Source organism: Paenibacillus chungangensis, from assembly GCF_042675905.1.
Lineage (GTDB): Bacteria > Bacillota > Bacilli > Paenibacillales > Paenibacillaceae > Pristimantibacillus > Pristimantibacillus chungangensis.
Window position 1 is genome coordinate 115343 of record NZ_JBHTJZ010000012.1, and the last position, 57671, is coordinate 173013.

41 protein-coding genes, 1 tRNA gene and 2 CRISPR repeat arrays (2 of these 44 running past the window's edge) are annotated in these 57671 nt (G+C 51.4%); of the genes, 29 read left to right on the forward strand and 13 right to left on the reverse strand.

Features of this window, described 5'->3' with window-relative positions; translation table 11 throughout:
* The 9 genes from ACFQ2I_RS11630 to ACFQ2I_RS11670 all read left to right on the forward strand — a co-directional run.
* Positions 1-1453, forward strand: partial view of an ABC transporter substrate-binding protein gene (locus ACFQ2I_RS11630; RefSeq protein WP_377564369.1) — the 3' portion only. The gene continues 68 nt to the left of window position 1, outside the view; only the last 1453 of its 1521 coding nucleotides appear in the window; the start codon falls outside the window, past its left edge; its stop codon occupies positions 1451-1453.
* 43 nt (positions 1454-1496) lie between these two features.
* Positions 1497-2438 carry an ABC transporter permease gene (locus ACFQ2I_RS11635; RefSeq protein ID WP_449290078.1) on the forward strand — a complete coding sequence of 314 codons (942 nt, stop codon included), beginning with the start codon at positions 1497-1499 and terminating at the stop codon, positions 2436-2438.
* Between the two features lie 18 nt (positions 2439-2456).
* Complete coding sequence (locus ACFQ2I_RS11640) at positions 2457-3344, forward strand: carbohydrate ABC transporter permease (protein WP_377564372.1); 888 nt, start codon at positions 2457-2459, stop codon at positions 3342-3344.
* 211 nt (positions 3345-3555) lie between these two features.
* The gene (locus ACFQ2I_RS11645; protein ID WP_377564375.1) at positions 3556-5223 is read left to right on the forward strand and encodes a sensor histidine kinase; all 1668 of its coding nucleotides are present in this window, start codon (positions 3556-3558) and stop codon (positions 5221-5223) included.
* Entirely contained in the window at positions 5220-6776 is a 1557-nt protein-coding gene (locus ACFQ2I_RS11650) for a helix-turn-helix domain-containing protein (RefSeq protein ID WP_377564377.1), read from the forward strand. The genes ACFQ2I_RS11645 and ACFQ2I_RS11650 overlap by 4 nt, the downstream gene beginning before the upstream one ends.
* A 381-nt stretch (positions 6777-7157) precedes the next feature.
* Positions 7158-7724, forward strand: a complete 567-nt coding sequence (cysC, locus tag ACFQ2I_RS11655; protein WP_377564378.1) for an adenylyl-sulfate kinase — start codon at positions 7158-7160, stop codon at positions 7722-7724.
* A 4-nt stretch (positions 7725-7728) separates the two neighbouring features.
* On the forward strand, positions 7729-9984 hold the full coding sequence (locus ACFQ2I_RS11660) for a preprotein translocase subunit SecA (RefSeq protein WP_377564381.1): 2256 nt from the start codon (positions 7729-7731) through the stop codon (positions 9982-9984).
* Positions 9941-10855 carry a hypothetical protein gene (locus ACFQ2I_RS11665; RefSeq protein WP_377564383.1) on the forward strand — a complete coding sequence of 305 codons (915 nt, stop codon included), beginning with the start codon at positions 9941-9943 and terminating at the stop codon, positions 10853-10855. Before ACFQ2I_RS11660 ends, ACFQ2I_RS11665 begins: the two co-directional genes overlap by 44 nt.
* A 31-nt stretch (positions 10856-10886) precedes the next feature.
* Positions 10887-13694, forward strand: coding sequence for an S-layer homology domain-containing protein (locus ACFQ2I_RS11670; RefSeq protein WP_377564384.1), 2808 nt, complete (start codon positions 10887-10889; stop codon positions 13692-13694).
* Positions 13695-13766: 72 nt separating this feature from the next.
* Here the strand turns inward: ACFQ2I_RS11670 and ACFQ2I_RS11675 are convergent, their stop codons facing one another.
* Complete coding sequence (locus tag ACFQ2I_RS11675) at positions 13767-15284, reverse strand: GGDEF domain-containing protein (protein ID WP_377564385.1); 1518 nt, start codon at positions 15282-15284, stop codon at positions 13767-13769.
* A gap of 150 nt (positions 15285-15434) precedes the next feature.
* Here ACFQ2I_RS11675 and ACFQ2I_RS11680 point away from each other — a divergent pair, with 150 nt between their 5' ends.
* Both ACFQ2I_RS11680 and ACFQ2I_RS11685 read left to right on the forward strand, forming a co-directional pair.
* Positions 15435-20501, forward strand: a complete 5067-nt coding sequence (locus ACFQ2I_RS11680; RefSeq protein WP_377564492.1) for an AAA family ATPase — start codon at positions 15435-15437, stop codon at positions 20499-20501.
* A 19-nt stretch (positions 20502-20520) separates the two neighbouring features.
* Positions 20521-21168, forward strand: a complete 648-nt coding sequence (locus tag ACFQ2I_RS11685; protein ID WP_377564386.1) for a response regulator — start codon at positions 20521-20523, stop codon at positions 21166-21168.
* A gap of 268 nt (positions 21169-21436) precedes the next feature.
* Here ACFQ2I_RS11685 and ACFQ2I_RS11690 read toward each other — a convergent pair whose 3' ends face one another.
* On the reverse strand, positions 21437-21751 hold the full coding sequence (locus tag ACFQ2I_RS11690; protein WP_377564387.1) for a hypothetical protein: 315 nt from the start codon (positions 21749-21751) through the stop codon (positions 21437-21439).
* A gap of 918 nt (positions 21752-22669) precedes the next feature.
* Positions 22670-27427: direct repeats of the CRISPR family, unit length 32 nt; unit sequence GTCGCTCCCTACGCGGGAGCGTGGATTGAAAC.
* A gap of 311 nt (positions 27428-27738) precedes the next feature.
* Between ACFQ2I_RS11690 and cas3 the strand changes: the two genes are divergently transcribed.
* The 8 genes from cas3 (at position 27739) to ACFQ2I_RS11730 (ending at position 37603) form a co-directional block, all read left to right on the forward strand.
* Positions 27739-30021, forward strand: coding sequence for a CRISPR-associated helicase Cas3' (gene cas3 / locus ACFQ2I_RS11695; protein WP_377564388.1), 2283 nt, complete (start codon positions 27739-27741; stop codon positions 30019-30021).
* Positions 30022-30040: 19 nt separating this feature from the next.
* A complete protein-coding gene (cas5c, locus tag ACFQ2I_RS11700; protein WP_377564389.1) occupies positions 30041-30688 on the forward strand; it encodes a type I-C CRISPR-associated protein Cas5c in 648 nt (215 codons plus the stop codon).
* The gene (gene cas8c, locus ACFQ2I_RS11705; protein ID WP_377564390.1) at positions 30685-32487 is read left to right on the forward strand and encodes a type I-C CRISPR-associated protein Cas8c/Csd1; all 1803 of its coding nucleotides are present in this window, start codon (positions 30685-30687) and stop codon (positions 32485-32487) included. The genes cas5c and cas8c overlap by 4 nt, the downstream gene beginning before the upstream one ends.
* A gap of 23 nt (positions 32488-32510) precedes the next feature.
* Positions 32511-33389, forward strand: coding sequence for a type I-C CRISPR-associated protein Cas7/Csd2 (cas7c, locus tag ACFQ2I_RS11710; RefSeq protein ID WP_377564391.1), 879 nt, complete (start codon positions 32511-32513; stop codon positions 33387-33389).
* A 20-nt stretch (positions 33390-33409) separates the two neighbouring features.
* Positions 33410-34105 (forward strand): CRISPR-associated protein Cas4, encoded by a 696-nt coding sequence (gene cas4 / locus ACFQ2I_RS11715; RefSeq protein WP_377564394.1) that lies wholly within the window; start codon positions 33410-33412, stop codon positions 34103-34105.
* On the forward strand, positions 34102-35133 hold the full coding sequence (gene cas1c / locus ACFQ2I_RS11720; RefSeq protein WP_377564395.1) for a type I-C CRISPR-associated endonuclease Cas1c: 1032 nt from the start codon (positions 34102-34104) through the stop codon (positions 35131-35133). The genes cas4 and cas1c overlap by 4 nt, the downstream gene beginning before the upstream one ends.
* 12 nt (positions 35134-35145) lie before the next feature.
* Positions 35146-35436: a CRISPR-associated endonuclease Cas2 gene (cas2, locus tag ACFQ2I_RS11725; protein ID WP_377564396.1), complete on the forward strand. Its 291-nt coding sequence runs from the start codon at positions 35146-35148 to the stop codon at positions 35434-35436.
* Between the two features lie 173 nt (positions 35437-35609).
* Positions 35610-36494: a CRISPR direct-repeat array (repeat unit 32 nt; unit sequence GTCGCTCCCCGTGCGGGAGCGTGGATTGAAAC).
* Between the two features lie 476 nt (positions 36495-36970).
* Positions 36971-37603 carry a hypothetical protein gene (locus ACFQ2I_RS11730; protein WP_377564397.1) on the forward strand — a complete coding sequence of 211 codons (633 nt, stop codon included), beginning with the start codon at positions 36971-36973 and terminating at the stop codon, positions 37601-37603.
* A gap of 123 nt (positions 37604-37726) precedes the next feature.
* On the opposite strand, the gene ACFQ2I_RS11735 is transcribed toward ACFQ2I_RS11730, so the two are convergent.
* Together ACFQ2I_RS11735 and csaA are read right to left on the reverse strand one after the other, a co-directional pair.
* Positions 37727-38527, reverse strand: a complete 801-nt coding sequence (locus ACFQ2I_RS11735; protein ID WP_377564398.1) for a M55 family metallopeptidase — start codon at positions 38525-38527, stop codon at positions 37727-37729.
* 557 nt (positions 38528-39084) lie between these two features.
* The gene (gene csaA / locus ACFQ2I_RS11740; RefSeq protein WP_377564400.1) at positions 39085-39414 is read right to left on the reverse strand and encodes a chaperone CsaA; all 330 of its coding nucleotides are present in this window, start codon (positions 39412-39414) and stop codon (positions 39085-39087) included.
* Between the two features lie 100 nt (positions 39415-39514).
* Between csaA and ACFQ2I_RS11745 the strand changes: the two genes are divergently transcribed.
* The 4 genes from ACFQ2I_RS11745 to ACFQ2I_RS11760 all read left to right on the forward strand — a co-directional run bounded on the left by ACFQ2I_RS11745 (position 39515) and on the right by ACFQ2I_RS11760 (position 45520).
* Positions 39515-39994 (forward strand): DinB family protein, encoded by a 480-nt coding sequence (locus ACFQ2I_RS11745; protein WP_377564401.1) that lies wholly within the window; start codon positions 39515-39517, stop codon positions 39992-39994.
* Positions 39995-40158: 164 nt separating this feature from the next.
* A complete protein-coding gene (locus ACFQ2I_RS11750; protein WP_377564402.1) occupies positions 40159-41310 on the forward strand; it encodes a glucose 1-dehydrogenase in 1152 nt (383 codons plus the stop codon).
* Positions 41311-41634: 324 nt separating this feature from the next.
* On the forward strand, positions 41635-43383 hold the full coding sequence (locus ACFQ2I_RS11755; protein ID WP_377564403.1) for an ABC transporter ATP-binding protein: 1749 nt from the start codon (positions 41635-41637) through the stop codon (positions 43381-43383).
* Between the two features lies 1 nt (position 43384).
* Positions 43385-45520, forward strand: a complete 2136-nt coding sequence (locus ACFQ2I_RS11760; RefSeq protein ID WP_377564405.1) for an ABC transporter ATP-binding protein — start codon at positions 43385-43387, stop codon at positions 45518-45520.
* 59 nt (positions 45521-45579) lie between these two features.
* Here ACFQ2I_RS11760 and ACFQ2I_RS11765 read toward each other — a convergent pair whose 3' ends face one another.
* Positions 45580-46500 carry a helix-turn-helix domain-containing protein gene (locus ACFQ2I_RS11765; RefSeq protein ID WP_377564406.1) on the reverse strand — a complete coding sequence of 307 codons (921 nt, stop codon included), beginning with the start codon at positions 46498-46500 and terminating at the stop codon, positions 45580-45582.
* 135 nt (positions 46501-46635) lie between these two features.
* On the opposite strand from ACFQ2I_RS11765, the gene ACFQ2I_RS11770 reads away from it, so the two are divergent.
* Both ACFQ2I_RS11770 and ACFQ2I_RS11775 read left to right on the forward strand, forming a co-directional pair.
* Positions 46636-46812, forward strand: a complete 177-nt coding sequence (locus ACFQ2I_RS11770) for a hypothetical protein (RefSeq protein WP_377564407.1) — start codon at positions 46636-46638, stop codon at positions 46810-46812.
* Positions 46749-47297: a peroxiredoxin gene (locus ACFQ2I_RS11775; protein ID WP_377564494.1), complete on the forward strand. Its 549-nt coding sequence runs from the start codon at positions 46749-46751 to the stop codon at positions 47295-47297. The genes ACFQ2I_RS11770 and ACFQ2I_RS11775 overlap by 64 nt, the downstream gene beginning before the upstream one ends.
* Before the next feature lie 74 nt (positions 47298-47371).
* On the opposite strand, the gene ACFQ2I_RS11780 is transcribed toward ACFQ2I_RS11775, so the two are convergent.
* Positions 47372-48232 (reverse strand): phytanoyl-CoA dioxygenase family protein, encoded by an 861-nt coding sequence (locus ACFQ2I_RS11780; RefSeq protein WP_377564408.1) that lies wholly within the window; start codon positions 48230-48232, stop codon positions 47372-47374.
* 178 nt (positions 48233-48410) lie between these two features.
* Here ACFQ2I_RS11780 and ACFQ2I_RS11785 point away from each other — a divergent pair, with 178 nt between their 5' ends.
* Entirely contained in the window at positions 48411-49295 is an 885-nt protein-coding gene (locus tag ACFQ2I_RS11785) for a helix-turn-helix domain-containing protein (RefSeq protein WP_377564409.1), read from the forward strand.
* Between the two features lie 38 nt (positions 49296-49333).
* On the opposite strand, the gene ACFQ2I_RS11790 is transcribed toward ACFQ2I_RS11785, so the two are convergent.
* A complete protein-coding gene (locus tag ACFQ2I_RS11790) occupies positions 49334-50203 on the reverse strand; it encodes a helix-turn-helix transcriptional regulator (protein WP_377564410.1) in 870 nt (289 codons plus the stop codon).
* A gap of 102 nt (positions 50204-50305) precedes the next feature.
* Here ACFQ2I_RS11790 and ACFQ2I_RS11795 point away from each other — a divergent pair, with 102 nt between their 5' ends.
* The gene (locus tag ACFQ2I_RS11795; protein WP_377564411.1) at positions 50306-51841 is read left to right on the forward strand and encodes a sulfatase family protein; all 1536 of its coding nucleotides are present in this window, start codon (positions 50306-50308) and stop codon (positions 51839-51841) included.
* 197 nt (positions 51842-52038) lie between these two features.
* Here the strand turns inward: ACFQ2I_RS11795 and ACFQ2I_RS11800 are convergent, their stop codons facing one another.
* Genes ACFQ2I_RS11800 through ACFQ2I_RS11815 form a run of 4 tightly spaced genes read right to left on the reverse strand, consistent with a single transcriptional unit; the run spans position 52039 to position 54951 of the window.
* Complete coding sequence (locus ACFQ2I_RS11800) at positions 52039-52764, reverse strand: hypothetical protein (RefSeq protein ID WP_377564413.1); 726 nt, start codon at positions 52762-52764, stop codon at positions 52039-52041.
* Positions 52761-53471, reverse strand: coding sequence for a fluoroquinolone export ABC transporter permease subunit (locus ACFQ2I_RS11805; protein ID WP_377564414.1), 711 nt, complete (start codon positions 53469-53471; stop codon positions 52761-52763). The genes ACFQ2I_RS11800 and ACFQ2I_RS11805 overlap by 4 nt, the downstream gene beginning before the upstream one ends.
* Complete coding sequence (locus tag ACFQ2I_RS11810; RefSeq protein WP_377564415.1) at positions 53468-54325, reverse strand: ABC transporter ATP-binding protein; 858 nt, start codon at positions 54323-54325, stop codon at positions 53468-53470. Before ACFQ2I_RS11810 ends, ACFQ2I_RS11805 begins: the two co-directional genes overlap by 4 nt.
* A 5-nt stretch (positions 54326-54330) precedes the next feature.
* Positions 54331-54951: a TetR/AcrR family transcriptional regulator gene (locus ACFQ2I_RS11815; protein ID WP_377564416.1), complete on the reverse strand. Its 621-nt coding sequence runs from the start codon at positions 54949-54951 to the stop codon at positions 54331-54333.
* Positions 54952-55247: 296 nt separating this feature from the next.
* Between ACFQ2I_RS11815 and ACFQ2I_RS11820 the strand changes: the two genes are divergently transcribed.
* Positions 55248-55652: a secondary thiamine-phosphate synthase enzyme YjbQ gene (locus ACFQ2I_RS11820; protein WP_377564417.1), complete on the forward strand. Its 405-nt coding sequence runs from the start codon at positions 55248-55250 to the stop codon at positions 55650-55652.
* Positions 55653-56018: 366 nt separating this feature from the next.
* On the opposite strand, the gene gluQRS is transcribed toward ACFQ2I_RS11820, so the two are convergent.
* Positions 56019-56993: a tRNA glutamyl-Q(34) synthetase GluQRS gene (gluQRS, locus tag ACFQ2I_RS11825; RefSeq protein WP_377564418.1), complete on the reverse strand. Its 975-nt coding sequence runs from the start codon at positions 56991-56993 to the stop codon at positions 56019-56021.
* Positions 56994-57085: 92 nt separating this feature from the next.
* Positions 57086-57162 (reverse strand) — tRNA-Asp (locus tag ACFQ2I_RS11830).
* Between the two features lie 211 nt (positions 57163-57373).
* Here ACFQ2I_RS11830 and ACFQ2I_RS11835 point away from each other — a divergent pair.
* Positions 57374-57671, forward strand: partial view of a response regulator transcription factor gene (locus ACFQ2I_RS11835; protein ID WP_377564420.1) — the 5' portion only. Its footprint extends 1343 nt past the window's final position; 298 of the gene's 1641 nt are visible here — the first part of the coding sequence; the start codon lies at positions 57374-57376; the stop codon falls past the right edge of the window.

Here is a 57671-nt window from a genome sequence, read left to right on the forward strand (position 1 = left end):
CTCGAATAACAATGCCGGGAATGGTGAAGGCGCTGCCACCGGCGATACGAAGGAGAACAAGCTCGTCAAGCTCAACGTCGTCATGATGAGCACGAACAAGGACGATAAGGATGAGGTAGTGAAAGCAGTTAACGAGATTACAAGAGAGAAATTGAACATCGAGATGGATGTGACGTTCATCTCTTACGGCAACTACGTGCAGCAGACAACGATGATGCTGTCCTCCGGCAAAGGTGTAGACCTTCTGCCGATCTATATGACACCGCTTGCGACGGCTGCTAACAACGGCCAGATCATTCCGCTGACGAAGCTGCTGGACCAATACGGTCAAGGTCTAGTGGAAGCGATCGGCGCCGAATATATCGAGAGCGGCCGCGTAGGCAACGACATCTACGGCATCACGACTGGTCGGGATCTGGCGAAGGCATATGGCTTCGAGATGAGGAAGGATCTGGCGGACAAGTACAACATCGATTACGAAAACATTACAACATTGGATCAGTTGGAAGAAGCGCTGATGACGATCCGCGAGAATGAACCGAACATTATTCCAGTTGTGCCTCCCAACGGCGAATTGGTGCGGAACTGGGGCTGGGACCCGCTGGGCGACGATATGACGAATCTGGGCGTGCTGATGGATTTCGGCAAGGAGCTGAAGGTAGTCAATTTGTATGAGACGGATTTCTACAAGGACTTCGTTACGCGCATGAACAGATGGTACAAGAACGGTCTCATTATGCAGGACGCGATTAACAACACGGAGAATACCGGCACGCTTATGAAGGCCGGAAGCGCGTTCGGCGGCTTCGCCAACCTGAAGCCGGGCTTCGATGTGCAGGAGACTAGAAACTACGGAACGGAAATTGTCGTATCGGAGATCGTACCGGCTTACTCCACGACGACTGACGTACAGATGGCGACTTGGGCGATCAGCAGCGGCTCCAAGAATCCGGAAGCGGCGATGAAGCTGCTTAACCTGATGTATACCGATCCCGATGTGATGAACCTTCTCATCTACGGCATGGAAGACAAGCATTACATTAAAGTGGGCGACGCGGCGAACGGACAATCCATCATTGATTATCCAGAAGGCATGGACGGCTCCAACAGCGGCTATAGACCAAGCGGCGGCTGGATGTGGCCGAATCAGACGATCGGTCATGTATGGAACGGCAATCCGGCTGACTACTGGGAAGTGCAGACGGAGTTCAACAACACTGCGATTCGCTCGGAAGCTTACGGCTTTACGTACGACTCCAGCAAAGTGCGCAATCAGGTAACGGCAACCTCCAACGTCGTGGCCAAGTATCATCATGCGCTGATGACGGGCATGCTTGATCCGGAGGAGACACTGCCGGTCTTCCAGAAGGAGCTGAAGGCTGCCGGCATCGACGACATCATTAAAGAGAAGCAAGCGCAGCTGAACAAGTGGGCGGCGGAGCAAAAGAAGTAATGACCTTGTGTCGCAACTGCAATAGCGGGAAAGGAGAATGACCATGATGGCATCGCTTAAGGCGAAGAGAGCTGGACGTAAACACAACTATAGACGGTTCATTCCTATGTACATCATGATGCTTCCAGGTCTAATATACCTGCTGATCAACAATTACGTGCCCATGGCAGGCATTATCATCGCCTTTAAGCATGTGAACTGGAACATGGGCATTCTGGGCAGTCCGTTCGCGGGGCTGAGCAATTTCGAATATTTGTTCAAGACGAAGGAAGCCTGGATTATTACGCGCAATACGCTCGGCTACAATCTGGTCTTCATTATACTGGGCACGGTGCTGGCGATTGCCATTGCGATTATTCTGAACGAGATTCGATCGAAATTCTGGAAGAAGAGCTATCAAACGATCATTCTTCTTCCTTACCTCATCTCGATGGTCGTCGTCAGCTACCTCGTCTTCGCCATGTTCAGTGCAGAGTCCGGCTTCGTCAACCATAGCATTCTCACGGCGCTTGGCCTTGAGAAAGTGTCTTGGTATACGGAGCCCAAGTACTGGCCTTACATTCTGACCATCGTGCACTTGTGGAAGACGGTCGGCTACAGCTGCATCATCTACTACGCGACAGTGGTCGGCATTGATCGAGGCTACTACGAAGCTGCTGTCATCGACGGCGCGAACCGCTGGCAGCAGATGGTCCATATTACATTGCCGGCGCTCAAGCCGACGATGATTACACTTGTGCTCCTGCAGATCGGCACGATCTTCTATTCTGACTTCGGCTTATTCTATCAGGTGCCGATGGATTCCGGTCCGCTATACGATGTGACCAATACGATAGATACGTATGTATACCGCGGTCTGATCAAGCTGAACGACCTTGGCATGTCCTCGGCGGCAGGCGTATACCAGTCGCTGGTCGGCTTCACGCTTGTCTACATCGCGAACCGGCTAGTTACCCGATATAGCAAAGAGAATGCTCTATTCTAATGGAAAGGAGAATCGACCATGGTTGAGAATGGTAGAACATTTCAAATATTCGCTAATGCCATCATGTTTCTGCTGACGATATTTTGCCTGTTCCCGTTTGTCCTGCTCGTCGTATCCTCCTTTACCGATGAGGGTACGCTCATTCGCAACGGGTACTCGCTCTTCCCGGAGAAGTTCAGCCTGGAGAGCTATTCGTATATGTTCCAAAGGTTGGACACCATTGTTCGGGCGTACTCTATCACCGTTTTCGTGACGGTATTCGGTACAGTAAGCAGCTTGCTGTTAACGGTGCTGCTCTCGTATCCGCTGTCCAGAAGTGATCTGCCGCATCGCGGAAAGTTCGCATTCTTCGTCTTCTTCACGATGCTGTTCAATGGCGGTCTGGTTCCCACCTATATTATGTATACGCGTTACTTCAATCTCGACAACACGATCTGGTCGCTCATCATACCGGCCTTGCTCGTGAACGCCTTCTATGTCATTATGATGCGGACGTACTTCAGTACCAACATCCCGGATGAAGTGATCGAGGCTGGCAGAATGGACGGCGCTGGCGAATTCCGCATCTTGTTCCAGGTCGTGCTTCCGATGTCGCTGCCGATGGTGGCTACGCTATCGCTGCTGATCGGCTTGAACTACTGGAACGACTGGCGTAACGGCCTGTATTATTTGACGGACCCGAACTTGTTCAGCATACAGAATATGCTGAACACGATGCTTCAGGATGTACAATTCTTGGCCAGCGGCGGGGCGGGCAGCAATGCAAGCGAGATCGCGGCCCAGATGCCGAGCGTCGGCATCAAGATGGCGATCGCCGTCGTCGGCGCTTTACCGATCATGATCGTTTACCCGTTTTTCCAGAAGTACTTTGTCAAAGGCATTACAGTCGGCGCGGTTAAGGGGTAACAGCTTTTTCAGCGCTTATGATTACAACTCCCATATTGCCAACACGGATAAGTCTTCTCGCCTTCTCCGTGTTGGCCTTTTGTCTATAGTAGTCTGGTATATATTTCCATACCTTCATGACGCCTTCTGACAGTTATTCACACACTGCTGCTGAAGCTGCATGCTATAATATTTTTACCACTTCAACTTAATGGGGCTAAGGTGATCGAACATGCTTAGAACGTACAGCGCTTCATTCAAGATGAACGTAATCCGCGCGTTGCTGCTGATTACGCTGCCGTTAATCGGCTTGCTGCTTGCTTTCAATATATACTCCTACAATGCGTTCAACAATAAATTCGTAGAATCCAACCAGCAATCGTTGTCGCTCTATGCGCAGAACATGCAGACGGACCTGGAGACGTTGGACGCCTTTCTTACCCATGTCACGGTTAACGATTACAACTTCCGCCTATTGAGTAGTCCTGCTACCGCTCTGCAATCCCATGTGGCGTCACATGAGATTATGACCCAGCTGAAGGCGGCGCTCAATTCTTACGATATCGCCGACGCATTCTTCATCTATAGCTCAGTCAACAACATCTACCGCGATATATTCGCCAATAGCTACAGCTACGAGCTGAAGGAAGCGATCCGTACGCAGATGCGGCACTTGACGTATACGAAAGCCAATTATTATCACCAAGGCTGGATCAGCTTGGAGGTGCAGGGGAGCTACTATCTCTTCCGGCTGTTGGGCAAGGACGGCACATATGCGGCGGTCATGGTGGACTTCGAACATATTCCGGCCATGCATCTCATTCAGGAAGATACAGAGGTTATCTATGCGACGAATGAATATGCGCCTCTGACGAACGCTGCATTTGTAACAGAGCAGAATCTATGGAGTAATGATGATTACACTGTCGTTGGGGAGCCCATCGGCGGAACTGATATTCAGTTAATCTTCGCCGTACCGAAGCCGGGGGTGTTCCGTGGAGAATTTGCCATCTTGTTCTCGCTGTCACTGTTAACGGTATTGCTGGTCATCACTCGACTGTTCTACTTGAACCGCTCCATCCTATCACCTTGGCAGCGCCTGGTGACGCGTATCGGCAAGGGCTCTGATTCGGAGCAGCAGGAAGAATACCGGATGGAGGAATTCCAGCGGGTCGATGCCGCCTTCACACAGATGAGCAGCGAGATTAGTCAGTTGAAAATCGTCGCCTACGAGCACGAGATCGAACGGCAGAAGGCGGAGCTGCAGCATCTGCAATTACAGATTAAGCCGCACTTCTTCCTCAACTGCCTGAAGAGTCTATACGGCATGGCCCAGCAGCGGAGCTATGAACGCATGCAGAACATGATACTGGCCATCTCCAGCCATCTGCGCTATAACTTCAGGGACAACCTGCAGCTCGTCTCGCTTCACCAAGAGGTGGAGCATGTTCAGAACTATATCCGCATTCAGCATATAGCCCATCATATTCCTCCCTTGTGTGAATGGAGCATCGATAGCGAGCTGAATGAGTTCGTCATACCGCCATTGTCGATTCAGGCGTTCGTCGAGAACTGCGTGAAGTATGCGACCAAGCCGGGCGTGCAACTGTATATTCGTGTAAAGGCTGTGCTGCTGCAGAGCGAAGAAGGCGATTACGTTGACATTACAATCCAGGACAACGGCGACGGATTCCAGCCGTCGATATTGGAGGAGCTTAACTGCGGTGACAGCTCCTTCTACACCGACATTCACGTCGGGGTCAGCAATGTGCGGCATCGCATATCCATGCTGTACGGCGACAGGGCGACGCTCGCCTTCTTCAATACGGAAGAAGGGGCCGCCGCCGAGATGATATTGCCGATTAATTCTAGAATGAGCCAGCAGGAGGAAGCATCATGAATGTGGTAGTCATTGACGATCAGTATGATGTCGTGCAAGGCGTCATTGCCGGCGTGGACTGGCATTCGCTCCATGTTGCGCAGGTCTATCCCGCATATAGCGCGGATGAAGCGAGAGCGCTGCTCGCAGAGCATGACATTCACATCATGCTCTGCGACATCGAGATGCCGCTGGAGAGCGGGCTGGAGCTGTTCAAGTGGGTGAAGGCGCATTATCCCGCCTTGCAGTGCATCTTCCTGTCCTCGCATTCCGAGTTCGAGTATGCGCAGGAGGCGATTCAACTGGGATGCTTCGACTATATTCTCCAGCCTGCCCGATATGAGGATATCCAGGCGTCAATTGAACGGGCTATTCACAAGATTCATGCGACAGCTCATATGCAGCAGGTCTATGAATATGGCGCGTATTGGCGGGAGAATGAGGAGTTCCTGCTGGAGAACTGCATTCGCAGCTTCTTACTGGATTCCGGGAAGCAGCCCGGACAGCTGCTGCGAGACCTGAGCAATCTGGACATCCCGATCGGCCCCTCCACGTTATTCTGTTCCGTGCTGATTCAGCTGTTGAAGCCGGGCGGCACATCGATGAAGACCGACCTGAAGGAGCTGCTTGCCAATCTTGCAGGAACAGTGCAGGGCAGCTTCCTGTTCGTGCAACTGGATCGCGCCAATTGCCTGGCTCTATTCTACGGCGCTCAGGCATCTGTTCCGGCTATCGAGAGCAAGATGAAGGCATTCGTAGCCGCCGCCGAGCGCGAGCTGCATTGTCCCGTGTCCTGCTACGTCTCGGATATGGGGCCAGCCGACAAGCTGAAGCAGCATTACAAGGCGCTCTGTCATATGCGTCAGCATAATGTGGCGTTGTACAGCAAGGTGTTCACCATGCACCATCTGACGCATGTGAAGGATAGCTCTTACTCCTTCCCTGACATGGAGAATTGGGCGATGCTCATCTCTCATGGAAGCGGGAAGACGGTGCGCGACGAGATACACGGCTACTTGCTGCAGCAGAAGCAGCTTGGCATTATTTCCGCTGAATTCCTGGCGCGGTTCCATCAGGACTTCATTCAAGTCTTCCTGACTGCTGCGAAGCATATGAAGCTGGACCCTAGCGACATCTTCTTCGAGCGCTATTCCTATACCGATTACATCGGGGCTTATACGTCTCTGGACAAGATGCTGGAGCTGGTGGACTTCGTGCTGGAATACGTGCAGGAGCATACGAAGGGAGAGCTTCATGTCCAGTCTCCCGTAGAGCGTGCCATTGCTTATATTAATCAGCATATTGAGAAGAATTGCAGCCGGGCGGAGATTGCGGAAGCGATCTTCATTAATCCGGAATACCTGTCGCGCTTGTTCAAGAAGGCGATGGGCATCTCACTGAACGACTTTATCGCGACGCAGAAGATGGAGATTGCGAAGTCTCTCCTGACCAATACGAAGATTCCCGTCCATCTGATTGCTTCCAAGGTTGGCTATTCCAACTTCTCATACTTCTCCCAAGTGTTCAAAAAGCATTGCGGCCTCACTCCATTGGAATACCGTCAACAGGGGTGAGCGGATGGAGTGGTGCGAAGAAGGGCGCGCTAAAGTGGCCGAGTGGCGAGCTGCAAGCGATGTGATATCGGTTGGAAGCAGGAAAGTGGGGACGGTGATAGCCGTTCACGCTTTGAATGGATAATGTAATGAAGCTGGAGAGGTCAAAATCCAGCTAAGCAGTCTCTAACTCCGTACGAGAGTTGGAGGCTTTTTTTATTCGGCGTAGCCACCCGTTCGGGAATGTCTAATCCATTATTATACAATTTGTCACATGACAAAATTCATGACACCGGACACTAGGCACTCGGACGCATTTGCCCTAAAATTCGAGACAATAGAACTAATTATTCAGCAAAAAATTCAATTATTCGATGTAATCCGCGCTAATGGCATAATTCCTTGACCTTGCCACTTAAACGGAAAGCAGAAAGAGGAATATCGATGGGGCAAATGATATGGCTAACCGGGTTGTCCGGTTCAGGAAAGTCTACGCTAGCAGAGGCGCTCAAACTGCTTCTTAAAAATGCTTATATTCTGGACGGAGATATGCTGAGGAGAGGAATAAATCAGGATCTGGGATTCGGTGAATCGGATCGGCTGGAAGTCGGCAGAAGAATTGGCGAGATCGGCAAGATTCTGCTGGATGCCAACCTGAATGTGATCGTTGCTTCCATCTCCCCTTATCGCGCCACGCGTCATAAGGTTCGTTCTCTCATTGGAGACAGCTATATAGAGGTATATGTGAAATGCCCGTTGGAAGTATGCGAGAAGAGAGATCCGAAAGGTCTGTATAAGCAAGCCAGGGCGGGAATGATCCAGCAGTTTACAGGTATCGATTCACCCTACGAAGAGCCTGACTGTCCGGAAGTGGTGGTAGAGACAGATAAGCTCTCCATAGTGGAAAGCTTGTCGGAGATCATACAATACCATGCGTACTTACAGTTAAAGCAGAAATTCGGGGGATAAGCACATGGGACTGCTGCCCGCTAGTTTGGCAAGACGGCTCTGGAACCGAAGCCACTCGAACGGTCATCTGAATTTGATCAGGCAGTACGGCGATTCGCTAAAGCATGTCCGGGATGAGGAGCTTGGCCGGTTCGTTAGACAATTGGGGGCGAACGCCGCTCCGGCATTAAATGACGAAGATCGGATGTGCCGATTGTTCGCGGCCGTGACGGAAGCGGTTAATCGGGTACATGGCTTTGAGCTGCACGATGCGCAGCTCATCGGAGGGCTCCGCATGGCGCAGGGGCATATGGTAGAGATGGCGACAGGAGAAGGCAAGACCGTGACGGTTGCGTTGTCGGCGAGTTGGTATGCGTTGCAGGACAGAGGCGTGCATGTGATGACCACCAACGCTTATCTGGCAGAGCGCGATTACGAGCACATGAAGGCGATTTACGAGATGCTGGGTTTCAGCGCGGGGCTGAACGAAAGCGGTAGTGACACGGAATCTAAAAAGTATGCTTATCGGCAAGCCATAACCTACGGTGTGTTCAATGAATTCGGGTTCGACTATTTAAGAGATCATCTTGTATACGAGAGCGGGAAGAGAGTGCAGAGAGCCCTAGCCTACGCCATCGTGGACGAAGCGGATAGTATTATGATTGATGAAGGAAAGACCCCGCTTATTATCGCCGATCGGGACAAGATACCCTCTGAATGGTATGGCATTTGCGCCGAACTGATTAGGGGTTTTGTGATCAACGACGACTATGACGCGGATTTCCGGACGAAGCAGGCAAGCTTGACCGATTCAGGCATCGAACGTGCGGAGCGAGCGCTCGGCGTCGGTTCCTTATATGATCTGGCGAATGCGCAGGTTTTGCACATTTTGGACCAGAGTCTGCATGCCCATGTCATGATGGAACGCGATAGAGATTACATCATAGATGATCAACAGATGAAGATTATCGATTCCTTTACCGGAAGAGTGCTGGAAGGGAGATTGTTCAACGAAGGGCTGCATCAAGCGATTGAAGCGAAGGAGAGGCTCCCGTTGTCCCTGGAGAATAACGTGCTTGGGGAAATCTCGGTTCAACAGTACTTGTCGTTATACGAACGTCTCACGGGGATGACGGGTACGATCAAGACGGATGAAGAAGAAATTGAACGCCGCTTCGGATTATCGGTCTCCGTCATTCCGACGGCCAGGCCGGTTCGAAGGCTGGATGAGCGCGATTACTTCTGCCGAACGAAGGAGGAGAAGGTGGAAGTTATCCTCCGGGAAGTGAAGGCCTGTCATCAGGTCGGTCAGCCCGTCTTGATCGGCACGACGACCATTGCGCAATCGGAGGAGTTGGCTCGTAATCTGCGGCAAGCACATATTCCATTCCGTCTGCTCAATGCGAAGAATGAACGGGAGGAAGCTGGAATTATTGCAGAAGCCGGACAGTATGGAGCAGTGACGATCGCCACCAATATGGCCGGCAGAGGGACGGATATTCGACTTGGTCCCGGGGTTGATGAATTGGGCGGGCTGTATGTGATCGGTACCGAGCGTCATGAGAGCAGACGGATCGATAATCAGCTGCGCGGAAGAGCAGGGCGGCAGGGGGATCCCGGAAGGTCGAAGTTCATTGTATCTCTGGAGGATGAATTGATCGTCCGCTATGGGGAGCAAGACGGCATACATCGCAAGCGTCCAGAACATCTATTCAAGCATGCGCAGAAGTGTGCGGAGAGCAGCGGGCAAGAACTTCGTAGCTATCTCGCGGGCATGGACGCGGTCACGGGCGAGCAGCGTCGATCCTTCTATGCCCATCGGAACGAGCTGTGGCAGAGGGGTTCGCTAAGGACTGTGCTGAATCGGCACGTGGAAGCTTATATCCAGTCCGGCCGGCAGCTGTCTGTTCATTCAGAAGCCATTGATCCGGAACGATGGCCCTTCTATTGGCAGCAAGTGCTCCAATCGCCAAGACTTAGAGGATTCATACGGGTGTGGCACAAGCGGTACTTGAAGATGCTGGATCGCTACTGGATCAGTCATATGGAGTGCTTGAGAGAGCTGATGTGGAGCGTTCATTATCAATCGTATGCGCAAGAAGATCCGATTCGCGTGTTCCGTCAAGCCGCCTATGATCAATTCGCGGAGATGCAGCGGCATCTGACAGATGAAGTCGCGGAATGGATGCTTGGACAAGCAGTGCCGAGATTGCTGAAGGGGAAAGGAGGACGCGCCGATGGTGCATGCACAGCGGCTGGAAGTAAGTGCTCGCACGGTTAATATACAGTTTCCCGGCAGGCACACGGTTTATTCGGAAGTAGACGTGAGCGGAACGTATTTGATCGCCGCCAACAGGGGACTTTTTTTGATTCGATGCGGCGAGCTCACTTTATTGCTCAGAGGGAACTTCTACGGTATTACGCGCGACGAACGTTCTTGGTATATCTATGAGTCAGTGGGAAAGGTCGGCAGAATCTTGAAGCTGGATGAAGGCTTCGAACGGGAGATGGAGGTGAAAGCGGAAGTTGCATTCGCGGACCTGCCGGGGTGGATCCATCAAATCGACATGATCGACGGCAGTTTAGTCATGACGGATACGCCGAATAACCGGATTATTAAATGGGATTTCGATGCGGAGCGCTGGGCGGAATTCTATCCTCTTGGCAAGCTTGACCATAAGGAGCAATCAGCCAATTATGGACACATCAATTCCATCTATAAGCATGAAGGAAGCATCTACCTGGTCTGCCATAATCAAACGGTCAAGACGGGAAGGCAGAGTGAAATCCTGAAAGTGGACTCCAGCTTCAGAGTAACAGAGCGAATCGTTACGGATTCTTCTTGCGCCCATAATCTAATCATTCATCGAGGAATCAGGTACCATTGCGATTCGACTCATCAGACGTTGAAGGCAGGCGGGAAGGCTGTGTTCGAGTCCCAGCATTTCACAAGGGGCTTATCCATCTCGGACAATCAGATTGTCATCGGCGGATCCGTGTTCATGAGAAGGGAGGAGAGGCATAACGGCAACGGTCATTTGTACGTGCTTCATCCGGACTACTCAATCCGCACTTCATTTCTAATTCCGGGGATGGTGCAAGAGGTGCGAAGAATGGATCAGAGAGACTATTCTTTTTCTGAATGTGTGTAGACAATAACGAAGAAGTAAAGGAGACAATGAAATGATCAGATTCATGAGCTCTGAAGAGGTAAACAAGACGGGACAGCGATGGAAGAAAGGGGTGATCAGCACCCTGTCGGCGGCATTGGTCGTCAGCCCGATGGTTGCGATGGTTCCGGCTGCCGTACAGGCAGCGCCTATAACAGGAGCTGTTCCAGCTGTAGGAGACGGGACTTCCGTCGATCCCTATATCGTGACAACACCTGAAGAACTATATTATATGAATACTGCAAGGGGCTCGCATTTTAAGCTGGGCGCCAATATCGATCTTGGTGAATACGAGTGGAGCCCGATCGTGGGTTTTGCGGGAACGTTGGACGGAGACGGCCATTATATTAACAATTTGAAGATTACGCAATATCACGACGACATTGGTTTGTTCGGAACTATTGCCTCTGGTGGAAGCGTTAAAAATATAGGCATACTAAATGCGGACATCGTTATTTCGTCTGGCGGGTTTCAACTCAATGGCAGAGCTGGAATCATTGCGGGATCGAATAACGGAATGATCGAAAACGGTCATGTGTCCGGGCAGATTAAGGTGATGGATGTCAATATTAATTATATTAGTGCTTTTAGTAGAATTGACGGTGGACTGGTCGGTAGTAACGGATCGTTGGCGACAATTAGAAATTCTCTAGCTCAAGTGGACGTTAAGCAAGAAGGTTACGCTTATTATGATAACGGTAAGATCGGGGGGCTTGCAGGAGAGAATTGGGGCAATATTTCCAATAGCTATTTTGTGGGAATCGTAAAAGATGAAGTCGAAGGTCACCCTGCTTATACGTATGATTTTTCTAACCCAGGCGGCAGCGTCGGGAATGCGATATTAGGCAGCAGTGTTACTGGGACCTATTGGGATTCCACGGTTGGCGGCTCGATCGATAACGGAAGGGGGGGCATTCCCAAGAGTACGGAGGAAATGATGAGCCAGCAGACTTATGCCAGTGGGGACCCTGGTACGGATTGGGACTTTGATGATGTATGGGCGATCCAAGAGGGCGTCACGTATCCCTTCCTGCGCCACTACCAGCCTCAGGTCGTTCAAGAGGTAGTGGATACGACGATTAATGTGGCGGATGGATCTTACAGCATCGACCTTGCTTCCTCGTTCGCGGACCCAGCGGGTGATGCGTTGACGATTACGGCCGTATCCAGCGATCCTGCGATATTGACGGTTCAAGTGAACGGGAATCAGCTGATGCTGACACCGATTGCGTCGGGGACGGCAACCGTGACCGCAACGGCTCTCAACCCGCAAGGTGCTGTCGTCACAGACTCCTTCATCGTCACGGTAGCGCCGGCAGGCACGGTAACGGGGGCGGTGTATGGACCGGGCAACAGCCCGATTAGCGGAGCCAGCGTATCAATCGGTGAGATCAGCGTCGTCACGGATGCGGAGGGACAATTCACGCTGACGGATATCGCGCCGGGAAGTCACACAGTGACTGTCAGCAGCGCGGGTTATCATAACGGAACGGCGACAGTGACGGTCACGGCGGGGCAAAGTGTCAGCACGGGCAACATCGTGCTCGCCCAGGTTCACACGACAGGCACGGTAACGGGGGCGGTGTATGGACCGGACAACAGCCCGATTAACGGAGCCAGCGTATCAATCGGTGAGATCAGCGTCGTCACGGATGCGGAGGGACAATTCACGCTGACGGATATCGCGCCGGGAAGTCACACAGTGACTGTCAGCAGCGCGGGTTATCATAACGGAACGGCGACAGTGACGGTCACGGCGGGGCAAAGTGTCAGCACGGGCAACATCGTGCTGGCCCAGGTTCACACGACAGGCACGGTAACGGGGGCGGTGTATGGACCGGGCAACAGCCCGATTAACGGAGCCAGCGTATCAATCGGTGAGATCAGCGTCGTCACGGATGCGGAGGGACAATTCACGCTGACGGATATCGCACCTGGTAATCAGACGATTAACGTAAGCAGATCAGGCTATTACAGCAGATCAGCGACGGTGACTGTAAGTGCGGGAGAGAGTGTAAGCGCGGGCATTATCTCACTAACGCTTGTGAGCCATCCGCCAACGATTCCACCTATACCGCCAACAACACCGGAGCCTACTGATCCGGAGCCTACTGATCCGGAAACTACCGATCCGGAGTCTGTCGATCCGACGTCGCCTGCAGCGGATACTGTGTTTAACAGCAGTGTAATCGATAGTACTGAGTTGAGAGCATTCCTGAAGAGCAGGGTTGAAGCAGCCGACCAATCTCCTGCTTCTCAGCAGTTCACGGATACGAACGGACATTGGGCCCAATCGACCATCCATACCTTTGCGAAGCTAGGGGTCATTGAAGGATATGGAGATGGTCAATTCATGCCGAACGCTCACATTACCCGAGCTCAATTCGCAGCCATACTGAATCGCGTGTTCCATCTTGAGGCCGACATGGAGTCCGATGTATCGTTCACGGATATTACAGGCCATTGGGGCAGCGACGCCATTCTGAGACTTGCTCAAGCAGGCGTAATCAACGGTTATCCGGATGCCACCTTCCAGCCGGACGAGGCGATTTCTCGTGAAGAGATGGTCGTAATTCTGACTCGGCTTCTGAACCTTGCTTCATTGTCCAAGGATAGCGCGAGGGGCGGTTTTACCGACCTGTCCGACTCCTATGCGGCAGAGGAGATTGAGGCAGCCGTTCAAGCAGGGATTATTCAGGGGAAATCAACCGGTCTTTTCCAGCCGAAAAACAGCGCTACGCGCGCGGAGGCATTAACGATCATGATGAATATATTGCGTCTTGATCCGCAAGTGAAGCAGCTACTGGATTCCTTGAAATAATAGATGATTACAATACAATAAACGTCTTGAGACAAGGTGACCTCTGGACACAGAGGTCACCTTTCTATATCGCTATACTGTGGCGCGGCTGCGCTTCATCTCGAACATCGCATTGTCGGCGGCATTAATAAGCGCCTGCCCGTCTGTCCCGTCAGCAGGGTAATAACTCGCGCCGATGCTGATGCCGACTGGAAGCGTACCATATGGTGCGGTATACCTGTTGAACTCGTCCTGCATATGTTGAATGAGTGTCTGAATCTCCCGAACGGCAGGGGAATGGCGAATAATCAGAATGAATTCGTCCCCTCCCATTCTGGCAGCCACTCCGCGGTCAGCGACTACTTGTTGCATGATTCGCGCCGCTTGCCGCAAGGCGTCATCGCCGGCGAGATGCCCCCGGTTATCGTTCAGCCATTTGAGTTGATCCAGGTCAATCAGCAGCAATGCCAGTGTCTCTTGGTGAGTGGAGGCTTCCTCCAGAGCTTCTTCCAATTTCTCGTAGAAGTATCTTCGGTTGGGAAGCCGCGTAAGCGGATCATGATAGGCGAGGAATCGGATTTCATCCTGCTGCTGCTTCTGGAACGTAATATCCCGGAGTATGAGGAGGATATGCAGCTCGTTGTCAACCCACACATAGTCGGCATTCACAAGCAGAGCCATCCGCCCGGCATTCGTTTCAATCTCTGTCTCCATCTGTTTGACTGCCAGTTGGGCATGGATTCTAGTTGTAATCTCATGATTAAGCAACTGGAGACAGCGGTCAGGCTCTACCCTAATAGAGTCGAAGAAGCGTTTCGCGCCTGGATTGGCGGTTTTGACATTTCCTTTCAGGTTCACCAGCACAATTGCATCCGGATTCAGGTTATAGAGCTTCTCGAACCGTTTGTCGTACAAATTCAGGAAGTCATGCTTCCGCATCGTTCGTCGCAGGAAGTAACACCACAAGATGCCACTGTATAAGTAGGGATAAGGCGGCAAGCTATCCCCGAAGTTGATATAACCGAAGATAGCGTGCCAGACGATAGAAATCGAAATTCCCCAGATCAGTTGCTTGTAGATCGATCTCTGCTCTTGCGTTCTAGCCTTGGAGATCGCGATGAGGAGCGGAATCAAAAAGAGGAGATCCATGAACACGCTTGAAGTCATAGCGATGTAATACCCCTCGTTATAGACAGGAAGCTTCCACATGCCGGCTTCCACGAATTGCTGCGCGGAGATCAGTTGCGCACCAGTGGCCAGATTGACGGCGACGAATAGAAGCGGCAAATAAAAGACCCAGGGGTAGAACCACCGCGAAAGTCCGGCATCTAATGAAGTGAATTTGATCAGAAAATGAAAGCACAATCCAGGGATGATGATGCCAACGCTGCTGAGCCATAAGGAAGAGAGCAAGGGACTGTAAGCGATGGACACCTGATTCCTGACGTATTCTTCAGCGAACAACAGCAAATAACAGATGGCTATCAAGCTCAGTAGAATGTGCTCGACCTTCCTGAAGTTCCTGAGCAGAACGTCGGTCGCCATATAGGCAAAAAATAAAATCGGCAAGCCATGTGTAAATAATAGGAGAAGTGCATCTTCCAGGTTCACGAAATCACCATATCTTCCCATTGAATTCTTGGATGTAAGAAAAATCTTCTATTATTTTAACCTAATATGGAAATGTTGTGTATGAATGAATTTAGTATTTTGATATGATGATCAATAAAATCGACAAATTCAGGTGCAAGTGTGGTGAGAATGATGTTGGCATTATCGGGGGTCCGGGTGGTGGAAACGCTCGGGAGCAATGAGGAAATCAGTCTATATCGTGTAGTGCGCATAGCAGATGGTCAGAGCTTCATTGTGAAAACGATCAGCGAATCCTATGCCGGCTCCGATAAGACCGCTTCCTTCGAATATGAATATGAACGGCTTCGGGAATTGAACGGGAAGGGAACTCTCCTCCCCGATCGACTGGAAGTGTCGGGGGATCGTCCCTATCTGTTCCTGCAGGACCCGGGCGGGACGACGTTGGACCAAGTGATGCGGACGCGACGGTCTTCCCTCAAGCTGCAGGAGCTTCTTGAGACCGCGATTGCCATGGCGGGTTGTCTTCAGCAGCTCCATCAAGAACATGTTACCGTGCATGAAATCGTCCCTTTCTATTTACTGGTGAATGAAAGTCTTACCGATGTCAAGGTGCTCGATGTCCGTTCGTGCAGAGCGGAAGGGCAACCTCTACCATCGCATTCAGCCAGCCGCCTGGATTCCCATCTGCCCTACTTGTCCCCGGAACAGACGAGAAGAACAGGGAGGATGACGGACTACCGAACGGACTTTTATGCTTTAGGCACGATTCTCTATGAATGGTTTGCCGGGAGCGTGCCATTCTCAGCGCAGCATGCTATGGATCTGATACACAAGCATTTAGCCTCTACTCCAGAGCCGGTCTCGCATCGCAATAAATCCATCCCCAGTATGGTCTCGGATATTGTCTTGAAATGTATGGAGAAGATGCCTGATGAGAGGTACGCAAGCGCGTACGGCATGAAATCGGACTTGGAAGAGTGTCTGGTTCAGCTTAGGGTAACCGGGACTATCCGGCCATTTCCTCTCGCCACTCACGATATATCGGAGAGATGGATTGTGTCCGAAGGACTCATAGGAAGACGTGCCGAGCAGCAAGTGTTGCTGCAAGCGCTGCAGCGGGCATCCGAAGGCGCGCATGAGATGATCTGGATCAGCGGAAAGGCGGGGATCGGCAAGACAGCCCTTGTGCGGGAGACCCTTCGTGGAGCAGTGCCTGCGGAGGGGGTGTTCATTGTCGCCCAATCCGCTTCTTCGACAACCGCGCGTCCGTACGAGATTTGGCTGCAAGTGATAGAGCAATTGGTGGCTCGGTTGCTGACGGTGAACCCATTGCAAGCGGAAATATGGAAATTGCGAATATTGGATGCGGTACAGGACTTCGGGCAACTGCTAATCGATTCTGTTCCTCGCATGGCCTTGTTAATTGGAGAACAGCCGGAAGTGGAAGTTCTGCCTCCAGAGGAAGCTCGAATCCGGTTCCAGCTTGTCATGGATGCATTCTTTCGCTTATTTCTAGGACAGGAGCGGCCATTCGTTCTCTTCATGGATGATTTGCAATGGGCGGATGAAGCCTCTATTCATTATCTAAGTCATTGGCTGGCGGATGAGGCTGCGAAGCATCTGCTTGTCGTGGGCGCCTATCGGGATCAAGAGCTGCTTCTGAGGCATCCGCTCCAAGAGATGATGGGACAGCTCCCGGACACGGGGATGCCCATCCAGCACATTCATCTCGCCGCTTTTGATCAAGCGACTTTGAGAATGCTGCTGAAGCCCGTTATGCAAGGGGAGATTGAAGGGGACAGCGAGTTAATTAGTGTTTTGTTGCGGAAAACTGAAGGAAACCCTCTATATTTGCAGCAATTTCTGCAGGACTTATGGGTTCACAAGCTCGTGACCTTCAATGAACGAAGCAGAATCTGGGAATGGGATGTTCGGCGAATTCAGGAGCGGGATGTGCCCCACCAAGCGGCGGAATTCATGTCGGACTCGCTCAAGCAGCTACCCGCTCATACCGTTGGTGTGCTTAGTCAAGCGGCGTGTCTAGGCAAGCAATTTGATCTGTATACGCTCTCTGCCGTGACAGGTCTCTCTACAGATCAACTATTAGCGGCCGTGGAAAGTGCTGTAAGCCGTCGGATGCTGCAGCCGATTCATGGCATACCGATGAATTATGCTTTCCAGCATGAGCGTATACGGCAATCCGCATATGCGTCGGTATCCGAGCGGGAGAAGACTCGGCTGCATATGGAGATTGGGCTGCTTATGGTACAGCGCATGAATGCTGGCGAGGATATCTCAATATGCGACATATTAAGTCATTGGAATCAAGCGTCGCAAGCGCTTGTGCTTCGAGGGAGAGGGCAAGAGCTGGCAGAAATGAACCTGCAAGCGGGTCTTGAGGCGAAGCAATCCGAGGATATCGAAGCCGCGCTTGATTACTTTCGTCAGGCTACGAAGTTGTTGGAAGAGGAAGGATGGGACAGCTGCTATTCGTTAACTTATCAAGCCTATAAGGAACGAGCGGAAGCGGAATTTTTGAGCGCTCATTTTTCTGAAGCTCAGCAATTATTTCATCATATTTTGAGCCATGCCGCGACAGATTATGATAAAGCGAAAGCTTGTCTTATGTTGATTCGGATGGAGACGAATCGCGATCGCTTTCATGAAGTGCTTGCTTTAAGCGAGAAGGCTTTAGGGTATCTTGGCCTCCGTTATCGTTCGAATGCCGGTTCGTCGCAATTGCTGCGGCAATGGATGCGGATACGATGGAAGCTTCGCAACACATCTGTTGAGATGCTCGAATTTTATCCCCCCATGACGGATGAACGGCATCAAGCGGCGATGTCTATTCTGGATTATGCGAGCCATGCCAGCTTCGTGCTGGATAAGAACGGATGGTTCTCCTCTATTCTAATGATGCTGGAGCTGACGATAGATGATGGAATGACGGAAGAAGCTTCCGTCGCATTCGCCGGATATGCCATGGTGCTAAGCTTTAAGTTTCATCAGCATGAAGCAGCTTATAAGTGGGGAACGCTTGCTTGCAAAGTGTCCAAGTCGAACGCGAGGCTGCATGCTTTGGCTGTCAGTTCCTTCTCGGTGTGCTATAACAGCTGGAGAAGATATGAGCCCCATTTTTTGCCGGTTTCCGCAGATACGGCCAGCAAGAAGGCGCTGCAGTCCGGCGATCTCTGGAACGCCAATCAGAGCATGTTGCTTAACTGTGCGCTGCTTTTTCAATTCAGCCACCCGCTCAGAGACATTTATCGCAGACTTTTGGAGTACGCCCCTCATTTTCAAAGGAACGACAATCTTCTGCATGGGAAGCAAGCGGCTATTCTCGCTCGTATGATTCAGGAGCTGACAGGATATCAAGCTGAGCATGATCCGTATATCGGAATTGACATTCAGGAGAGATCGTTTGTTGAAGATGTGTCTGGTACCAATGATTATTTTCTCCAGGAATTCGTGTATATCTATCAATATATAACCGGTTATCTCTTCGGTCATTATGAGCAAGCCTATGTAGCGCTTGAAGGTTGCATGCAGCTTGCTGAACTGCGCTCTGAACCGTCTGCGGATTCATCCAGCCACGACTATTATCGTGTGTTGGTTCTAAGAGAAAGATACTCCGCCCGGACGAAGCGGGAACAAGCAGGAGACTGGCGAGAAATTCGCCGGTGTCTCAGAAGACTGAAAACAATGGCGCGCCACTCTCCCCAAAATGGCTTGCACAAATACTTGCTGGCCAAGGCGGAGGCGGCGTCCCTGAGAGGCCGTGATCGTCAGGCGGAGTCATTATATGAGCAAGCATTGGAAACGGCTGTCGCCAACGGTCTCATTCATGACGCCGGTACGGCGGCAGAGTGCTTCGCCAAGCATTGTATCGCCAGGGGGAAGGTTCGGCTTGCCAAGCTCTATATCCATGAAGCCTATGAGTCTTATCGGAGATGGGGAGCGCTTGCCAAGGCAGCAAGTATGGAAGTAATGTACAGGCACTTGTTGCATCTTAAGCGGGAGACGGATACCGATCTGGAGCGTATCGATTATCTCTCTGTTGTCATGTCCGCGCAGGCTTTGTCCGGCGAGATGGAGATGGACAAGCTGCTTCGCATGCTGATGCGGATCATGATGCAGAATGCGGGGGCGGATTACGGCGCGCTTATGTTCGAGGACGAAGAAGGTTGGAAGATCGAAGCTTGTGGATCATCGGAAGAACTGCATATTGCTTCGACTCCGCTGGAACAGGGGCAAGATCTGGTTCCCGTCGCGATTATCGACTATACCGCAAGAACGAGAGAAGAAGTAGTTCTGAACGATGCCGCTGCCAGCGGGTTGTTCCAGCGGAATGACTACATTAAGAACAAAGAATTGAAATCCGTGCTTTGCTTGCCAATTACGAACCAGAACAAGCTGATCTGCCTGCTCTATCTGGAGAACAACTTGTCGTCAGGGGTATTTACGGAGGAGCGGCTGGACGTGTTGAAGCTGCTCAGCTCACAATGTGCCATATCCTTAGCGAATGCCAAGTTGTATTCAGGCATTCAATATTTGAAGAGCAACTTGGAGGATCAAGTTGCGGAACGAACAAGCGCACTGGAAAAATCCATGCGTGCAACCTCAGAAGCGTTAGCCGAGACGACGGTCTACGCAGAGCGAACAAGGATCGCGCAGGAGATTCATGATATTGTCGGCCATACTCTCACCTCAACAATTCTTCAGATTGAAGCGGGTAGACGGCTTCTGCAAAAGGACATGGACAGCGCGGTCGTGCGACTGAAGGAAGCGCAAGACCTTGTTCGGCACAGCTTAAGCGAAATTCGCAATTCCGTCCATATGCTGAAGGAGGACAAGTACTATGATATCGAAGTGTCGCTTCGGCAGCTTATTTATGACACGGAGCGAAATACGGGGGTAGTCGTGCATGCGTCGATTGACTCTGTACCGCATCTGTCTTTTATGCACAAGAAGGTCGTCTATCACGCGTTACAGGAAGGGTTAACGAATGGCATTCGGCATGGGGACAGCAATGAATTTTATTTTCGTCTGGAAGATAACGGATCAAGAGTGCTGTTCAGCCTCGCCGACAACGGCAAGGGTACGAGTCGTATTGAGATGGGATTCGGGCTTACTATGATGAGGGAGCGCGTACAACAGTTGAAGGGAACGCTTCAGATGGATTCCGAGCCGAATAAAGGGAGCTTGCTGCGTATTCAATTGCCGTATGAAAACTAAAAAAGCGGGAAGGTGTCATATGATCACTATAGTCATAGCGGACGATCAGATGCTGACGAGAGAAGGATTAAAGACCATTCTGGATCTGGAGGACGATATCGAAGTCGTCGGCATTGCCCGTAACGGAGCGGAAGCTTGCGAGCTTGTCGCTACTCTTCATCCGACGCTTGCGATCCTGGACGTTCAGATGCCGGAGATGGATGGCATTGCAGCATTGAAGGAGATCAAGAAGAGCCATCCGGAGACGTTCGTTCTTATCTTGTCCACGTTCCTTGATGACAACTATATCGTAGACGGCATGGCGAGTGGCGCGAGCGGCTATCTGTTGAAGGATATGGATGCGGATAAAATGATTGCAGCGATTCGCGACACCGTATCCGGTCAGTTCATTCTACCGTCGGCGGTAGCTGCCAAGCTGGCGACTCGCCTATCGCAGATATCCACGCTGAACCCTTATTCTGCATCCACCCGGGTTCAAAGCGTTCAGCTGACCGATCGCGAGAAGGAGCTGGCCGAGCTCGTATTGAAGGGGTACAGCAATCGGGAGATTGCAGCAACCCTGTATATCTCGGAGGGGACTGTTCGCAATTATATCAGCAATCTCTATGGCAAATTGGATGTAATGGATCGCGTACAGGCGATTGTACGCTTGCAGAGTTTTATGTGAAGACGCGTTACTACTTAGGTCTAGTCGGCACAAGGTACGTTTGACGGGGCTATGTGAGCAAAATGAGCGATAGCGCACACTTTTTTCTATTTTTCCGATTCTATGTGAACAAAATGAGCGATAACTCCTACTTATTGGCGGTACGAGGCACGCTTGACAGGGCTATGTGAGCAAAATGAGCGATAGCGCACACTTTTTTCTGTTTTTCCAATTCTATGTGATAGGAAAGTGCTCACCTGTGGACAGCATTATTTTATCGCTATCTCCCTTAAACTGGGTCCAGACGAAGCCGAACGGAGAGTGGTCTTCGTTTTTGTATCGGAGGCGAGAAGCGCCTTGAAGAATTGCCCGGCTTTCTTGTCATTGTCCGATGCGGCGATGAAGCGCCCTGTATGCTTCTTCTGTCCGGTATCGCCATCGAACAGGGAGAACTCTGAATGGGTCCATCGATATTGCTGTAAGTCAGATAGCGAACCAAGACGTCTGAGTCAGTCCAGCCGTACCAATCTATATTGGTCGTATTGCCGGAGAATTCGGGAGCTTCTAGTGTAATGGCCTTGCTGTTCTCCGACAACGGAAGCATAATCAACTTCCTTTGGCCGGCAACCATCGACGTATCTATGCGTATTTCCGCTCCAAAGGCTTCTACCTGCGGCCTCTTCCTTCCACAGATCGAGAAGCTCCGTCGTCGGTTCTGTTGTTGATGCCGGTAGTGATGCAGGCGTTGCCGTTGCCTTTACCGAATCAGGCATGGCAGACAATTCGATAGCATTCTTCCAACTGTTTATGTTTTCTTCACGAGGCTCGAAGATGGTGCAGCCCGTCATGAACAACAAGATGATCAGCAGAGGGAATAGCCCTATGGACAGGTGTTTTCATTTCGCATTCCACACCATTCTATCCCAATACTCCTCCAAAGCCTCATGCCAATCCGCTCCTCTATATGCCTATTGTCCATTAACATTTTTTGGTGGGTGAAAGTTGCGATATCGCAAGAGAAAATTGGCAGCCGAAACAGTCTTCAATCGCTCAAATTTATCATTTAACAGCAAAAGTGTGGAGATAAGTGATGGTTATCGCTCAAAGTGGTAACACAGCAGAAAATTGAGGCTGAGGAGCACTCATTGGAGCGCTGGAGTCATGAGAAAGTTGCACTTCTATTTTTAACCTTTCAGTTAAATCAAATATTGATGTTTATTAATAATCCAGTGTTTTTTCCTCATATCGCGTATGTTAAAATGTGTAATGAGGTTATTGCCAATGTGGTTAAAATGGGGGAAGTAGAAGGATTCACAAACTACAAGCTAGTTTGAGATGAGATTTATAGTCCGGTGCGAACCCGAAGTGAACATTAAAATCCGGGGAGGTTCGCAATCCCTTGATAAGACTGGGGTTGCGGCTGTATTGCAAGAAATTGGGCAGATCGTTTTGTCGCGAAGCGAAGGGGTTCGCGCAAATTTGCTTAAAATCTCTAGTCGCATCAAGCCTCCCATGGGGTACAGTCGCTCCCTACGCGGGAGCGTGGATTGAAACTCCGCCCATCAATACGCTGGCTACGCGGTCGCGGTCGCTCCCTACGCGGGAGCGTGGATTGAAACGGAGATGTCGCGCGGCCGTTTCGTCTATGATTTCGTCGCTCCCTACGCGGGAGCGTGGATTGAAACCGATGCGGAGATACTGGCGAATCCATTTCACCGCGTCGCTCCCTACGCGGGAGCGTGGATTGAAACTACCCACGATGCTGGGCACGACTGGCGGTAACGTCGCTCCCTACGCGGGAGCGTGGATTGAAACATTGGGATATGCCGCGAGCTTCCCACATTGGGCGAGTCGCTCCCTACGCGGGAGCGTGGATTGAAACCGATAGCGTTAGACCGAACGGTGTTTAGCGAAGCGTCGCTCCCTACGCGGGAGCGTGGATTGAAACCGTATTCGTTGGCGGTGCGCTGCCGTCGAGTAAGTCGCTCCCTACGCGGGAGCGTGGATTGAAACATTTTATCCACCTCCTAGTATGGCATGTTTTTGGTCGCTCCCTACGCGGGAGCGTGGATTGAAACCATGCCAATCTATGCCAGCTTGATTACAGGTATGGTCGCTCCCTACGCGGGAGCGTGGATTGAAACAACTTTTGATAAAGCTTTAAATCCAGAGGGAGTTGTCGCTCCCTACGCGGGAGCGTGGATTGAAACTCTTCCCGAGCTGTCCGCATTGTTTGATCTGGGAGTCGCTCCCTACGCGGGAGCGTGGATTGAAACGACTTTTTTCCGCGCATTACGTCATGGGCGAAGTGATAGTCGCTCCCTACGCGGGAGCGTGGATTGAAACACCAAACTGGCGGCACTCACCAAAAATATCCCGGTCGCTCCCTACGCGGGAGCGTGGATTGAAACACAAACGGAATCGCGGCGAAAAGAAAAGGAATTGTCGCTCCCTACGCGGGAGCGTGGATTGAAACATGGGGTGATGCGCTCACGAGCGGAAACTTTTCGTCGCTCCCTACGCGGGAGCGTGGATTGAAACTGTGTATGCTGGCGGTAACGTCGTTGCTCATAAGTCGCTCCCTACGCGGGAGCGTGGATTGAAACCTCGGCCGCAAACTTAGCGTCAAGTTCCGCCGCGTCGCTCCCTACGCGGGAGCGTGGATTGAAACGCGTACTTCTTGATCGCCGCGAACACCCCTTGCGCGTCGCTCCCTACGCGGGAGCGTGGATTGAAACAGGTGCTGGCCGCTGAACTGAGAAAGGGGTTGAGGTCGCTCCCTACGCGGGAGCGTGGATTGAAACACAGCAGATGACGTTTATGACGGGGTGCAATCGTCGCTCCCTACGCGGGAGCGTGGATTGAAACGTCAATGACTACTGTATCGAACGGCCACTGACTGGTCGCTCCCTACGCGGGAGCGTGGATTGAAACCGAATCGCGAAGCGGTTGTATTTTAAATCATTAGTCGCTCCCTACGCGGGAGCGTGGATTGAAACGATAGCTTTGCTATAACCCCTGAACGGTACATTCGTCGCTCCCTACGCGGGAACGTGGATTGAAACAGTCCTCCAATCTACCAACTATCATTACTCCTCGGTCGCTCCCTACGCGGGAGCGTGGATTGAAACCGAATCACGTACACGAAATGCCTCACACTCATATGTCGCTCCCTACGCGGGAGCGTGGATTGAAACCAACATGGACCACCTGCACGCAATTCCTGAGCGTCGCTCCCTACGCGGGAGCGTGGATTGAAACATGGCAAACATGCATCTGCAATTAATACTTGGGTCGCTCCCTACGCGGGAGCGTGGATTGAAACTGACCGCTATCATCAACTGGCGAACAGCTAGAAGTCGCTCCCTACGCGGGAGCGTGGATTGAAACTTTATGTCTCGAAATGGGACGATCCACACACATGTCGCTCCCTACGCGGGAGCGTGGATTGAAACAAAATATTTACGGAAGAACAAATGGAAAAGATGAGTCGCTCCCTACGCGGGAGCGTGGATTGAAACTGTAATGAGATCCAGAGGTTCGGGCCGTTTAACGTCGCTCCCTACGCGGGAGCGTGGATTGAAACAGGCATGGGCGCTGGAGCGTATGGCTTGGTTCATGTCGCTCCCTACGCGGGAGCGTGGATTGAAACGTTGATAGTCAGCGCCTCTCTCAGCTTTGCAACATGTCGCTCCCTACGCGGGAGCGTGGATTGAAACCCGTTCAACCTCTTCTGGACATAATCCGGCGTGTGTCGCTCCCTACGCGGGAGCGTGGATTGAAACATTCTCTCAGTCCTTTCATTGGCATAAAAAAAGAGGTCGCTCCCTACGCGGGAGCGTGGATTGAAACTACTACAGTTTATTATCTGATATACTGGTTATAGTCGCTCCCTACGCGGGAGCGTGGATTGAAACATGTCTGTTGGTGAGAACGCGACAGGAGAAGTGCGTCGCTCCCTACGCGGGAGCGTGGATTGAAACGTTTGTAACTGGATTAGCACACATTAATACTACGGTCGCTCCCTACGCGGGAGCGTGGATTGAAACACGCTCGCTCCCCTAGTAGGGCAAAGACGGGGAGGTCGCTCCCTACGCGGGAGCGTGGATTGAAACGTATCCGTCCACGTTGCCGCCGTCCAATCATACTGGTCGCTCCCTACGCGGGAGCGTGGATTGAAACATAATCACGTTTTGTCTTGGGTACGTCTTTGATAGTCGCTCCCTACGCGGGAGCGTGGATTGAAACCATCACTATCAATTAATTTAACTTGAGTAGTCTGTCGCTCCCTACGCGGGAGCGTGGATTGAAACACCAAAGCTATTGGAAATGCAACAACCCCTCCAGTCGCTCCCTACGCGGGAGCGTGGATTGAAACTTTGCTGGCGTTTCGATCGGGGCTTTGAATCGCAGTCGCTCCCTACGCGGGAGCGTGGATTGAAACAAAGATAGCGGTGGCGGATCAGGCGGAATAGTTGGTCGCTCCCTACGCGGGAGCGTGGATTGAAACTCGAGCTGCCGGATGTCGATTACGACAACGAAGGTCGCTCCCTACGCGGGAGCGTGGATTGAAACCAGTTCAAACCTACTTTTCAATCCTTTGCTCCAAGTCGCTCCCTACGCGGGAGCGTGGATTGAAACCCCTCTCAATGTTTATACCTTATTATAACCCGTTGTCGCTCCCTACGCGGGAGCGTGGATTGAAACACCCCTCTTGTATAAAAGGCTTGCCCTCCCTCTTGGTCGCTCCCTACGCGGGAGCGTGGATTGAAACGATCACTCCTTGTTATTTATATATCAAGTATATGTCGCTCCCTACGCGGGAGCGTGGATTGAAACCAAAATTGGAAGGCAGCCAACCCAGCTGTTGCAGGTCGCTCCCTACGCGGGAGCGTGGATTGAAACTTCAAAAGCTTATGATGATACCGACTCGTTGATGTCGCTCCCTACGCGGGAGCGTGGATTGAAACCTTACTGGCTGGACAAGAGGGAGATGTCTCAGGCGTCGCTCCCTACGCGGGAGCGTGGATTGAAACGGATAGCCTTACGCAGCGAAGTTTCAGCCCAGTGTCGCTCCCTACGCGGAAGCGTGGATTGAAACGGTGGAATACACTCAATCGCCCAAAACTGATCAACGTCGCTCCCTACGCGGGAGCGTGGATTGAAACTGCAATCGGAGGTCGTCATTAGATCCTATCGTGCGTCGCTCCCTACGCGGGAGCGTGGATTGAAACATGACCAATCCGGAGGAGGCTGCATTGCTGAAGGTCGCTCCCTACGCGGGAGCGTGGATTGAAACCGCACGACACGCCTAATAATCGGCGTCCAGGCTGTCGCTCCCTACGCGGGAGCGTGGATTGAAACCCCAGAAGTTCTGCGTAACCATGGATTGGACATGTCGCTCCCTACGCGGGAGCGTGGATTGAAACTCATTAAACGGAAGTACATGCCCTTTGTAATGAGTCGCTCCCTACGCGGGAGCGTGGATTGAAACATCAAAGCATGGGCTTGTCTTCAGCAATACTAGTCGCTCCCTACGCGGGAGCGTGGATTGAAACCGTATTTTAACGGAACCGACGGCGCGCTAATCGGTCGCTCCCTACGCGGGAGCGTGGATTGAAACAGGAATGCCATAAGCGTTTCGATTTTTATCTCTTGTCGCTCCCTACGCGGGAGCGTGGATTGAAACTCGGCGGCACTGTGCCGCTTTTACATGGTCTTTGTCGCTCCCTACGCGGGAGCGTGGATTGAAACCTTGAGCTCCTCAGTCTGTTTGGCACTAAATTGTGTCGCTCCCTACGCGGGAGCGTGGATTGAAACTCAACAGCTTCCAAGTGATCGAGCAACCCGGCAAGTCGCTCCCTACGCGGGAGCGTGGATTGAAACAAACGAAAAGCATGTTTGAATAACGGGATATATGTCGCTCCCTACGCGGGAGCGTGGATTGAAACAAGATATGGGACGATAGTCAGCAGTTTGTGGCTAGTCGCTCCCTACGCGGGAGCGTGGATTGAAACTGTCGAGCAGTCTGTCCCTTTCCTCTCTCAGTTTGTCGCTCCCTACGCGGGAGCGTGGATTGAAACAGCCCGGCAGCTGCACATATTAGCTGCAAGCTGTGTCGCTCCCTACGCGAGAGCGTGGATTGAAACGATCCGGGTAATTGCCTTTTGTTTGAAATCGACGTCGCTCCCTACGCGGGAGCGTGGATTGAAACAAAGTTGATCTGTGAGCTTTGTTGAATGCCCGGAGTCGCTCCCTACGCGGGAGCGTGGATTGAAACAAAATATGCAGAGTGCAGAGGTGATAAGATGCTTGTCGCTCCCTACGCGGGAGGGGTTGAAACTGGAAAACGCGGATTTAATACGCACCATGGTATTGTCGCTCCTAGCACAGGAGCATAGCCGCCCCTTCAGCAGTGACGATTGCTGAATTGAGCGGCTTTTTATATAGGTGTGTAGACCTAAAAAAAGTACATGAAATTTCTGTGATTTAAAAGGAAAACATTAACTTTTATAGAATATGATATGGTGATGTATGATTTTGTCGAAGTTTGATTTTCTAGCTCATTTCCTTATAGAAGGCGGGTGAAATATGTCTTTTTATGCGCATACGAAGGAGGAAGGCCAGCCCCAATTGCTATTGCATCATTTGGAAAATGTAGCACGCTTGGCTGAACAGTATGCGAATGTTTTCGGGGCAGGCCACTTAGGATATATCGCTGGACTGATGCATGATCTCGGAAAGTATTCAGATGAGTTCCAACAGCGTCTTGCCGGGAGTAAGCGTCGCGTCGATCATTCTACTGCAGGAGCAAGGTGGGCTCTTCACGCTGAATGGTTAACGAAATATAAGGGTGCGACGGGACTCGATGCTTTTTTTGCAAAGTTAGTGTCTATGGCTATTGCCGGACATCATGGCGGCTTGAGAAATTACGGCACGAAGGACGCAGAAGGTACATATTGGCATCGTATCGCAAGAGAATCTCCCTCTATTCCATCATTTACAGCGGCATGGGGTGAGCTTCATATTAAAGAAATGCCAAGAACAATTCCCCAAGGCTTCGCTCCTAGGTTGCTTTGTGTAGATAATCTGGGATGGAAGTACAGCTTTCTGGGTCGAATGATCTATTCTAGTCTTGTGGATGCCGACTCCGTAGATACAAGGGACTATTGCAATGATGGTGATCGATTACTGATGGAGAATAGATCAATTCCATCTATGCAACAATTATTTGAAAGGCTGCAACTACACTTGAAGTCATTCAGCGATGCGGACGACTCAGTCGTCAACAGGCAGCGCCAAAACATTCAACAAACATGTTTGCGTCAAGCCGAATTACCGCCCGGTTTATTTTCGCTCTCTGTGCCGACAGGCGGCGGGAAGACGTTCTCTTCACTTGCATTTGCACTGAAGCACGCCAGCTTGCACGGCAAGCGCCGAGTCATTTATGTCATTCCATTTACCAGCATTATTGATCAGACAGCACGACATTTTCGGAAAGCAGTGGGAGACGAAGCTGTGCTGGAGCATCACTCTAATTTTAATCACGAGGAATATTCGGAAAATTATGACGATGACGAGATTAGACGATTAAAGCTGAGTACCGAGAACTGGGATATGCCTATAATCGTCACGACATCGGTACAGTTTTTTGAGTCCCTATTCGCCAATCAGAGAAGCAAGTGCCGGAAGCTGCATCATATCGCCGATGCTGTCGTTGTACTCGATGAAGCGCAGAGTTTGCCCAGAGGCTATATGGCGCCATGCTTGCGAGCATTGGAAGAACTGGTCGAATCGTATGGCTGCACGACTGTATTATGCACGGCTACGCAACCTCCCTGGGAACAACTCGGAGCTGCGGTTACAGAAATGATGGATAGACCTACTCCTCAAGAGTTGTTCCATGCGTTCAAGCGAGTAGAAATTTCTTCGCACGGCTCGCCAGCAAGGCCGATCGGCGACGAGACTGTCGTCGATTGGATACTGAGCAACAGACAATTACTCTGTATAGTCAATACTCGCAGACATGCCAAGGAACTATATGACCGGTTGAAAGGGGAAGCTGCTGAAGGTCTGTACCATCTTAGCGGTCGCATGTGCGCGAGACATCGTCAAGAGGTGTTGGAGGAGATCAAAGAACGATTGATAGATCAACTCCCCTGCCGATTAATATCCACTCAGCTTATTGAAGCGGGTGTGGATATTGATTTTCCTATCGTGCTGCGCGCGATGGCAGGGTTGGATTCCATCGCACAAGCGGCAGGCAGATGCAATCGGGAAGGGAAGCGCGATAAGGGCGAGGTACGGGTCTTCTATCCCGAGCAGCATGGCATGCCCTCGCGAGGTTGGATGAAAGAAACTGCGACGGAAGCGAGCAATGTGATGCGTTATGTGCATGCAGATCCGTTATCGCAAGAAGCAATGGATAACTACTTTGATCGAATTTACGGATTGAACGGTACTCCAATAGCAGTCAAGCAACGCTTCCGCTCGCATAACAAGCTTATTGACTCCGAGGGTATTTTGGATTTGTTGTGGGACAAGCGGAAGAACGGGGAAATCCCCTTTCAGGAAATTGCGGAGCGTGTTCAGTTTAACGATGATAGCATGCGGGCAATTATTGTGCCTTACGATGAGAAGGCGGTGGAGTGGATCGAGGAGTTGAAGGGCAGCCCGTACCCGAATAAGCAACTTCGTGCTTTGCAGCCTTATTCGGTTCAAGTGTACCAGCATGAGTTGACTGCCATGCTCCAAGCCGATTTGCTGCGGCAAGCAAGCGGTGCATTATATTTGACCGACGCTTCCTATTACAACGCAGAAGCGGGATTGCTTCAAGCAGATGCTTCTGTCGAACAAGACATTTTAATTTTCTAATAATGAAGGAGATGTACGCATGGGTTACGGGATCAAGCTGAAGGTGTGGGGAGATTATGCTTTGTTCTCCAGACCTGAGATGCGGGTAGAGCGAGTAAGCTATGATGTCATGACGCCCTCAGTGGCCAGAGGGATTCTGGAAGCCGTACATTGGAAGCCGGCTATCAGCTGGCGGATCGATCGCATTCATGTGCTGAACCCCATCGTATTTGACAATATTCGGCGCAACGAAGTGGAGTCGAAGGCATCGAAGAGAAAGACGGAGATCTATGCAACTGAAGAGCGCCAACAACGCGCATCTTTGGTGCTTAAAGATGTTGCTTATATTATAGAAGCCCACTTTGAGATGACCGACAAGCAAGGAGAGGAAGATACGCCGGAGAAGCATTATAATATCTTCCTTCGTCGGGCAAGACAAGGCCAATGTTTTCATCGGCCTTACTTCGGAACACGCGAGTTTCCGGTTCAATTCGAGTTGATCGAGGACGATGGAGATATTGCCAATAGTGTGCATTCAGGAACGGTGGACCTTGGTTATATGCTGCTGGATCAGACCTATCAATTGAATGACAAGGGTGAAGTTGTGGAAGTGACGCCGTATTTCTTCCGAGCGGAGATGATTAACGGCATTGTGGAGGTTCCGTCTAGAAGGGAGGCTATGCGTTGATCCTTCAATCGCTCTACGCCTATTACGAGAAATTGCTGGAAGAAGAAAGCGATGGCATTCCGCGTGAAGGGTATAGTGCTGTTGCTGCCGCTTTTGAAGTTCATTTGGACGAAGAAGGACAAGTTTCCAGTATTATTCCTTATGTGAATGAAAAGGGTAAGCCGGCGAAGCGAACTTACATTGTGCCGGAGCAGCGGAAACGAGCAGGGAAGACAATCGTTCCATACTTTCTCTGTGATAAAGCGGAGTACTTATTTGGGGAATCGTTGGAAATGCGGGAAATATGTCGAATAGAGATGCGAGCGGAGTGGCAGAAGATTTTAGATAGAGTGAAAGAGAATACGCCTGAAGTACAAGCTCTCCATAAGTTCATTGCATGGGATGCCGAGCAGCTAACTGCACAGTTGGACGGAATACTGTCGGAGGATGTGCGAGCTTCATTGCTGGGTGGCGGTTTTTGCGTGTTGCGATATGCACCGACAGGGCGGTATATGCACGATGACCGCATGTTGCAGACAGCTTGGGAGGGCTACAGCCAACAAGAGCAGAACGGAGCGGCAGGGGAAGAGCAAATGTGTTTAATGACGGGAGAAATTGTACCTGCCAGCCAGATTGCAAGGCTTCATCCAAACATTAAAAATGTAGTAGGCGCTCAATCCTCTGGCGCAGCGATTGTTTCATTCAATATTCCTTCTTTCTGTTCGTACGGCAAGGAGCAATCTTATAACGCCCCAACTTCAAAAAAAGCGGCAGATGCATACGGCTATGTCCTGAACAGATTGCTGGCAGATCCCAAGCATCGTGTGCGCTTTAACGATACGACAGTTGTGTTCTGGGTGGAGTCGGGTCAGCAAGAAGAACAGGAGTTCCTGACATGCCTATTGCAGGAAAGTAGTGAACAAGGGGGTAACCACATTGAAAATCCGGATGCTGATAGTATTCGAGAACGAGTCAAGGGCGCTGTTGAAGGGATACGCAAAGGCCAGCGGTTCCAAGATACGTTCGATGATTTGAACGGAGATGCCAAGTTCTATGTGCTGGGCCTGTCGCCGAATGCGGCGAGAGTTGCCATCCGCTTCTGGTATACCGGGACGCTGAAAGAGCTGGGAGCTAAAGTATGGCAGCATTATGAAGACTTGTCCATCGTAGGTCTGAACCGTAGCCCCGCCATTCGTGAGATACTGCGGGAGCTGGCCGTTGGCCGAGAGTGGGGCAACATTCCCCCGAACATGGAAGGACAATTGTTCCGATCGGTGATGCTTGGCGGAGCTTATTCCCGTGCTGTATTCGTTCAGCTAATCAATCGGATACGAGCGGACAAGGACAATCCGCAGAAGGGGATTTATAAGATCGGAGCATTGCGGGCAGCGATGCTGAAAGCATATTTAAAACGTAGCGCTCGCTTGAGAGGCGACGATCAATTGGAGGGAGAGTTGACAATGGGCGAAAATGTGGAATCTAAAAGCGTACCGTACCATCTGGGAAGATTGTTTGCTTGTCTGGAGAAAACGCAGGCGAATGCACTGGGCCAGCAATTGAATGCAACTGTAAGGGACCGCTTCTGGGGGGCGGCTTCGGCATCTCCGTCTACCGTGTTTCCAAGATTGTTGAACCTGGCGCAGCATCATGTGTCCAAAGACGAGCAATGGGGCAGATACAATGACGATCTGATACAAAAAGTAATGACGGCTCTGCCAGAGAAGCTTCCCCGCAGATTGACATTGGAAGAGCAAGGCATGTTTGCTATCGGCTATTACCATAAGCGTGAAAGCTTCTATACGAACAAGAAAGACCAATAAACCTAATAAAGGGGACATCCGCTATGAATAAAACGCCATTAACGAAAAGATATGAGTTCGTTCTATTATTTGATGTAGAAAATGGGAATCCGAACGGTGACCCTGATGCAGGCAATCTGCCGCGCATCGATCCGGAGACAGGCTGCGGTCTCGTGACAGATGTATGCATGAAGCGCAAAGTGCGCAATTATATTGAGCTAGCTCAGGAAAATGCGCCGTCATATGAAATCTATGTGAAGGAAGCTGCCGTCTTGAATAATTTGAACAAAGAAGCGTTCCAGCATCATCCCGATATGGAGTTAAAAGAGAAAAAGGCGGAGAAAATGGAGGCGAAAAAGCGGGATGATCAACAAATTCTCGCTAGATGGATGTGTGACAAATATTATGACATACGCGCATTCGGTGCGGTCATGACTACGGGAGTGAATTGCGGGCAGGTGCGCGGTCCTGTACAATTCAGTTTTTCCAAAAGTGTAGACCCGATCTCGCCTGTTGATGTAACGATTACTCGCATGGCGGTGACGAATGAGAGGGATGCAGAGAAGGAGCGCACGATGGGGCGCAAGAGCATTGTACCTTATGGCTTATACCGGATGGAGGGCTTCATCTCGGCTCCGCTTGCGAATCAGACGAACTTCGGTGAGGAAGATTTAGAACTGCTATGGTCGGCGCTAGTGAATATGTTCGATCATGACCGATCCGCATCGAGAGGCAAGATGGCTGCGCAGAAACTGATCGTATTCGAGCACGAATCGAAGCTTGGCAACGCTCCGGCGCACAAGTTGTTCAAGCTCGTTCAAGTTGAGCGTAGACCGGAGTCGGAGCTGCCACGTTCTTTCGACGATTATGAGGTGACAATTGGCGATGCGCCTGGCGGCGTAAACATTTTGGAGAAGCTATAAACTGCTAGGGGGGCAGAGCGATGATAGTGGAAGTAGAATCGGATGATGATTATCTTATGATTTCGGGTATTCAACATTATGCCTTCTGCCCCCGTCAGTGGGCATTAATTCATATCGAGCAGCAGTGGAAGGAGAATGTGCTGACGACTGAAGGCAATGATGTGCATGAACGGGTGGATGATGATAACTTTGATGAAACCCGCAAGGATAAGCGCATCGTTCGTAGAATGCCCTTGTTATCGGAGAAATATCGTATACGGGGATTCGCAGATGTAGTTGAATTGAATCGGGTGGATCAGGATGCGTCTGGAACGATCAAGCTGGAAGGACGCGACGGATGCTGGTTGGTAAAACCGATTGAATACAAGCGTGGTAAGCCGAAATCGGACGATCGGGATGCGTTGCAATTATGTGCACAAGCGATGTGTCTGGAAGAAATGATGCATGTAGAGATTACAGTAGGTGAAATCTATTACAACGAGATTCGGCGGCGAGAGAAGGTTGAACTGACAACGGCGTTACGAGAACGAGTCATCGAAGTGATTGGACATATGAGAGAGTTGTATGATTCGGCTCATACGCCTAAAGCTGTGTATAAAAATCATTGCAAATCATGCTCGCTGTTCACATTATGCAAGCCCAAGTGGAGTCAAGATCATGCGAGATCAGCAGCTTATTACGTTAAGCAGGCGATTAAGGAAGAGGTGGAAGCATGAGACGATTGCTGAACACCTTATATCTCACTATGGATCAGGTGTATGTGAGCTGCAAGGGTGAGACATTACTCGTTCGTGCAGAAGGCGTGAAGGAAATACAAGTACCCATTATTAATCTGGAGTCTGTCGTTATATTTGGGTATCAGGGGATGAGTCCAGAAGCGATGAGTCTATGTGTGGAGAATAACGTTGCACTTATCTTTCTCACGCCTGCGGGAAAATTCAAAGCTAGAGTGACCGGAGAGACGACGGGCAATATTCATTTGCGTCGTACGCAATATCGTTGGTGTGATCAAGCGGAGCAGTCTCTGCGGCTTGCCAAGCGGTTTATTTACGCTAAGATCGTGAATGCTCGTGTCTCAGTGAAACGTACCTTGAGGGATTATGGGGAACGGGTGGATGTGCAACAGTGTGAACGAGTAGTATCATTGCTAAGCAGACAATTAAGAGAAGTTGAGCAGAGCCAGACTTTGGACGAGTTGCGAGGGGTAGAAGGGTTGGCTGCCAGACATTATTTTTCCGCGCTTTCTGAGCAGATTATGGCAGATCGGGCGGACTTTCCTTTCATGGGGAGAGTTAGACGACCGCCGAGAGATCGCGTGAATGCCTTGTTGTCATTTTTGTATACATTACTCGCCAGTGATGTGACTAGCGCTTTGGAAACGGTAGGACTTGATCCTCAAGCAGGATATCTTCATCGGGATCGTCCTGGAAGGAATGGGCTGGCGTTGGATTTAATGGAAGAGTTTCGCGTGTACTTGGTGGATCGATGCGTATTGACGCTTATTAATCGTAAGCAGGTAGTACGCGATGATTTCATTGAGAAAGAATCGGGAGCATTCGTGCTGACGGACGACGCTAGGAAAGTTGTGCTGACAGAATGGCAGAAGCGTAAGAAAGAAGAGATTCGCCATCCTTTCTTCGATGAAAAAATAGCGATCGGATTATTGCCTTATGCGCAAGCGATGTTGTTAGCACGACATATGAGGGGTGATTTGGATGATTATCCGCCATTCTTCTGGAAGTAGAGGAGAACGCTTATGATGGTGCTCATTACTTATGATGTCAACACATCGTCGGATGGAGGACAGCGAAGGTTACGTCATGTAGCCAAGACCTGTGAGAATTACGGTCAGCGTGTTCAGAACTCCGTATTCGAGTGTTTGGTTGACCCGCAGCAGTTCAAAGAATTGCAATTGAAATTGGAGAAAATCATTGACCCGTCTGTAGATAGTTTGAGATATTATCAACTAGGGGCGAAATGGAAGAGGAAAGTGGAGCATGTCGGCGCAAAGCAAGGTTACGATGTGGATGGCTTGTTATTGATTTAATTGTGCGAACCCCAAGTGAACATGAAAACCCGGGGAGGTTCGCAATCCCTTACTGAGACTGGGATTTCGGACGTTTTTCAGGAAATCGGACATGCGTCATTTTTGCAAGTTCAGTGGGTTCGAGCATACTGCCTTAATACCCCTAGAGCCATCAGGCTTTTCTAGGGATGCAGGTCGCTCCCCGTGCGGGAGCGTGGATTGAAACAGGAACAGCGGGTAAATAAACTCAATGACGAGTTGGTCGCTCCCCGTGCGGGAGCGTGGATTGAAACTTCGCTCGCTCCGTGTTCTGGGAGCTACATGCAGGTCACTCCCCGTGCGGGAGCGTGGATTGAAACAGGTTAAGCCAGCCCTGAACGCGATCATTATCAGTCGCTCCCCGTGCGGGAGCGTGGATTGAAACAGGTTAAGCCAGCCCTGAACGCGATCATTATCAGTCGCTCCCCGTGCGGGAGCGTGGATTGAAACCTCCGAAGCAGCCGCGCATAGTCTGGCTTGTACGTCGCTCCCCGTGCGGGAGCGTGGATTGAAACATACGGCCATGCTCGATCAGACCGCCATTCTCGGTCGCTCCCCGTGCGGGAGCGTGGATTGAAACATCAGTAAATCCCATGAACTGTTCAGCAGGGCAAGTCGCTCCCCGTGCGGGAGCGTGGATTGAAACGGTTTAAACTCTGCATAAAGGTCATATAGGCGCCGGTCGCTCCCTGTGCGGGAGCGTGGATTGAAACTTTCTCCTTGACGAAAAGAGCTGCAACCCCGACGTCGCTCCCCGTGCGGGAGCGTGGATTGAAACGAGAGAGCGCCAAATGCCTCGGCCAGCAGCTGCAGTCGCTCCCCGTGCGGGAGCGTGGATTGAAACTTTAGGCGAGACCCCTATCGAGTATGGCTTGCCTGTCGCTCCCCGTGCGGGAGCGTGGATTGAAACCGGTACGACTATATAAGTATAAGGAGCGTGATTGTCGCTCCCCGTGCGGGAGCGTGGATTGAAACGATTTCCATCGGCGTCAGCTCGTCGATAGGATAGTCGCTCCCCGTGCGGGAGCGTGGATTGAAACCAAAGGCTATACGAAGCTTGCTAACTCTATTAGTGCCGTTCCCCATACGTGAACGTGGAATTAAACGTATAGATACAGATGGCGAAGCATTTTGATCCCGTCTCTACTTGAGCTTGCGATTCTTTTCATGTAGGAGTAAAGAATCGTCACATCAGTCACATTTACTGAATCGCGCGAGTTTATTGTGTATGTGTAGCTCATTATTGGGATCATGAATGTTTTGTGGTGAAATTACCCAATCGTAGCGCCAGAATCGTTACAATTTCATACAATTCGATGTACGCTAAGTACTGTTCGGAGAGGGGAAGTGGCATGATATTATCGGCATGGGGTTTCTTGGCATAACTGTACTGCCTGCTGGGAGATTCCCGTATCCCGGCACTCAGGAATTGGTAGAGACTTGTATGTCTGAAATGGTGCCGCCGCCATTCAGTTCTCTCTTCAGAAATGGTATGATGGAGTGGGTGATGCATACAATGACGAAAGATACGGCGCAATCCAAATCGACGGCCGGAAATAACGACCAAGCGGCCAATGCCAACGAGAAGATGGTTGAACTGCTCAAGGCCGTTTACCACAATGGCATGACAGCTTTGAAAATGTTCTTTGATGATGTATCCGGACAAGTCATGAATCAAGAGAGATACGGTCCTATTTTTGTGTTTCAAGTGATAGACGCAGACAAAAATGCGTATGCTTGCGGTTTTTTCTTGAAGGAGCTTGTTGCAAAATTCCAATCTGGCAATGATCCCGCACAATGGATGGCTTCTTTCTTCTTCGAGATGATGAAGGAGAAAGGCGGCAAGCCCCTTCCTACTCCTCCTGCAGGCGAAGATGCGACGAAGGCGTTCATCGATCGCACGCTCGTTCCGCATTGCATAGAAGCGGTAAGAGGCGAATTCGCGCCGGAGAACGTTCATGCAGGACTCGGTATTGTGCCGGAGCAAGGTCCGGTATTCGAGGCCGGATTCCGCAACATTAAGGATGGAAATAATGTGTGCGCGGTACCGCTGCATGTATTGATGGCTTATTGGCATCTGAATCGCGATCCTGCCGATCTATTAATTGAAGGCATGTACAATATTCACGAACAGAACAATAAGTCGTAAGCATGGTCTCATGCATGACGATGCTCCCCTCATGACGGACTGGTTCCGAATCAACCAGCTTCGCCAGGAGGGGATATTGTTATTATGAGCACCCGGCCCCCACAAGCCAGCAGTAGGTACCTGTTAACTGAATACCATCGCCAGCAAATCCGTCAGCGATTCATGACGATAGCGAGCCGTTACGCCATCGATTCGTTCCGAATGAACGTTGTCGTATCTGCGACTATCCGCTTGTTCGGTATGAAGGAAGCGCATTGTCATTTCATACGGACCGGGCAAGGCGTACGGCTGGTAGTGCGCCGATACGTTCTTGACAGCGGCTTTCACAGCTTCTTTCAACTCGGCATGTGAGCGGACGGGTGGCTTGATAAGGGCGGAATGCCGTCCAGTAGCCGTCTTCGTGGCGTATACGGATACATGGCCAAGTTGTTCCACCGCTTCCTTACAGGTCTTGTCATCGCCAGACACGAAGCATACCGGAACCCCCTGTAGCCCGAACAAGAGGGCATCCATTCCGATCTCGCCAATCATCTTCCCGTTCAGCTGAACGGATTGCCAGCCGCTCGACGACATCGTGTGGTCCCTGACCGCTTCGCGTGTGCCGCCCATTGCATGATAGCCGATAAGTAGTGCGGCTGCGAAGTCCGAAGTAAGCCCAGGGAAGCGATTCTCTATCCGCGTAGCTCCCATAGCGTATTCTGCAGCTGGGTGCAGCAACTCTGTCAGCAGATTATATCCGCTTCCGTGTGCATCCTTTACAATGATCTGAGTAGCTCCCGCTTCTACCAGTGCTTCTGTAACAGCGTTCACCTCCAGCGTGAGCAGTCGCCGCGCTTCCTCGTATAATGCTTCTCCTCGGAAAAGCTGCTCCCGCAACATAATGCCGGATATCCCTTCCATGTCTACGCTTACATAAACCTTCATACGTTCACCGCCTGATTCGTTTGATAATCTCTCATTTATGTTAACTTGCTAGAGTTATCCAATATTGTATAGTGTCACCGGAGATGATGCAATGCCATCGGACAATCTGATAATGATTAGCGTGGAGATCATAAACTGTGTTGTACCGGATAGTTTAATGGATTTTGTACAGTTATACTAGTTGATATCTCCCCATTTATACCAATTAAGTGGAAAAGGTACAGTTAAAAACGCCAATCTCGCATATGATTCCAACGATCGCTTAAAATAATAGCATGAAATCCATTTGATTGCGTAAAAATGGTTCATTGTGGAAGATAAACAACATAAAATCCAGTTAGTTGTGTTTGAGGTGAATGGCTAGTGGCTGAGAGTTAGGAAGAAGGGTTAGTGGTTGAGAGTTAGTAGAATACTAGTGGCTGATAGGTAGTGAAATGGCTAGTGGCAGAGAGTTAGGAGAATGGAACAAGAACGGAAAAAGCGAGGGCATCTGCCCCAGCTTATCCGCATTATGCATAGTGGAGGGTGCAGCCAATGAGCCAATGGGCAAAGCTCCATCAAGCGACAGGTGTACCGTTCCCGACAGGCTGATCCGGCTTCAGCAGGACAACATCTTCTTCGCCCGGTACTCCGCCGAGCACTAGTACTTCAGAGCGGAAGCCGGCAATGCGCCTTGGCGGGAAGTTGACGATGGTCACCACTTGCTGGCCGATGAGGTCCTCCGCCTTGTATCTTTCCGTAATTTGCGCCGATGATTGTTTGATGCCAAGCTCGCCCAAGTCAATTTCCAGCTTAATGGCAGGCTTGCGTGCTTCTGCGAAAAATTCGGCTTTTACAATCGTTCCGATACGAATATCCAGCTTATGAAAATCTTCAATAGTTGCCACTGTTCATTCTCATTCCTTTTTTTGTTGAATATTTATTGTTCAATTGCCATCTAATTGGTATAGTAAACCTGGAAAAAAGAAGCAAAGGGGCTGTAGTTTCATGAATGCAACAGATCTATTCCTATTAAATTGTGAAGAAGTTAGACGCAGAAGCATGATGGTATGGAAAGCGATACCTGAGAATATGCTGCATTGGAAGCCGGATAAAGACGCTTTAACCTGTGCGGAAACGATTAGGCATTTGCTGCAGGGCGAATTTCTTTTTCACCAAGTTCTTGTCGGAAGAAGCGGCAAGGCGCTAATCGGTTTGCATAACCCTTTTGAAGGGAGAGAGTTCCAATCTGTCGATGAGGAAATCGCATTCGCGCAGCCTTATCGCGAGCAATTTCTAGCCTATATAAAGAGCATTGATATCAATGACTTGAACAGCGTGCAAATTGACTTGAAAGATGAAGGTGGCTATATTCGGCCGCTTGGAGATATGCTACTGCGTATTCCTTACCACGAGGCAATCCATACCGGACAGCTGTTGAATTACATGAGAACGATGGGGGTTGCCCGTCCGCAAATATGGGATTAATAGCCGATATGAAGAGCTATTAATCAGCGTCATCCCAAAAGCTATAGATAAAGGATAGCATAATAATGCAGCATGAATGAACGTTATAATGAAATTGTACCAGTGAGCGCGACCACAGCTTCCTAAGTTTCAGTCCAACATGAGACGAAGAGGAGGAATGACAGTTGAAAGCGATAGCGTTAACAGGAGGTCGGGAGTCTCAAAAGGTAGACTTGATCCATACGAAAATACCGGAACGACGTTATCCCGACGATGTGCTTGTGCGAGTGCTGTCAGTCGGACTGGACGGTACGGACAGGGAAATTATCACTTCAGGATATGGCGTTATGCCGGAAGGCGAAGATAAGCTTATTATCGGCCATGAGATGCTGGGCGTTGTACTGGAAGCCGACAAGGGGGCGGACTTTCGGGCCGGCGATCTCGTCACCGCTCTGGTACGCCGGCCTTGCCGGGACTATTCCTGCACAACCTGCCGCAACGGACAGCAGGACTTCTGCGAGAGCGGCCAATATACGGAGCGCGGCATTCGGGCGGCGCACGGATATCTGAGCGAGTATATCGTGGAAGACAGCCGATATCTGGTGAAGGTGCCTGCGGATTGTGCCGTGTATGGTGTGCTGATAGAGCCGCAGAGCATCGTGGAGAAGGTGTGGAATCAGGTGCTTCGCATTCAGCAGCGTCTTATATGGCAGCCGCAAGCGGCGCTCATTACCGGCTCCGGTCCACTCGGCTTGCTGACAGCGCTCACTTGCAGAAGCCTTGGGCTCGATACGCATGTATGGTCCAAGTCGCCTTCCGATAGCGTGAATGCCGAGCTGGTCAGGCAATGCGGGGCGGTCTATGCGGAAGCAAGGGACAAGGAGGAGACGTTGACGGAATACGCGACGGCTGCAGGGCAGAGATTCGATATGTTATGGGAATGCAGCGGGCATACGCCATATGTCTTTGAAGGCATGAAGCTGCTCGCAAGCAACGGCTTGCTGGCTATGCTCGGCGTCAGTGCAGGGGATCGTCATATCAGCATTCCGGCGGATCTCATTAATCAGGAGATCGTGCTGCGCAACAAGTGTGTGATTGGCTCCGTCAACGCTTCTCGCAAGGATTTCGAGACGGGCATTCATCGGCTTAAGGAGATCGAGCGGCAATTCCCGGGTATCCTGCAAGGGCTTATGTCGGAGAGATTGCTTATAGATGAGGTGCCTGGAATCGACTTCGCGACTATTCGCATTAAGGCGGTTGTTGATCTTGTGCCGCCTTCGGCATGGACGGATCTGATAAGTGCAGAATGCCGCCCGCGTTACAGCTTCTCGGTGTGACGAACGCATACGAAGCGTTGAACACCCTGCCCAGGTGCAGATTTCTTATAGAAAAAGGACCTCAGTCGCCACTTTAAAGTGGCGACTGAGGTCCTTTTGTGCGATATGGCATGTTCCCCTGTAGCGACCGCTAGAATTGAATGGCGTGTCCAATATTAAGCATAGCGATGATAGCAACTGTTAGAAGTTGCTGTTCCCTGCTAATCAGCGGCAGATCAATTATGAGCAGAATAATCCATGAATGTGAGCTTTAATATCCATATTATTGCAATCAGAAGAGGAGTAAACTTATTGCTATAGTGATAAAAAGGGGGCGATGAGAGGATGAAGATTCAGCCGTTATTTAAACAGCATGTAATGGGACACAAGCTGAGATATGCCATTGGTGCAGCATTATTATCCATGTCTTGTCTGCTCCTGTTAGTTATTCCACAGCTTCTGAGACATTTCACGGACGGCTTGCAGACGTTGACGCTCACCGGAAAAGACATCATGACGATGGCGCTAGGGATTGTGGCGATCGGACTGCTAACCGCATTCTTCCGCTCGGTGGGACGCATCCAGCTGTTCGGTCTAGCGAGGGAGCAAGAGAGGAAGCTGCGCAATGACCTATTCGCCAAGTGGGAAGGGTTATCGAGCGAATATTTCAATCGCCAGCGAATTGGAGATTTGATGGCTCATGCCGTTAATGACATTAATGTCATGAGAGAAGTAAGCACGATGGGTGTATTTATGACGATTGAAGCAACGGTTCTGATAGGGGTGGCGCTTGTCGCCATGGCCGGAACGATTCATATCGGATTGACGCTTCTCGTCCTGCTTCCGCTACCGGCCCTTACTTATCTTGCCTACCGCTTCCGCTACCATATCCAAGAGCGAACGACCCATGTGCAGGAGGCGATCGGTCAGCTGACAAGTCGGGTGCAGGAGTTCTGTGCGGGTATTCGAGTCGTCAAGGCCTATGCGCAGGAGAAGTCAGAGCTGAAGAAATTCGAGGAAGATAGCTGTCATAACAGGGAGATGAACGACCAGCTCATTCGTTCCAATTCTTCCTTTTCCTCGCTTAGCCAGGTCATTGTCGGGGTTAGCTATTTGTTGTCGGTTGTATTCGGAGGGATACTCGTCTTGCGGGGAGACATCAGCCTGGGAGACTTTGTTGCCTTTAACACTTATTTGACAATGTTAATCATGCCTGTTGAGAACTTGGGGAAGGTGATTAACACGTTTCAACGGGGAAGAGCGGTCGATATCCGGCTTCGCCATATTTTAAGCACAGAGCCTGCTGTATCGGATGACGATGATGTCGAGCCGGTAGCCGGAGGCATAAGAGGGAAGCTGGAATTTCGCAATTTGAGCTTTCGCTATCCCGATCAGCAGCAATTGACGCTGCGCGATATTACGCTCACCGTTCCGCAAGGGAGCAGCCTGGCGATCGTGGGCAAGGTCGGCAGCGGCAAGACGACGCTTGTCCAGCTGCTGCTGCGCTTGTACAATCCGCCGCAAGGGACGATATTCATAGACGATAGAGAGATCGGGAGCATACCGCTGCAACAGCTTCGCGAGTCCATCGGCTTCGTGCCGCAGGAACATATGCTGTTCTCGACGACAATAGGCAACAATATCGCCTTTCATCCTCACGGCTATACGAGCGAGCAGATTGAGGAAGCGGCGAAAGTCGCGCAAGTGCATGACAATATTATTGCATTTCCCGGGAAATTTGACACCTCTCTGGGCGAACGCGGCGTCTCGTTGTCTGGCGGTCAACGTCAGCGGGTGAGCATGGCAAGAGCGCTTATCAAAAAACCGTCGATTCTTGTATTCGACGACAGCTTGTCTGCCGTAGATGCGGAGACGGAAGAGCATATATTGAATGGGCTTAAGGCGGTTATGAAGGGAAGAACAACGATCATTACGAGTCATCGCCTATCGGCTATCCGACATGCCGATCAGATTATTGTGATGGATCAGGGGCGCATCGTGGAGCAAGGGAATCATCAATCCCTGATACGATTGGGCGGCATCTACGCTTCCATCTACGATATGCAGACGATGAACCGCGAGATGGGGGGATAAGATGGACATTCATGCCGAACGTCAGTTGAAGCAAGTGAACGATAAGCAGCTGTGGGGCAAAATGCTGCAGTTCGCAATCCCTTATTGGAAGAGTATAGCGCTGTCATTCCTATTCGCCTGGCTAATAGCTGTCGCGACAGTTACCCAACCCTTGATTGTGAAAATGGCCATCGACGACCGGATTAATGGCGTATACAAACCGATGGTGGCTATTGCCGGAGAAGTGGGGAATCAAACGGACCTTCCATCATCTGTACAAGGAAAGTCGGTTCAATTGGGAGGTATGACTTATTATCGGGTGAAAGGAGAAGGCGACATCAGGACGGCAGATGCTGCAGCGGCGCAAATAATCGCATACGAAGGACAGCATTATTTGCTGGATGGCTGGGTGGATAACAAGAAGCAGCTGGTCATCCAATCGGATGGGGAAGGAGGCGCCATCACGGCACAATCCGAAGCGGATATATGGCAAGGGAAACGATTGTCGAAGAACGAGGTTGACGCTTTCCGCAAGCAGGATGTTCCGGGCTTCATCACGATCGCCTTGCTGTTCCTGCTGAACGTGGTCGTAGCGGGTCTGTTCACGTATTGGCAGTCCAATCTGCTGCAGATGACGGGTCAGCGCATTATTCATGATATCCGGATGGCGATGTTCCGACATCTGACCAATCTGCAGACTTCCTTCTATGATCGCAACCCCGTCGGCAGGCTCGTTACCCGTGTCGCTCATGACGTGGAGGCGGTCAATCAGCTATGTTCGCAGGTCATCGTTAATATGGCTAAGGAGATATTGCTATTGCTCGGGATTGCGGCGGTCATGATCTATCTGGACATTGAACTGGCGCTGTTATCCTTCGCGGTCATTCCTGTTATGGTGGTGGCAACCTACTTCTTCAAAGGTGTAATAAGGGAAGCCCAGCGCTCTGCGCGCGCTAAGCTGTCGCGGCTGAATTCCTTCCTGGCGGAAAGTCTGAGCGGAATGGTAGTCGTCCAGATGTTCACCCGCGAGAAGAAGCAGCTGGAGGAATTCAAGAAGTTGAACAATGACCATTACTTGGCGGTTATGAAAGCGATGACGAGCAATTCCATCTTCAATCCTATGATTGGCTTCTTCGGCAATCTTGCCTTGGCATTGGTCGTCTGGTATGGCGGCGGTTCGGTCATGGCGGCAGGTGTCACCTTCGGGGTCGTATATGCGTTCACGGCGTATGTGCGCCAGTTTTTCCAGCCGCTTATGTCTCTGGCCGACCGTTACACGCAGATCCAGACAGCGCTGGCTTCCGCAGAGCGCATATTCGAGCTGCTCGACGAGAAGCCGCTTATCCGGAACAGCGAATCGGCGGTGAATCTTCCGAAGCCGCTGCAGGGTGCGATATCGTTCGATCGCGTCTGGTTCGCCTATGAAGAGAAGGAATGGGTTCTGCAGGATATCAGCTTCGATATCATGCCGGGCGAGACGATTGCTTTCGTGGGAGCGACCGGTGCGGGCAAAAGCTCTATTATCGGCTTGATTAACCGCTTCTACGATGTGCAGAAGGGAAGCTTGCAGCTGGATGGACATGAGCTCAGGGAGATTGATCTGGAGCAGCTGCGTACATCGGTCGGCATCATCCAGCAGGATCCGTTCATCTTCACCGGCAATGTGTATGATAACATTCGAATGAATCGCAGCGGAATTAGCGATGAAGCAATCCGCCGGGCGGCTGAAGAGCTAGACATGGAGAGTTTCATTGCTCGGTTGCCTGAAGGGTTCCAGACGAAGCTTGGGGAACAAGGCATCGGCTTGTCGTCCGGGCAGCAGCAGTTAATCGCCTTCTTGCGGGTCTATATCAGCAATCCCGATATTCTTGTGCTTGACGAGGCGACGGCCCATGTGGACACGGAGACGGAGATGGCGCTGCAGCGCGGGTTATTGCGCATATCGCAAGGCCGTACGACGCTGATCGTCGCCCATCGCCTATCTACGATCCGCCATGCCGACCGTATTATCGTCATGCACAAGGGACGGATACAGGAGATGGGCAACCATGAAGCGCTTATGAATCGTCGTGGCATATATCGCAAGCTGTATGAGCTTCAGAGCGGGGAGCGGCCATCGGAGCGGCAAGATCAGCAGATGCATACCAGTCACGCATGAGCGGATGAGAATCACTAGCATATGTCAGGCATATAGAACTGCAATAGCCCCGGAATTCTTTACGGTTTCGGGGCTGCTTTATGCTGGAGCGCGTATTGGGAGGGAGCGGAGCCGACGTTTTTTTTGAACAGTCGGCTGAAGTAGAGCTCGTCGCTGTAGCCGATGCTCTGTGCGATCGCTTTCAGCTTGTAATCGGACAGGACGAGCAGTTCCTTCGCGCGGTCCATCCGAATTTGCGTCAAATAATGAATCGGGCTGTACCCGGTGTATTTTTTGAATAATCTAGAGTAGTGACTGGGGCTTAAGCCCGCCATATGGGAGAGCTCCTCTACGGAGATGCTTTCATGATAATGATGGACCATATAATCGATTGTTTTCTCAATCACGGTGTTCGTATGCCCCGTAACGATCTGGGATCTTAGATCGGACACGGTATGAATCAGCATATCCAGGAATAGAATGCGTTGCCGCATGAGCATGATCTGACCCCGTCGCTTCGTCAAGCTGCATAGCTGCTCTCCGTAATGCAGAAGCGGCAGCGGATTCTGTATAGAATAGCAGCCTGATAGCGGGAAGGTCGGCACGCTGTGACCACTTGTCGCATCGTGCCCCGCCCCTTCAGCGTTCGCTTGATGCACATCCTCATTCCGCCCATTGTCTTCGGTCAGCCACTGGCCGTCTTCATAATAGGATATCGTATATTGGAAGCGGATGAAGAAGAACTCCAGCGGCGTATCGCCTTCCGCTCTGCGCGCAATGACCGTCCCCGGCGCGATGACGAACAGCTTGCCCAATTCCGCAGTGTACGCGGTGCCGTCCAGCATGAACGTTCCCTTGCCATTGGCAATGAGCCATAAGCTATGGAAGCGGTGCGTGAACGGGCCGCTGCTCCAGCCCGGGTCATGTCTGGCATGACCGCTGAACTGGATATGAAAGTTCATCTTGTTGAGCGCGCGCATGACTTCTCCCGGTTTGATCAATAGCAGCACCTCCATAAGTTCCAAGCCTTTCCTTATGTGACCAGTATAGCAGAATTGAAAAGTAGGCGGGACAACGTTTCTGGGCGCCTGTTATTGAATAGGATGGAGCAACGAAGCTAGGGAGGTTAAGTCAACATGACAGAAGAACGTGTTCCTTTCATAGGCGACCATTTTCCAAAATCGTTCGTGCATACGACATATGGCGACCTTGTGCTGCCTGACGCTTTTAAAGGGCGCTGGTTTATTTTATTCAGCCATCCGGAGACTTCACGCCTGTATGCACAACGGAGTTTGTCGCCTTTCAAAAGTTAATGCCCGAATTTCAAAAGTTGAATACTGCGCTGATCGGCGTATCGGTCGAGCAGGTGTTCAGTCATATCAAGTGGGTGGAATGGATAAGAGACCACTTGGACGTGCAGATTACGTTCCCTATTATTGCGGATGGTCTCGGCACGCTAGCCAGACGTCTAGGCATGATTCACCCCACGATGGGAGCAAGGACGGTGCGCAGCGTCTATATGGTCGATCCGGAAGGGATTATTCGCTTAATATTGACCTACCCGGAATCGGTGGGAAGGAACATCTATGAAATATTGCGCGCGTTGCAGGCGCTGCAAGTAACGGATGCCCAGCATGCCGCCTCGCCTGCGAACTGGCCGCATAACGAACTTATCGGTAGCAATCTCATCTACCCGCCGCCGCGCACCATTCAAGAAGCGGAGGAGCGGTTGAAGCAGTCGCAGGAGGGAGAGCTGAATTGCTACGACTGGTGGTTCTGCGTCAAGAAGCTGGAATAGCCGTCATGCAGCCTCCATCTCGTATGAATCACGGGATTGGAGGCTGTTCCGTACTCTGATGCTGCTGATCAGGGTTATTGCTTACGCTCCGGACGTTCGGCTAACCAGTCCTCTAGCGTGGCCACCCGCTCAGGATGAATATAGCTTCTGGCGAGGAACCCGGCGCCGTGCTGCGGCATAGGGTCCTGGTCCGTCGGTTGATAGCGCAGATCAACGCTCCAGCGGACCTCCTGCGAACGGTTCGGCGTAGACATGTGCAGGCAGCGGTCGTTGAACAGGATGGCCGAGCCCGCCTTAACCGGCAATACGACCGTCTTCGTCTTGCCCAGCTGATCGTCGCGCAATGCGGTGTAGCCAGTGCCGGTGTTCGTCTCTTGATGCCATTCCAGCAATTTCTTCCGATGGGTACGCGGCTTGATATGCAAGCAGCCGTTCAGCTCCGTCGCATCGACAAGCGGAATCCATACGGTAATGACGGGATTGGCATTCGCGTCCGGCCAGTAAGATTTATCCTGATGCCAAGGCACAGCTCCCGCGGCGACATTCGGCACCTTCGGCCTGACGTTGTAGACGGGATTGGCGAAGATCTCACCGCCGATCAGCGACTCTACCGCATCCAGTATTTTGGGATTGCTCATCAAGGTGAAGTAGCCGGGGATGCGGTCGCGCCAGCTGCGCCCGTACTTCAGGAATTCGTTTTCCGTCAAATCCTTGAACAATTCGGCAAGCCGGTTCGGGAATGGCAGATGTTCCAGTTTGTCCGCGATAAGTCCGTCTCGGTACAGCTCCTCTGCGATCTGAGACACCTTCGCCATCATCGCTTCCTTCGGGTGCTGCATGTCCTCCTCATTCAACAGATTTGGCAATACGATATATCCTTCCGTGTTGTATTGCTCCAGCTGTTCCTTCGATAAGCTCCCTTGTATGGTCGACATAAGATTTCCCTCCTGGATATTGTCATGAATGTCTTCATTGTAGCGGATAGGAAGAGAGCTGTATTTACATGGAATTTCGCGGATTCGTATTTTTTTCCGGTCTTTTCGCCAGAGAGCTGCGATTCACCTGAGGGCTATTTTTCGATATGATGGAAGTAGACAAGGGGGAGAGCGAGAGATGGAAAAGGCCAGTCAGGGTATGATGGAGAAGGATTGGAAGGATGTGTCGCCCGATATTCGGGTAGCGCATCATTATATATTCACCGGCATCGAAGCTGAGAGACATCGTTACGGGTATTGCTACGCCTTCCACCTCGTCATTAGCGGACAAGGCTATGTCGTCATTCACGGACGGAAATATCCGGTAAAGCGAGGTAGTCTGTTCATCGTGCCGCCGCATACGCTGCATTCCTTCGAGACTGATCATAATCAGCCGCTTGCGACCTATAATATGTATTGCGAATTATGGCATGCCGCTCCGGATGTCACCATTCATCTGTATTACGCCTTGAAGGAGCGGGACGAGCGCTATGCTACCGCTGTCATACCGGATATGCCGCTTGCGAGAGTACAGCCTGTCCTGGAGCTGCAGCATGTGCCGTTCTTTACGGAGTGGTTCGCCCATATGGTGCGAGCTCATCTGCAGCCCTTTCCCAACTCCGGGCATGCTGTTCGCGCTATGCTTTACGCCTGGCTGATGGAACTGACAAGTCATGAGGCGATGTTGAGGGTGATGGACTTACGCATCAAGAAGATATTGGAGCAGATCGACGCTCACGCTTCATGGGAGCTGAATTACGCGCAGCTGCTGGCATGGAGCGGACTGAAGAAGACGCAATTCAATGACCTGTTCAAGCAGAGCACAGGCCTGTCCCCGAACCAATTCCTTATCCATCGCAAAATGAAGCAAGCCGAGACTCTTCTGACGGAGACCGACTTGACCGTAACCGATATTGCGGAGAAGCTGGGCTATACGACGCTGCATCACTTCTCCAAGCAATTCACTGTACACTTCGGCATCTCCCCGGCTAGCTTCCGAAGCGGCAGGCGAGCGCCTGAATAGCCATATAAGCCTTACGAGTTCAAGGGCAGATGGCGGTGCTATTGCCTATATTGTCCCCGGTAAGCTGTCGGAGATTGCTCGTAATGGCGGGTGAACGCCCTTGTGAAGGCGAAGGGATTGCCGTAGCCCAGTGAATAAGCGATTTCCGTAATGGAGGCGTCGGTACCCTTCAGCAGCTCTGCCGCTTTCCGCATGCGGATGGCGGTCATGACCTTCAGTGGCGATTGTCCCATATGTCGAGAGAAGGCGGATGAGAAGTAGTTCCGGTTCATGCCGGCCATTGCGGCAAGCTGTTCCACAGTCAACCCTTCTGTGGCATGAAGTTCTATATGCTGCAGGCTTTGCGCCAGCCACCCTGTCGATCTCTGCTCTGGATGTGTCGTCGGCTGTTCCAGCAGCTCGGCAAAAAAATGCATAAGCTCGCCTTGTATTCGTATGCTTTGCTGCAGCGGCATGCCGGGATGGCTTCGATCGCGAATATGGTCGAACAAGGCGTCCAGCAGCGCTTGCAGGGCAGGCGACCATCGTTCACGGAGACAGGGAGAATCTGGCGTCATGCCGGATTCCTGTAGCATCGCGGCTGCTCCCGGTCCGTCGAAGGCCAGCCAGCTCAGGCGCAGCCTGTCGCATTCGCCGCTTCTCCGATAGCTATAAGTGTGATCAGGGAACAAGCAGACCAAATCGCCATCACCGGCGGTGATGCGTTTATCGTCGCATTCGAACAGTAGCTCTCCTTCCAGCACAATATGAAGGCTGTAGCAATCCATCCGTTTCGGGCCGGCCTGATAGCTGGGCTTCGCGATGCTCCGGCCGCCCCGCACCATCCACAGTTGGCCGCTTTTTTCCCACTCGCTTGGTGTATGATATAGAAATTCCGCTCGCTCATGCCCGTAATCCTTAAGACTCATTCGTAGCCCTCCTGCTGACAAAATGGTATCTAAATCTGATATTTGGATATGTTATTCAATTGGAATTCCCTATATAATTGTAGCATAGGAGGCGATATTGAGATGAAAAAGCCTAACATTCTGCTAATTACAAGCGATCAACAGCATTGGGATACAATCAGCGCGTTGGGGAGCGAAGTCCACACGCCGAATCTGGACCGGCTCGTACGTGAAGGAACGGCATTCACACGGGCTTATTGCCCTAACCCGACTTGTACGCCAAGCCGCGCATCTATTATAACAGGCATGTACCCGAGCCAGCACGGCGCATGGACGCTCGGCACGAAGCTGCTGGAAGACCGTCATACCGTTGGCGAGGACTTTCATCAGGCCGGCTACAAATCCGCCCTGATCGGCAAGGCGCACTTTCAGCCGCTGAAGTCCACGGAAGAGTATCCTTCACTGGAATCCTACCCCATTATGCAGGACTTGGAGATGTGGAAGGACTTCGATGGACCGTTCTATGGATTCGACCATGTTGAGCTGGCGCGTAACCATACGAATGAAGCGCATGTCGGCCAGCATTACGCCATCTGGATGGAGGAGAAGGGCTGTACGAATTGGCGTGATTATTTCGTGGCGCCAACGGGCAATCTGGACCCTACCATTACGTATAAGTGGCCGATTCCGGAGGAATACCATTACAATACTTGGATTGCGGAACGAACGAACGCGATGCTGGAGCAGTACAAGGAGAACGATGAGAACTTCTTCCTGTGGTCCAGCTTCTTCGATCCGCATCCCGAATATTTGGTTCCCGAGCCGTGGGATACGATGTACGATCCCGACAGCGTGACGGTTCCGTCCATTACGCCAGGCGAGCATGACAACAATCCGCCGCACTTCGGCAAAACGCAGGAAGAGAATCCGGACTTCTCCGATCTGCAGGAGAGCGGCTACGGCATTCACGGCTATGGCTCGCACCTGTTCTATGGTTACGGGCATAAGCAGAAGCTGGGGGATGAAGACAAGAAGAAGTTGACTGCGGTCTACTACGGTATGATCAGCATGATGGACAAGTATATCGGCCAGATACTGGACAAGCTGGACGAGCTGGGCATGGCGGATAACACGATTGTCGTATTCACGACCGATCATGGCCACTTCTACGGCCAGCACGGCTTGCAGGCGAAGGGCGGCTTCCATTACGAAGATCTGATCAAGCTGCCGTTCCTGGTGCGTTATCCGGGACATGTGCCGGCGGGTGTCGTGTCTCCGGCGATTCAGTCGCTGGTGGATCTGGCGCCGACCTTCCTGTCCTTCTGCGATCTTCCTGTCCCGCATGCGATGACGGGCGTGGACCAGAAGGACGTATGGCTTGGACGCAAGTCGCAAGCGCGAGATCATGCGATCTGTGAATTCCGACATGAGCCGACGACGATTCATCAGAAGACGTATGTGGACGAGCGTTACAAGATTACGGTTTATTATAACCAGACTTATGGTGAGATCTTCGACCTGCAGGAGGACCCTGGAGAGGTGCGCAATCTGTGGGACAACCCGGAGTACGCCTCGCTCAAGAGCGAGCTGCTTCTGAAATACGCCTGGGCGGAGCTTGGCAAGGAATCCATGCCGATGCCGCGCATCTGTCACGCATAAGTAATGAAAGGGCATCAGCTGATAGCTGATGCCCTTTCTTCTTAGCCGCTTTCCGCATTCCAGGCGATGCGACATAGCATCCAGCCCTAGGTCTGCGTGCTTAGCAAGCTCTGGGTATTATAGCGGGCTCTAAATGCCATCTTTATCATTGTTACCCATCATGTCATGTAACGGACGGGCGGTCATGTCCTGCGTCTTCAGTCGCTTCGTATCAGGAAGCTCCTTCTCAACCAGACCAGCAGGGCAATATGCAGCGTCAGGCCAATTATGAATGGCCCATAGGCATGAAGAGTCGCGGCTCCATCATCGGTAAGCAGCAGCCGTGCAGGCCAATACGTGGGCAGCGGTGCTGCCAGCAGCTGCCAGCCTTCGGGTGCGAACTCCGCCACCAGCGGACCCGCAATGAACAAGCCGCCGAGCTTGGACAGAGCCAGTCCTTCCACTTTGTTCGCGGAGCATGCGGCGAGGAACAGGGCGAAGCCTGGCGCCTCCAGAGCGAGCAGCAGCAAGGCAAGAGCGCTTTCGGCCCGCCATGCGGCCAGACCGGACAGCCAGAGGAATAAAGCGAGAAGCACGAAGCTCAGCAAAGAAGGTAGCAGCAGCCGGTATCGGAGATAACCCCCTCTTCTTAAAGGGGTGACGGCATAGTAAGCAACGAGATGCTCATCCCGCTCATCCAGCATCATCAGTCCCGTCATCATGCCTGCCAGCATCGGAATAGTGGTAGCGAATAGCGCAGCGGTGAAGTGGCGATATTCATGTAACGAAAAAGACATGTACGTGCTCAGCCAATTCGCCGCGACCGGAAATCCGAAGCGTGCGAGCAGTAGAAGAGCAAGAGGGCCGATCACCAAGGCCAACAGCACCGGATCTCGCGCGGCATGTCGCAGGTCTTTGAGCAGCAATGCGCGGTAGATGTTCATTGTCGTTCCCTCGCTTTCTCTCGTTCCAGTACATACCGCTCATAAGACGTTCTAGCCCAAGCATAAACGGCCGCATTCCACAACAGCAAGACGGCGAACGCATGAAGCAGCTTGAGAGGGGGAGGGAGAATATAGGCCGACTGCAACAGAGTGAGCGTGCCCTCCGTAGGAAGCAGCAGCATGATCGGACTGTCCCAGATTCCGAAGAAGCGAAGCAGCGGCAGGACGAACGGCAGAGCGTACAGCTGAGACATAAGAAGAAAGGCGTTGACCGTTCGATGACGTGCGCCGACACCGATAGACAGCAGCGTCATGAAGGTGGAGGTGAGGATGACGCCAAGCGAGAAGGATAACGGGGCATCCGGCATTCCGGCAGCCGGCAAGTGAATGGCCCAAGCAGCCGCGAGCGATAGCAGGGCGAGCGAAGCCGCTTTCGCCAGCAAATATTCCCCTATGCGAAGAGGCGAGGCGAATAACGGGCCATGAATGCCCTGATCCCGTTCCAGCAACAGGATGCCGCCGGCCATAAGCAGCCCCAGCGCACTGGGATCGCTGAAGGTGAGCAGGACTGCCGCTTGCTCGCGTAGCGGCTCCGGGATGAATTGGACGAGCAGCCAATAAGCTGCGCAGACGACCATATATACCGCATAGAAGCCATGACGCCATTGGAAGCGGATATCGAATGTTAATGCGGAGAAGGCTCTCATTGCAGCTTCCTCCCTGTCACCTCGATGAATATTTGCTCCAGCGACGCTTCCTGCGAATGAATCGTTTCCAATGGGAACTGCCTGATAGTGTGAAGGAAGTCCGGATTGTCGCCGATGCCCTCCAGAGAAAATTCCGTTCGCGCCAGTACGCCATCATTCCTGCGGTATTCGACAGCTAAGCGCTTCGTTCCCCTGCGCACCATCAACTCACGGGGGGAGTCGATCAGTTTGATGCTTCCGTCGACAAGGAAAGCGATCCGGTCGCACAGTTCCTCCGCAACTTTCATGTGGTGGGTGGTAATGATGACTGTCTTGCCCATCGCTTTCTGATTTCGGATTAATGCTTTCATGCCTTCGGCATGACCGGGGTCCAGTCCGGATGTCGGTTCGTCCAGGAACAGGATTGCCGGTTCATGCAGCAATGCCCGGCAGAAGTTCAGCCGCATCTTCATGCCCTTGGACAACTGAGATACTCTCATACCGGCAGCGTCTTGGAGTCCTACTTCCCGCAGCAGATCCATAGGATTCACGGCTTGCTTCTTATATAAGGAGCCGAATAGCTGCAAGTTCTCCAGCGCGGTGAATTTGGTATAGAAGTTAGGGAATTCGAAGGCGACTCCGATTTGTTCATTTAAGGAGGAATCGCTTGTTCGAATTTCGATGCCCATCATCTTCGCGCTGCCTTCGTAGTTTTTTAGAATACCGGTTAGTATTTTTTGAAGCGTGCTCTTGCCTGCGCCTGACGGGCCGAGGATGCCGAAAATCTCGCCTTCCGCGATGCGAAAATCCAACTGTTGGAGTGTGCGCTCCCGGCAACGGGGATAGGTGAAAGAAAGCCCGTTCACTTCAATCATGCGTGTCACTCTCCTTCCCGGCGGCTCTTGGCGATCATCCCCTCCGCCAATACGTCGATCAATAGCTCCATCGTGGCGGGGAAGCGGACTTCGCCGATCTCTTCACGATGCATGGTTAGCAGGACAAGTGCGCGGATCATGCTGACGATGGTCTCGGTTCGTTCTCCCGCCATGAAACCGGAAGCTTGCCAGCCGGATATGAGCGGGAGAAGCGCATCCCGATCCTCTTCGAAATTGCGCTGCAGCAATTCTGTCGGCAGCTTGCGAAGCAGCGGTTCCAATTCTCGCTTGGCCATCATGCTTCGCAGTAGCGGGCTTTCCTCGATCATGGCTACCGATTGTCTCAGAAACTGCGCGACGACTTCTTTTGTCACGGGCCGATTTGGCGGGAAGAGGCTCAGTATCGTATCCCGTATGCGCTTCTCGTCTTCCAGCATGAGCGTGTAATACAGCTCTTCTTTCGATGCGAAGAAGTGGTAGAATGAGCCTTGCGCGACTCCGACGGCGGTTGTAAGGTCGCCAATGCTCGTTTTCTTGAGTCCGTAAGCTGCGAACAGGCGGCGGCCCTCCTTCAGCAGCTTTTGGCGAATCCAGTTGCGTTCATCGTCAGTAAACTTTTTGGGCATGCGGCATACACGTCCTTTGATTCGTGTTGGTTATACGTTGGGAGTGCAATTGGGAGTGCGATTGAGTGCATTACAGTGAACCTATGAACAAAAATAATATTTATTCACATAATAAATCCGGAACAGCCTTGATGTCAATAGGGTAACCGTTATGGGGCTACTTCTTATTCATAAGTGAAGTGAGTCTCATGGGAGGTGGTGTGGTGGAATTGAATGCATTGCGCTAAAATAGGAGCGATGAATTCACAGGAACGAATAAAGCTCGAACGAGCAGGACAATGAAAGAGGGGAATAGCATGAGAAGCTATACAGTGACGACGACAGCACACGATGCCATGATGGAAGTGACCGACAAAGTAAGAGAGGCTGTAAGCGAGAGCGGTATTCGAGAAGGGCATGTTATTGTGTATTGTCCGCATACGACAGCGGGCATTGCCATCAATGAAAATGCCGATCCGGATGTGTGCCGGGACGTGCTGAGAAGGTTAGACGAAGTATATCCATGGACGCATGAGAAGGACAGGCATATGGAGGGGAATACGGCGGCACATCTGAAGGCAATTACGACGGGAACGAGCCAGACGGTGCTCATTTATAATGGCAGGCTTGTGCTGGGAACGTGGCAAGGGATCTATTTCTGCGAGTTCGACGGACCGCGTACGAGAACCTTCCATGTGAAGGTCATTGGAGAAAAAAAGTGAGAAAACGTTCGAAAGCAGTGGCGTAGGCGCCTTGAACCGGCGATTTGCGATTTGTACGAAAAATCGTACAAAATGAGGGTAGGAGGCGCCGTAAGTCGGCGATTTGTACGAAAAATCGTACAAAATGAGGGTAAGAGGCGCCGTAAGTCGGCGATTTGTACGAAAAATCGTACAAAATGAGAGCTGGAGGCGCCGTAAGTCGGCGATTTGTACGAAAAATCGTACAAAATGAGAGCTGGAGGCGCCGCAGGTCGGCAATTTGTACGAAAAATCGTACAAAATGAGTGTGGCAAGCGCTCCGTAAGTCGGCGATTTGTACGAAAAATCGTACAAAAGCAATAGCACGAAGGGCCGCACAGCGATGTGCTATTGGCTAGCTCCATCAAATAGCCATGCCCGCAGCTCCGAAGTGAACACCAGATTGCCGCTCGACAAGCAATCCGTATGATAGCTTGCGACCAACTCGTCAGCCTTCACCGGCTCGGGACGATCGATCCATCCCGCGAGATAGGCGAGTAGTCCGACAATCCGCTCAGGCGCAATGCCAGCATTGTGCAGTGAAGTTAGCGTGATCGACTTGTCGCGCTTGGACAGTCGGGGATTATCCTCGTCCCCGATTAGTGGAATGTGCGCGAAGTCGGGAGCGTTAAGCGCCAACGCTTCATACAGCGCCAGCTGTCGAGGCGTAGAATCCAGCAAGTCTGAGCCGCGCAGCACGTCCGTTATACCCATCATGGCGTCATCCACTGTGACGGCAAGCTGATAGCTGAACATGCCGTCGGCTCGCTTCACGACAAAGTCGCCAAGCCCTTCTCCGCTAAAGCATTGCTTGCCTGTTATTCCATCCATGAAGCATGCTTCGCCCCGGGGCATCTTGAAGCGGAGAGCGGGGGCCTTCTTCATAGCCTTCCGCTCCCGTTCCTCACTTGAGAGGCTGCGGCATAGGCCAGGATATGGAGCGCCTTCCGAGCTTAAGCCATGCGGAGCGCTGGCGATGGAAGCCAGCTCGCTGCGGCTGCAGTAGCATGGATAAAGCAGATTCAATTCAATCAGCTTGTCTATAGCTTCTTCATAATAAGCTTCGCGCTTGCTCTGCGCATAAGGCGCATGACTGCCGCCCGTATCCGGCCCTTCATCCCAATCCAGTCCCAGCCAGCGTAGATCCTTCAGGCACTGCTCGGCGAATGCGGGCCGGGAACGCGGCTTATCGATATCCTCGATCCGCAGCACGAATTCGCCCCCGTAATGCCTCATTTGAAGCCATGAAGCGAGTGCGGCGAACGCATTTCCAATATGGAGCAGTCCTGATGGCGTCGGAGCGAACCTTCCGCGTCGTTTCATGTATTCCCACATCCTTAAATATGCAAAAAAAGAGCAGCTGCGCCGCTCTGCTCGTTAAGATCGAAATGCTATGTTGTTCCCGATTAGGTTAATGGCGGAGCTGACGGGATTCGAACCCGCGGTCTCCTGCGTGACAGGCAGGCATGTTAGGCCTCTACACCACAGCTCCATGAAATTAACCCATGTATCTCGGACACAAGAAGTATCATATCATGTCCCCCTGACTTTTGACAAGTTTTTTTTGCCATTTTAGAATACATTAAAAAACCCACTAAAAAAGTCGGGATAAAAAGCCGATATAGTAGAATAAGAGAATGGATTGAGCATCTGCCTAATGAGCAAGCAGCACAGATTTTCATACATAAGGTGGGAGCGTTCCGATGAATCGACAACTACTGGAGCAATTGGGGCATTTGCAGGACGTGTACGGCAGTGCTTGCAGGCTTCCGATTACGATGACGGATAATGAGGGAAAGCAACTGACAGCATCGGGGAGCTGCGGAGGTTCGTCCGTTAAGGTGCTGGCTGAGCGATTTCTCGCGTCTTCGCATCGGGCGCAAATTCTGAAGGACATCAGTCATATTCAATATCCGATCGTGTATCAGACTGAATATGGATTTAAAGTGATTATAGCTCCTGTCCAAGCAGGCAGGGGCAACGTATCGTATATTTGGACCG

Bases quoted from the DNA above. Each gene is read 5' to 3' on its own strand.
- cas1c (WP_377564395.1), top strand. From the start codon at position 34,102: ATGAGACGATTGCTGAACACCTTATATCTCACTATGGATCAGGTGTAT.
- ACFQ2I_RS11795 (WP_377564411.1), top strand. From the start codon at position 50,306: ATGAAAAAGCCTAACATTCTGCTAATTACAAGCGATCAACAGCATTGG.
- ACFQ2I_RS11780 (WP_377564408.1), bottom strand. From the start codon at position 48,232: ATGTCGACCATACAAGGGAGCTTATCGAAGGAACAGCTGGAGCAATAC.
- cas5c (WP_377564389.1), top strand. From the start codon at position 30,041: ATGGGTTACGGGATCAAGCTGAAGGTGTGGGGAGATTATGCTTTGTTC.
- cas4 (WP_377564394.1), top strand. From the start codon at position 33,410: ATGATAGTGGAAGTAGAATCGGATGATGATTATCTTATGATTTCGGGT.
- cas2 (WP_377564396.1), top strand. From the start codon at position 35,146: ATGATGGTGCTCATTACTTATGATGTCAACACATCGTCGGATGGAGGA.
- ACFQ2I_RS11640 (WP_377564372.1), top strand. From the start codon at position 2,457: ATGGTTGAGAATGGTAGAACATTTCAAATATTCGCTAATGCCATCATG.
- ACFQ2I_RS11760 (WP_377564405.1), top strand. From the start codon at position 43,385: ATGGACATTCATGCCGAACGTCAGTTGAAGCAAGTGAACGATAAGCAG.
- ACFQ2I_RS11645 (WP_377564375.1), top strand. From the start codon at position 3,556: ATGCTTAGAACGTACAGCGCTTCATTCAAGATGAACGTAATCCGCGCG.
- ACFQ2I_RS11665 (WP_377564383.1), top strand. From the start codon at position 9,941: ATGGTGCATGCACAGCGGCTGGAAGTAAGTGCTCGCACGGTTAATATA.
- ACFQ2I_RS11650 (WP_377564377.1), top strand. From the start codon at position 5,220: ATGAATGTGGTAGTCATTGACGATCAGTATGATGTCGTGCAAGGCGTC.
- ACFQ2I_RS11800 (WP_377564413.1), bottom strand. From the start codon at position 52,764: ATGAACATCTACCGCGCATTGCTGCTCAAAGACCTGCGACATGCCGCG.
- ACFQ2I_RS11745 (WP_377564401.1), top strand. From the start codon at position 39,515: ATGAATGCAACAGATCTATTCCTATTAAATTGTGAAGAAGTTAGACGC.
- ACFQ2I_RS11680 (WP_377564492.1), top strand. From the start codon at position 15,435: ATGATGTTGGCATTATCGGGGGTCCGGGTGGTGGAAACGCTCGGGAGC.
- cas3 (WP_377564388.1), top strand. From the start codon at position 27,739: ATGTCTTTTTATGCGCATACGAAGGAGGAAGGCCAGCCCCAATTGCTA.
- ACFQ2I_RS11670 (WP_377564384.1), top strand. From the start codon at position 10,887: ATGATCAGATTCATGAGCTCTGAAGAGGTAAACAAGACGGGACAGCGA.
- cas7c (WP_377564391.1), top strand. From the start codon at position 32,511: ATGAATAAAACGCCATTAACGAAAAGATATGAGTTCGTTCTATTATTT.
- ACFQ2I_RS11635 (WP_449290078.1), top strand. From the start codon at position 1,497: ATGATGGCATCGCTTAAGGCGAAGAGAGCTGGACGTAAACACAACTAT.
- ACFQ2I_RS11755 (WP_377564403.1), top strand. From the start codon at position 41,635: ATGAAGATTCAGCCGTTATTTAAACAGCATGTAATGGGACACAAGCTG.
- gluQRS (WP_377564418.1), bottom strand. From the start codon at position 56,993: ATGAAACGACGCGGAAGGTTCGCTCCGACGCCATCAGGACTGCTCCAT.
- ACFQ2I_RS11690 (WP_377564387.1), bottom strand. From the start codon at position 21,751: ATGCTTCCGTTGTCGGAGAACAGCAAGGCCATTACACTAGAAGCTCCC.
- ACFQ2I_RS11810 (WP_377564415.1), bottom strand. From the start codon at position 54,325: ATGATTGAAGTGAACGGGCTTTCTTTCACCTATCCCCGTTGCCGGGAG.
- ACFQ2I_RS11730 (WP_377564397.1), top strand. From the start codon at position 36,971: ATGACGAAAGATACGGCGCAATCCAAATCGACGGCCGGAAATAACGAC.
- ACFQ2I_RS11685 (WP_377564386.1), top strand. From the start codon at position 20,521: ATGATCACTATAGTCATAGCGGACGATCAGATGCTGACGAGAGAAGGA.
- ACFQ2I_RS11815 (WP_377564416.1), bottom strand. From the start codon at position 54,951: ATGCCCAAAAAGTTTACTGACGATGAACGCAACTGGATTCGCCAAAAG.
- ACFQ2I_RS11660 (WP_377564381.1), top strand. From the start codon at position 7,729: ATGGGACTGCTGCCCGCTAGTTTGGCAAGACGGCTCTGGAACCGAAGC.
- ACFQ2I_RS11785 (WP_377564409.1), top strand. From the start codon at position 48,411: ATGGAAAAGGCCAGTCAGGGTATGATGGAGAAGGATTGGAAGGATGTG.
- ACFQ2I_RS11735 (WP_377564398.1), bottom strand. From the start codon at position 38,527: ATGAAGGTTTATGTAAGCGTAGACATGGAAGGGATATCCGGCATTATG.
- ACFQ2I_RS11770 (WP_377564407.1), top strand. From the start codon at position 46,636: ATGACAGAAGAACGTGTTCCTTTCATAGGCGACCATTTTCCAAAATCG.
- ACFQ2I_RS11820 (WP_377564417.1), top strand. From the start codon at position 55,248: ATGAGAAGCTATACAGTGACGACGACAGCACACGATGCCATGATGGAA.
- ACFQ2I_RS11790 (WP_377564410.1), bottom strand. From the start codon at position 50,203: ATGAGTCTTAAGGATTACGGGCATGAGCGAGCGGAATTTCTATATCAT.
- ACFQ2I_RS11805 (WP_377564414.1), bottom strand. From the start codon at position 53,471: ATGAGAGCCTTCTCCGCATTAACATTCGATATCCGCTTCCAATGGCGT.